The 57,057-nt window shown below is 59.4% G+C and carries 49 protein-coding genes and 1 pseudogene (1 of these 50 running past the window's edge); 21 read left to right on the top strand and 29 right to left on the bottom strand.

The genetic code is table 11. The annotated features are described in order from the left end of the window. The 3 genes in view from AC0Z8Z_RS02545 to AC0Z8Z_RS02535 are tightly spaced (at most 15 nt apart) and all read left to right on the top strand, a layout consistent with a single transcriptional unit that may run on beyond the window. A protein-coding gene (locus AC0Z8Z_RS02545; protein ID WP_485617725.1) for an FUSC family protein crosses the window boundary here: on the top strand, window positions 1–415 show its 3' portion. 1,784 nt of this gene lie to the left of the window's left edge; only the last 415 of its 2,199 coding nucleotides appear in the window; the start codon falls outside the window, past its left edge; the stop codon is at window positions 413–415. After that, entirely contained in the window at window positions 405–605 is a 201-nt protein-coding gene (locus AC0Z8Z_RS02540; RefSeq protein WP_065991906.1) for a DUF1656 domain-containing protein, read from the top strand. The genes AC0Z8Z_RS02545 and AC0Z8Z_RS02540 overlap by 11 nt, the downstream gene beginning before the upstream one ends. A gap of 15 nt (window positions 606–620) precedes the next feature. Beyond that, window positions 621–1,493, top strand: coding sequence for an efflux RND transporter periplasmic adaptor subunit (locus tag AC0Z8Z_RS02535; RefSeq protein WP_485617724.1), 873 nt, complete (start codon window positions 621–623; stop codon window positions 1,491–1,493). Window positions 1,494–1,751: 258 nt separating this feature from the next. On the opposite strand, the gene AC0Z8Z_RS02530 is transcribed toward AC0Z8Z_RS02535, so the two are convergent. Both AC0Z8Z_RS02530 and AC0Z8Z_RS02525 read right to left on the bottom strand, forming a co-directional pair. Further along, window positions 1,752–2,576: an SDR family oxidoreductase gene (locus AC0Z8Z_RS02530; RefSeq protein ID WP_485617723.1), complete on the bottom strand. Its 825-nt coding sequence runs from the start codon at window positions 2,574–2,576 to the stop codon at window positions 1,752–1,754. 33 nt (window positions 2,577–2,609) lie between these two features. Next, the gene (locus AC0Z8Z_RS02525) at window positions 2,610–3,074 is read right to left on the bottom strand and encodes a multidrug transporter (RefSeq protein ID WP_485617721.1); all 465 of its coding nucleotides are present in this window, start codon (window positions 3,072–3,074) and stop codon (window positions 2,610–2,612) included. A gap of 285 nt (window positions 3,075–3,359) precedes the next feature. Between AC0Z8Z_RS02525 and AC0Z8Z_RS02520 the strand changes: the two genes are divergently transcribed. Then, entirely contained in the window at window positions 3,360–6,032 is a 2,673-nt protein-coding gene (locus AC0Z8Z_RS02520; RefSeq protein ID WP_485617719.1) for an RHS repeat domain-containing protein, read from the top strand. Between the two features lie 666 nt (window positions 6,033–6,698). Here AC0Z8Z_RS02520 and AC0Z8Z_RS02515 read toward each other — a convergent pair. The 14 genes from AC0Z8Z_RS02515 to yaaA all read right to left on the bottom strand — a co-directional run bounded on the left by AC0Z8Z_RS02515 (window position 6,699) and on the right by yaaA (window position 25,764). Further along, on the bottom strand, window positions 6,699–7,055 hold the full coding sequence (locus AC0Z8Z_RS02515) for a hypothetical protein (RefSeq protein WP_485617718.1): 357 nt from the start codon (window positions 7,053–7,055) through the stop codon (window positions 6,699–6,701). 268 nt (window positions 7,056–7,323) lie between these two features. After that, complete coding sequence (locus AC0Z8Z_RS02510; RefSeq protein ID WP_122535838.1) at window positions 7,324–8,778, bottom strand: mannose-1-phosphate guanylyltransferase/mannose-6-phosphate isomerase; 1,455 nt, start codon at window positions 8,776–8,778, stop codon at window positions 7,324–7,326. Between the two features lie 206 nt (window positions 8,779–8,984). Then, window positions 8,985–9,641: an alginate O-acetyltransferase AlgF gene (locus AC0Z8Z_RS02505; protein WP_485617829.1), complete on the bottom strand. Its 657-nt coding sequence runs from the start codon at window positions 9,639–9,641 to the stop codon at window positions 8,985–8,987. 33 nt (window positions 9,642–9,674) lie between these two features. Further along, the gene (locus AC0Z8Z_RS02500) at window positions 9,675–10,850 is read right to left on the bottom strand and encodes an alginate O-acetyltransferase (protein WP_485617716.1); all 1,176 of its coding nucleotides are present in this window, start codon (window positions 10,848–10,850) and stop codon (window positions 9,675–9,677) included. 10 nt (window positions 10,851–10,860) lie between these two features. Continuing rightward, the gene (locus AC0Z8Z_RS02495) at window positions 10,861–12,423 is read right to left on the bottom strand and encodes an MBOAT family O-acyltransferase (RefSeq protein WP_205486772.1); all 1,563 of its coding nucleotides are present in this window, start codon (window positions 12,421–12,423) and stop codon (window positions 10,861–10,863) included. 233 nt (window positions 12,424–12,656) lie between these two features. Continuing rightward, window positions 12,657–13,793, bottom strand: a complete 1,137-nt coding sequence (locus AC0Z8Z_RS02490; RefSeq protein WP_485617715.1) for a mannuronate-specific alginate lyase — start codon at window positions 13,791–13,793, stop codon at window positions 12,657–12,659. A gap of 7 nt (window positions 13,794–13,800) precedes the next feature. Continuing rightward, window positions 13,801–15,240: an alginate O-acetyltransferase gene (locus tag AC0Z8Z_RS02485; RefSeq protein ID WP_108120673.1), complete on the bottom strand. Its 1,440-nt coding sequence runs from the start codon at window positions 15,238–15,240 to the stop codon at window positions 13,801–13,803. 13 nt (window positions 15,241–15,253) lie between these two features. Continuing rightward, window positions 15,254–16,888, bottom strand: coding sequence for a mannuronan 5-epimerase AlgG (gene algG, locus AC0Z8Z_RS02480; RefSeq protein WP_485617714.1), 1,635 nt, complete (start codon window positions 16,886–16,888; stop codon window positions 15,254–15,256). A gap of 27 nt (window positions 16,889–16,915) precedes the next feature. Then, window positions 16,916–18,421 (bottom strand): alginate export family protein, encoded by a 1,506-nt coding sequence (locus AC0Z8Z_RS02475; protein ID WP_172609649.1) that lies wholly within the window; start codon window positions 18,419–18,421, stop codon window positions 16,916–16,918. Next, window positions 18,418–19,830, bottom strand: coding sequence for an alginate biosynthesis TPR repeat lipoprotein AlgK (gene algK, locus AC0Z8Z_RS02470; RefSeq protein WP_122535844.1), 1,413 nt, complete (start codon window positions 19,828–19,830; stop codon window positions 18,418–18,420). The genes AC0Z8Z_RS02475 and algK overlap by 4 nt, the downstream gene beginning before the upstream one ends. A gap of 2 nt (window positions 19,831–19,832) precedes the next feature. After that, window positions 19,833–21,005 carry a PilZ domain-containing protein gene (locus tag AC0Z8Z_RS02465; protein WP_172609647.1) on the bottom strand — a complete coding sequence of 391 codons (1,173 nt, stop codon included), beginning with the start codon at window positions 21,003–21,005 and terminating at the stop codon, window positions 19,833–19,835. 53 nt (window positions 21,006–21,058) lie between these two features. After that, window positions 21,059–22,540, bottom strand: coding sequence for a mannuronan synthase (gene alg8 / locus AC0Z8Z_RS02460; protein WP_122535846.1), 1,482 nt, complete (start codon window positions 22,538–22,540; stop codon window positions 21,059–21,061). 129 nt (window positions 22,541–22,669) lie between these two features. Beyond that, window positions 22,670–23,986 carry a nucleotide sugar dehydrogenase gene (locus AC0Z8Z_RS02455; protein ID WP_485617710.1) on the bottom strand — a complete coding sequence of 439 codons (1,317 nt, stop codon included), beginning with the start codon at window positions 23,984–23,986 and terminating at the stop codon, window positions 22,670–22,672. Between the two features lie 998 nt (window positions 23,987–24,984). Next, window positions 24,985–25,764, bottom strand: coding sequence for a peroxide stress protein YaaA (gene yaaA, locus AC0Z8Z_RS02450; protein ID WP_485617709.1), 780 nt, complete (start codon window positions 25,762–25,764; stop codon window positions 24,985–24,987). Between the two features lie 183 nt (window positions 25,765–25,947). Here yaaA and AC0Z8Z_RS02445 point away from each other — a divergent pair, with 183 nt between their 5' ends. The 5 genes from AC0Z8Z_RS02445 to moaE all read left to right on the top strand — a co-directional run bounded on the left by AC0Z8Z_RS02445 (window position 25,948) and on the right by moaE (window position 30,244). Further along, window positions 25,948–27,201: a polysaccharide deacetylase family protein gene (locus AC0Z8Z_RS02445; RefSeq protein WP_485617828.1), complete on the top strand. Its 1,254-nt coding sequence runs from the start codon at window positions 25,948–25,950 to the stop codon at window positions 27,199–27,201. 315 nt (window positions 27,202–27,516) lie between these two features. Continuing rightward, window positions 27,517–28,911 carry a PhoH family protein gene (locus tag AC0Z8Z_RS02440; RefSeq protein ID WP_122535850.1) on the top strand — a complete coding sequence of 465 codons (1,395 nt, stop codon included), beginning with the start codon at window positions 27,517–27,519 and terminating at the stop codon, window positions 28,909–28,911. A gap of 148 nt (window positions 28,912–29,059) precedes the next feature. Then, a complete protein-coding gene (gene moaC / locus AC0Z8Z_RS02435; RefSeq protein ID WP_485617707.1) occupies window positions 29,060–29,545 on the top strand; it encodes a cyclic pyranopterin monophosphate synthase MoaC in 486 nt (161 codons plus the stop codon). Window positions 29,546–29,547: 2 nt separating this feature from the next. Beyond that, complete coding sequence (locus AC0Z8Z_RS02430; RefSeq protein WP_206079301.1) at window positions 29,548–29,793, top strand: MoaD/ThiS family protein; 246 nt, start codon at window positions 29,548–29,550, stop codon at window positions 29,791–29,793. A 1-nt stretch (window position 29,794) separates the two neighbouring features. Beyond that, window positions 29,795–30,244, top strand: coding sequence for a molybdopterin synthase catalytic subunit MoaE (gene moaE, locus AC0Z8Z_RS02425; RefSeq protein WP_485617706.1), 450 nt, complete (start codon window positions 29,795–29,797; stop codon window positions 30,242–30,244). A 32-nt stretch (window positions 30,245–30,276) separates the two neighbouring features. Here the strand turns inward: moaE and rhlB are convergent. Next, a pseudogene (rhlB, locus tag AC0Z8Z_RS02420) lies at window positions 30,277–31,560 on the bottom strand (ATP-dependent RNA helicase RhlB); the annotation flags it as partial. 297 nt (window positions 31,561–31,857) lie between these two features. Beyond that, a complete protein-coding gene (locus AC0Z8Z_RS02415) occupies window positions 31,858–32,514 on the bottom strand; it encodes an alpha/beta hydrolase (protein WP_485617704.1) in 657 nt (218 codons plus the stop codon). Window positions 32,515–33,004: 490 nt separating this feature from the next. Here AC0Z8Z_RS02415 and AC0Z8Z_RS02410 point away from each other — a divergent pair, with 490 nt between their 5' ends. From AC0Z8Z_RS02410 to AC0Z8Z_RS02385, 6 genes are all read left to right on the top strand, one after another. Further along, on the top strand, window positions 33,005–34,036 hold the full coding sequence (locus AC0Z8Z_RS02410; RefSeq protein ID WP_172609639.1) for an amino acid ABC transporter substrate-binding protein: 1,032 nt from the start codon (window positions 33,005–33,007) through the stop codon (window positions 34,034–34,036). 65 nt (window positions 34,037–34,101) lie between these two features. Beyond that, window positions 34,102–35,283, top strand: coding sequence for an amino acid ABC transporter permease (locus AC0Z8Z_RS02405; RefSeq protein WP_485617702.1), 1,182 nt, complete (start codon window positions 34,102–34,104; stop codon window positions 35,281–35,283). Between the two features lie 10 nt (window positions 35,284–35,293). Further along, window positions 35,294–36,391, top strand: a complete 1,098-nt coding sequence (locus tag AC0Z8Z_RS02400; protein ID WP_485617700.1) for an amino acid ABC transporter permease — start codon at window positions 35,294–35,296, stop codon at window positions 36,389–36,391. Between the two features lie 10 nt (window positions 36,392–36,401). Further along, window positions 36,402–37,166 carry an amino acid ABC transporter ATP-binding protein gene (locus tag AC0Z8Z_RS02395; protein ID WP_037014923.1) on the top strand — a complete coding sequence of 255 codons (765 nt, stop codon included), beginning with the start codon at window positions 36,402–36,404 and terminating at the stop codon, window positions 37,164–37,166. Between the two features lie 223 nt (window positions 37,167–37,389). Further along, window positions 37,390–38,697 carry a CynX/NimT family MFS transporter gene (locus tag AC0Z8Z_RS02390; RefSeq protein WP_485617698.1) on the top strand — a complete coding sequence of 436 codons (1,308 nt, stop codon included), beginning with the start codon at window positions 37,390–37,392 and terminating at the stop codon, window positions 38,695–38,697. Between the two features lie 89 nt (window positions 38,698–38,786). After that, window positions 38,787–39,272, top strand: coding sequence for a nuclear transport factor 2 family protein (locus AC0Z8Z_RS02385; protein ID WP_485617696.1), 486 nt, complete (start codon window positions 38,787–38,789; stop codon window positions 39,270–39,272). A gap of 19 nt (window positions 39,273–39,291) precedes the next feature. On the opposite strand, the gene AC0Z8Z_RS02380 is transcribed toward AC0Z8Z_RS02385, so the two are convergent. Then, window positions 39,292–40,176: a hypothetical protein gene (locus AC0Z8Z_RS02380; RefSeq protein WP_485617694.1), complete on the bottom strand. Its 885-nt coding sequence runs from the start codon at window positions 40,174–40,176 to the stop codon at window positions 39,292–39,294. A gap of 208 nt (window positions 40,177–40,384) precedes the next feature. Between AC0Z8Z_RS02380 and AC0Z8Z_RS02375 the strand changes: the two genes are divergently transcribed. The 3 genes from AC0Z8Z_RS02375 (at window position 40,385) to AC0Z8Z_RS02365 (ending at window position 43,185) form a co-directional block, all read left to right on the top strand. Then, window positions 40,385–40,708: a GIY-YIG nuclease family protein gene (locus AC0Z8Z_RS02375; protein ID WP_485617692.1), complete on the top strand. Its 324-nt coding sequence runs from the start codon at window positions 40,385–40,387 to the stop codon at window positions 40,706–40,708. Window positions 40,709–40,757: 49 nt separating this feature from the next. After that, on the top strand, window positions 40,758–41,690 hold the full coding sequence (locus tag AC0Z8Z_RS02370) for a glutathione S-transferase family protein (RefSeq protein ID WP_485617691.1): 933 nt from the start codon (window positions 40,758–40,760) through the stop codon (window positions 41,688–41,690). A gap of 280 nt (window positions 41,691–41,970) precedes the next feature. After that, on the top strand, window positions 41,971–43,185 hold the full coding sequence (locus AC0Z8Z_RS02365) for a DUF2599 domain-containing protein (RefSeq protein WP_485617690.1): 1,215 nt from the start codon (window positions 41,971–41,973) through the stop codon (window positions 43,183–43,185). Window positions 43,186–43,210: 25 nt separating this feature from the next. Here the strand turns inward: AC0Z8Z_RS02365 and AC0Z8Z_RS02360 are convergent, their stop codons facing one another. Continuing rightward, a complete protein-coding gene (locus AC0Z8Z_RS02360; protein ID WP_485617689.1) occupies window positions 43,211–43,561 on the bottom strand; it encodes a glutaredoxin family protein in 351 nt (116 codons plus the stop codon). A 25-nt stretch (window positions 43,562–43,586) separates the two neighbouring features. Then, window positions 43,587–44,588, bottom strand: coding sequence for a nucleoid-associated protein YejK (yejK, locus tag AC0Z8Z_RS02355; protein WP_485617688.1), 1,002 nt, complete (start codon window positions 44,586–44,588; stop codon window positions 43,587–43,589). A 354-nt stretch (window positions 44,589–44,942) separates the two neighbouring features. Between yejK and AC0Z8Z_RS02350 the strand changes: the two genes are divergently transcribed. Next, window positions 44,943–45,224: an HU family DNA-binding protein gene (locus tag AC0Z8Z_RS02350; RefSeq protein WP_037014905.1), complete on the top strand. Its 282-nt coding sequence runs from the start codon at window positions 44,943–44,945 to the stop codon at window positions 45,222–45,224. Between the two features lie 66 nt (window positions 45,225–45,290). Here the strand turns inward: AC0Z8Z_RS02350 and AC0Z8Z_RS02345 are convergent, their stop codons facing one another. The 6 genes from AC0Z8Z_RS02345 to AC0Z8Z_RS02320 all read right to left on the bottom strand — a co-directional run bounded on the left by AC0Z8Z_RS02345 (window position 45,291) and on the right by AC0Z8Z_RS02320 (window position 53,387). Continuing rightward, a complete protein-coding gene (locus AC0Z8Z_RS02345) occupies window positions 45,291–46,625 on the bottom strand; it encodes a DUF2599 domain-containing protein (RefSeq protein ID WP_485617687.1) in 1,335 nt (444 codons plus the stop codon). Between the two features lie 96 nt (window positions 46,626–46,721). Further along, the gene (gene rlmF, locus AC0Z8Z_RS02340) at window positions 46,722–47,762 is read right to left on the bottom strand and encodes a 23S rRNA (adenine(1618)-N(6))-methyltransferase RlmF (protein WP_485617685.1); all 1,041 of its coding nucleotides are present in this window, start codon (window positions 47,760–47,762) and stop codon (window positions 46,722–46,724) included. A 170-nt stretch (window positions 47,763–47,932) separates the two neighbouring features. Further along, entirely contained in the window at window positions 47,933–50,779 is a 2,847-nt protein-coding gene (locus AC0Z8Z_RS02335; RefSeq protein WP_485617683.1) for a valine--tRNA ligase, read from the bottom strand. A 174-nt stretch (window positions 50,780–50,953) separates the two neighbouring features. Further along, complete coding sequence (locus tag AC0Z8Z_RS02330; RefSeq protein ID WP_485617682.1) at window positions 50,954–51,403, bottom strand: DNA polymerase III subunit chi; 450 nt, start codon at window positions 51,401–51,403, stop codon at window positions 50,954–50,956. 7 nt (window positions 51,404–51,410) lie between these two features. Beyond that, window positions 51,411–51,839: a DNA polymerase III subunit chi gene (locus AC0Z8Z_RS02325; protein WP_485617680.1), complete on the bottom strand. Its 429-nt coding sequence runs from the start codon at window positions 51,837–51,839 to the stop codon at window positions 51,411–51,413. 57 nt (window positions 51,840–51,896) lie between these two features. Continuing rightward, on the bottom strand, window positions 51,897–53,387 hold the full coding sequence (locus AC0Z8Z_RS02320) for a leucyl aminopeptidase (protein WP_485617678.1): 1,491 nt from the start codon (window positions 53,385–53,387) through the stop codon (window positions 51,897–51,899). Between the two features lie 305 nt (window positions 53,388–53,692). On the opposite strand from AC0Z8Z_RS02320, the gene lptF reads away from it, so the two are divergent. Both lptF and lptG read left to right on the top strand, forming a co-directional pair. Further along, complete coding sequence (gene lptF / locus AC0Z8Z_RS02315; protein ID WP_065992010.1) at window positions 53,693–54,811, top strand: LPS export ABC transporter permease LptF; 1,119 nt, start codon at window positions 53,693–53,695, stop codon at window positions 54,809–54,811. Then, entirely contained in the window at window positions 54,804–55,865 is a 1,062-nt protein-coding gene (gene lptG / locus AC0Z8Z_RS02310) for an LPS export ABC transporter permease LptG (RefSeq protein WP_122622521.1), read from the top strand. The genes lptF and lptG overlap by 8 nt, the downstream gene beginning before the upstream one ends. A gap of 63 nt (window positions 55,866–55,928) precedes the next feature. Here the strand turns inward: lptG and AC0Z8Z_RS02305 are convergent, their stop codons facing one another. Further along, complete coding sequence (locus AC0Z8Z_RS02305; protein WP_485617675.1) at window positions 55,929–56,417, bottom strand: RDD family protein; 489 nt, start codon at window positions 56,415–56,417, stop codon at window positions 55,929–55,931. A 96-nt stretch (window positions 56,418–56,513) separates the two neighbouring features. Then, on the bottom strand, window positions 56,514–56,726 hold the full coding sequence (locus AC0Z8Z_RS02300; protein ID WP_003227496.1) for a cold-shock protein: 213 nt from the start codon (window positions 56,724–56,726) through the stop codon (window positions 56,514–56,516). Between the last annotated feature and the right edge of the window lie 331 nt (window positions 56,727–57,057).

Below are 57,057 nucleotides of genomic sequence, written 5' to 3'. Positions count from 1 at the left end.
ACCCGAGGTGCAGCGCAACCTGCTGCGCTGGATGTTCGTGGTGCTGGAGATTGGCCACGCGATCATTGAATTACGCCGCGAGCAGGACATCCTGCCGGTACACCCCAGCTACGCCGAATCGCAACCCTGGCGGCAGGCGATTCGCGCCATGGGCCGCTCGCTGATTCGGCTGTTCATCCAGCCTGATCGCCACAATCTGGCGCGCAGTCTGTCGGCGGTCGATCACGCCATCGTCTGCGTGCAGAACACTGACGAGCCCTTCGCACCGCACTTCGACACCTCGGCGTTGCGCCGGGTGAAAAGCTACCTGCACTTCATCCGCACCTGCCTGCTGGATCCGCAATCGCCGCTGGCAGGCGCCACGTCAGAGCAGGCATCTGTGGCCTCGCCGCAAGGACAACTCAATGCCTCGTGAACTCGCCTTCCACGGCGTTTACATGCCGACCGTGACCGTCATGTTTCTGGTGGCGATGGTGCTTTCCTGGGCGCTGGACCGCTTCATGTCCGGGCTCGACCTGTATCGTTTTTTCTGGCATCCGGCGCTGCTGCGTCTGAGCCTGTTCAGCTGCATTTTCGGCGCCATGGCGCTCACTGTTTACCGTTGAGGCACGTTGGTTGAGATGAAAAAGCTCTTCAGTCTGATCGCGACTTTGTTGATTCTGGCCCTGGCCATCTGGATCGGCCGGATGCTGTGGATTCACTACATGGACACGCCGTGGACCCGCGACGGCCGGGTGCGCGCCGACGTGATCAACGTCGCCGCCGATGTCAGCGGCGTGGTAATCGATGTGCCGGTGAAGGACAACCAGCCGGTGAAAAAAGGCGACCTGTTGATGCAGATCGACCCCGAGCATTATCAGCTGGCGGTGAAGCAGGCCGAGGCGATGGTGGCGTCGCGCAGGGCGACGTGGGAGATGCGCAAGGTCAACGCCAATCGACGCAAAGACATGGACGCCCTGGTGATCTCCGCCGAGAGCCGCGAAGACGCCAGCAATGTCGCGACCTCTGCCCAGGCGGATTATCAACTGGCCGTCGCGCAGCTCGAAGCCGCGCAGTTGAACCTGCAACGCACCAAAGTGCTGGCGGCGGTGGACGGCTACGTCACCAACCTCAACGTGCATCGCGGCGACTACGCGCGCATCGGTGAGGCGAAGATGGCCGTTGTCGACAGGAATTCGTTCTGGGTGTACGGCTTCTTCGAGGAGACCAAGTTGCCCCACGTCAGAGTTGGCGATCCGGCGGACATGCAGTTGATGAGCGGCGAAGTGATGAAAGGCCACGTCGAGAGCATCGCCCGCGCCATCTATGATCGTGACAACCCGGAGAGCCGCGAACTCATCGCTGACGTTAACCCGACTTTCAACTGGGTGCGCCTGGCCCAGCGCGTGCCCGTGCGCATTCACCTGGACCACGTGCCGGAAGGCGTTGTGCTGGCGGCGGGGATCACCTGTACGGTGATTGTGAATCCTGAGCAGGAAGGTTCGGTGCAGTAACACCTGAGATCCACGGAGGCTGAACGTAAGCCTTCGCGAGCAAGGTGGAGCACCCTCCCGATTGCTCGCAAATCACTGGGGGTGAAGCAGGATTTCGGCCACCCCGCAGGACTTGTGGGAGTGAGCTTGCTCGCGAAGACTTCAGCCCGACAGCTAAAAATGCTGCGGATGTACTGGCCCCTTCGCGAGCAAGCTCGCTCCCACAAGTCTTGCATCGACCTCAGGTTAGTACGCGCCTGAGTGGGCTTGCTGTGGCAGCTAAGCCTTCTTATCCAGCTTGAAGCGCTTGCTCAGAATCCATTCGAGCAGTGCCTTGGGCAGCAAACGTTCCATGAGCGGCAGCGCGCGGCTGCCGTTGCCGGATCGCAGCAAGCGCGGGGGATGACGGCGTTGTACGGCGGTAAGCACGTCGCGGGCGAAATCGGCGGCGGGTGTCGGATTGCCCTGTGACGCATTGGCTCTGGCGCGGATGCCTTCTCGCCACGGCCACCACGGCGAATGTTCGTGAATCACCTGCTCGGCCTCGTGGCTGGCGTTCTGCGCGAAGTGGGTGTCGATAGCGCCGGGCTGGACTTCCATCACACGAATCCCGAAAGGCGCCAGTTCCATGCGCAGCGCGTCGGTCATGGCATGGACGGCGGCCTTGGACGCGCAATACGCACCCGCGAACGGCGTCACCAGCACGCCCGAAACGCTGCCGATATTCACCACCAATCCCTTGTTGCGGCGCAGTGTTGGAAACAGCGCGCGCGTCACGCCGACCACGGAAAACACGTTGGTTTCGAACTGCCTGCGCATGGCCTCGACACCGCCATCCAGCAACGGGCCAATGCCACCGTAGCCAGCGTTGTTGATCAGCACGTCGAGCCCTTTGCCATGTTGATCCAGCTCGGAGACGAGTCGATCAATCGCAGCGCTGTCATTGACGTCCAGCGTGACAGCGCGGAAACCTGCAGCGGTCAGTGACTCCACATCCGCCGGCTTGCGTGCGGTTGTCCAGACTTCATGGCCTGCCGCTTTGAAGGCATCCGCCATGGCGCGGCCGATGCCGCTGGAACAACCGGTGATCAACACCACAGACATGGTTCAGTCCTTGAAAAAAGAGAGGAGCGGCGCTCAGCCGGAGAATGTGCCTTGCAAGTGTTCGGCACGAAACTCCAGGGTCTGCGGCCGATAACCCGGGCGCAGCGGCGGCATCGGCAAGCAATCCTGCCACTGGCTGCCGGGCAACAAATCGCCCGGCCCGCGATAGCGCGGCGCGGTGTAGGCGTCTTCGGCCAGATTGACGGTATCGCCCGGCGCGTAGGCCGCGATTTTCCAGCGCAGTTCAGTAAGCGAAACCTTATTGCCGTTATCGATCAGCACCAGCAACGGCCGACCTGTCGGGCATTGCTGCGGCATATAGTCCACGCGCAGTTGCAGACGCTCCAGGCGCTGCTCATCGCGGCTGTCTTCCCAGACCACAAACGCGGCCACTACGCCCAATCCGACCGCTGCTGCCAGGGAAACGGGCAGGGCTCTGGAGGGGTAGCGCAGAAGCAGGATCAGCCAGGTGAACAGGAGTACGGCGCCGAAAATCATCGTGTCGATCTCGCGATTGCAGATGCGGGCATCGTACCGAAAGGGGAGGGGATTGGGCTAATGGATATGGCTCAACCGAACCGTCCAGCGCAACCGTCCAGCCGGACCGGCGGTCAGTCAGAAATCCGGAGCCACACTAGTCTTACGGTATTCCTGCAACGGATTGCACAGGTCATGGCTCATTCCTGCCCGCTACATACCCATACTCCGACACTCACGGTAATAGAGCCGCGCAGGCTGCCGGTTCGTACGGTGTCCTTTTATCGGGCTCAAACGGATGCGCCCATGACCGCGCGGGTTGACCGCTTTGCCTATGACCCCGCAGGAAGGCAAACGGGTGGTTGGGACCCGCGACTATGGGCTGCCGCCGATCTGGCATCGGACGCGACGAGCAATGTGAGTGTGGTCTTCTCGCTCAGCGGGGAGCGGCTGCTGTATGAAAGCGTCGATGCGGGGTGGCGCCTTCAATCAGTGGGGGAAGGTGGGCAGCGTGACGAAGGCTGGGACGGACGCGGAACGGTTCAGCGGGTCGAATACGACCAGCAGCTGCGGCCGATCGCCTTATTTGAAGAACAGGGCGTACGGGACGGTACGGCACGAACCTGCGTCGAGCGCTTGAGCTATGGAGGGCCTGATGACCATCACGCCAACCAATGCAATCAACTAGTCAGGCATTACGATCCGGCCGGCTCGCTGTGCAATACGTCGTTCGATATAAACCGGAATGCGCGCTCGCAGGCGCGGCGTTTTCTCAATGATCCGAACATGTCCAGTTGGCCTGACTCCGACGAAGCTTGCGACCAGCTTCTGGAACCCGGAGACGGCGCCCGGATGGCCTGGCGATTTGCTCCCACAGGCGAAATGTTCGAACAACGCGATGCCATGGGAAACACCCGGTTTTTTGCCCAGACGGTCGCCGGGCTTCTCAAGCAAACCCGCTTGCAGCTGGCCGGCCTGCCAGCGGAAACGCTGGTGGGCGATATACAATACGACGCTTTCAATCGCGCGGTTTCAGAAACAGCCGGAAATGGCGTGGTCACCTCTGCGGCGTATTCAACACAGGACGCTCGTCTGGTGAACGTCCAGTCGACGCTTCCCGGTGGAGAAAGACTGCAGGATCTGCATTACGCCTACGATCCGGTCGGCAACGTGATCAGCGTTGAAGATGCTTCGCTCCCTCAAAGCCATTTCATCAATCAGCTCACCAAGCCCATCAGCACATTCACGTACGACACGCTGTATCAGCTCATCGAGGCCACCGGTCGGGAGCTGGCGTCGGTCAATCGAGGCCCGGATCGTGCGGTGTTTCAATCGCCGATCGACTCCTCCCGACTGACGAATTACCGGCAGAACTACGAATACGATGCGGGCGGCAATTTGCTCAAGCGCAGTCACGTTGGCGTGCAAGATCATTCGCAATGGCTGGCGGCGGCCAGAGGTAGCAACCGGTGCTTGGCTCAACTGACTGACACGCCGCCAACTGACGCCGAGATTGCTGCCGCATTCGATGCCAACGGTAATTTGCAGCGGCTGGAGCCCGGGCGAAATATTGAGTGGAACCCGCGCAACCAGTTGCGCAGGGTAACCCTGGTGGCCAGGCCTTCGGGACTGGATGACAGTGAGGTTTACGTCTATGACGCGACCGGCCTGCGTGTGCGCAAGATTCGGACTGTTCAGGCTAAAAACGTCGTCCATTTGAACGGCGTACGTTATCTGCCGGGCCTGGAAATCCGCACCAATAGCGCGACTGGCGAAACGCTGCACGTCATCACCGCTCCTGGCGGACGCAACGCGGTGCGGGTTCTGCACTGGGTAGAGGGCAAGCCGGAGACGATAGACAACGATCAGACGCGTTACACGCTGAGTGATCACTTGGGGTCAAGCCTGTTGGAGTTGGATCAGCAATGCCTGTTGATCAGTCAGGAAAGTTATTACCCCTTTGGAGGCACAGCCTGGTGGGCCGGCCGATGCCAAATTGAAGCGCACTACAAAACCGTGCGTTATTCAGGAAAAGAGCGGGACGCGACCGGGCTTTACTACTATGGCCTGCGGTATTACGCACCGTGGCTGATGCGCTGGATCAATCCAGATCCGACGGGTGAACAAGGCGGGGTCAATCTGTTTTGCTTTTGCAGTAACTCACCGATCCGCTATCACGACTCCCAAGGCGCAGCCCCTTACGATGTTCCTCAGGTCGTGGTGGTAGCCGCAGGAATGGGGGATTTCAGCCCCGAACAGCAGGTGAAAATGAGGCAGGCGCTGGACGCTGCAGGTTATCTGGTGGCTGGAACGCGTGATCAACTTCGCGAAGTGTCACCCAGCCAGGATGTAGTCAAGGCCTTCGACGCGACGTTTGGTGAACTGCCGGCACCCATTCGCACTGAAACCATGGAGGCCGTCGCAGAAAGCCTCGACAGTTATTGGAACCTCTTAACGGCATTTGGTAAGCCGCACGCGGAGCTTGATATCGAGCTGTTTGACGGTCCATCCATGCTTAAGGGACGTACGTTATTGGCGGGAGAGTTCGAAGATGTTGTCGAGAGCATTGGAGTCTCACGTACCCATCTTGACCAGGATCATGTGCTTGAGGTTGCCTGGACGTTGATCCATGAAACTTCCCATGCAGTCAATTTCACCGTTGATACCCATTATTACAAGCAGCCGAAACTTGAGGCCGATGCTACCGCTAAGGCTGTGCGAGGCTGGAGCAAACAAATAAGAAAGTCCTTGTTGCGAATTGTCAAATCAGGTCCTTCCGAGAAGCATGGCACTGCTCCTGTTTACGAGACCAGCATGCAAGGGTTAACAGATGACGCGGCTAACCGGCATCAACGCAGGGCCACCTTTGTGGGCGACGGCCGCGTGAGATCCTCGCTGTTACAGATGAATGCAGACACTTTTCCCGCGTTGGTCAACGCAACCCGATTTCCTGAAAGATGGTTGCGCAAGCAGGTCTGACAAATATGCAGATCAAGACGGGAGGAGCTCGACGCGCGACCCGATCAATCATGTCAGGCCGGTGAAGCGGATCATCACTGGGAGGGGCGTGGAAATCGAAAGCAGGTTTAGTACGATCAGTTGCCGCGCTCACAGGCGCTATTCGCAGGCGACGGCACTGCCGAGACGTGCATCGAGCGCCTGAGTTACGGCGGACCTGAGGCGCCGTGGGCCAATCAATCATGCCAGTTGTTGCGTCATGATCCGGCGGGCTCGCTATCGGGCATCGCATTCGACCTGAATGGGAATCTGTTCGAGCAGTGCGATGCGAAGGGCAACATTCAGTCATTTCGCGTGACTGTGGCCGGTCAGCCCAGGCATGTTCGTTTGCAGTCGGCAGGGACACGGGCAGAGGTTGGAGGGATAGCGCAGAAGCAGGACCAGCCAGGTGAACAGAAGTCCGGCGCCGAAAATCATCGTGTCGATCGCGCGATTGCAGATGGTGGCATCGTACCGAAAGGGGAGGGGATTGGGCTACGGTGGTTCTTCTGCTTCCACTTCAACCTGTATGGACTTCTAGCATCGGTCATCCCTTCGTCTACGAACAAAGGCGGACGGGGCCTAGCAGAGGCCGGCTTGCCGTCCGGTGTCAACAGATTACTGCACGCCTACAAGTTATTCTGCTCTTCACGCAACTACGTCATAGCTCTGGGAGAAGGGCGTTTCAACAATGCCGATATAAGGTTCTTGTGGATCCTGAACTATGTACCAGAGCCTGGCACGCACCCTTACCTTATCGCCGACCTCAAACAATTTGAATGGAGCCACCTCAATCTGAATAGGCTTGCTTGGGAAAAAGGGTCTCTGTTCAGAATAGGGCCCTAGGTCGTCTTGATTAAGAAGAGAGAACTCAATTAAGTATGGAAGCCCGTAACCTGAGTCGCCTAAGTCATATTTAACGGTTATTGTCTTCCCCGAGACTATTCTGCCGTCCGGCAGCGAGGGGGCCGGATAGAGTTTTTTTGCTTCAGCTCGTGTAATCATGATCATTCCTTGATAGCGAAGGTTTAGTTTCAGCGCTTCTAAGTTAAAACATCGGAGCGATTGTGTGTACTGTCATAAATGACAGTGCTCAATACCATTTCGCGATGAATATACAAGCTGCTGGAAGAATCCTGTCATATGCGCACAGCGAACGTTCATCCTTGCGCGTCCGCCTTCTCGGTCTGCACAAAAAAGCCCCCGAAAACCCTCTGCGGATGGGGAATACGCAGAGGATTGACGGGGGCTAGTACTACTAGGTGAAGCGGTATTAACGCGCGATTGTCTGGGTCTTCACGCCGGCTTCGATGCCTGGGGTGGAGCGGCCGTAGACGTCTTCGAAACGTTCGATGTCGTCTTCGCCCAAATAGCTGCCCGACTGGACTTCGATGATTTCCAACGGGATCTTGCCTGGGTTGCGCAGACGGTGGACCGAGGCGATCGGGATGTAGGTCGACTGGTTCTCGGTCAGCAGGAACACGTTGTCGTCGCAGGTGACCTGAGCGGTACCCGATACAACAATCCAGTGTTCAGCGCGGTGGTGGTGCATCTGCAGCGAAAGGCTGGCGCCCGGCTTGACGGAGATGCGCTTGACCTGGAAACGGCCGCCCATGTCCACGGAGTCGTACGAGCCCCACGGGCGATAGACTTCGAGGTGGTTCTGGGTTTCGCTGCGGCCTTGCTCGTTCAGCGTGTTGACCAGTTGCTTGACGCCCTGAACCTTGTCTTTGTGCACGATCATCATGGCGTCTTTGGTTTCGACGACAACGATGTTGTCCAGGCCGATCACGGTCACCAGTTTGCCGTTGCCCTGGATCATGCAGTTGCGGCTGTCCTGAATAACGACATCGCCTTTGGCAACGTTGCCGTTCTCGTCTTTGGCGTGCACGTCCCACAGGGACGACCAGCAGCCGACATCGCTCCAGCCCGCATCAAGCGGTACGACGCACGCGCGCTGGGTTTTTTCCATGACGGCGTAGTCGATGGAGTTGTCCGGGCAGCAGGCAAAGCTTGCCTCGTCCAGGGAGATGCTGTCGCCTTCGTGTTTGCTGCGCTCAAGGGTCAGCAGGCAGTTGTCGTAGATGTCCGGATCGTGCTTTTTCAGCTCTTCCAGATAACGGCTGGCGCGGAACAGGAACATGCCGCTGTTCCAGTAGTAACCGCCGGCCTGGACGAATTCCTGGGCGCGTTGTTCATCAGGCTTTTCAACGAACTGTTGCACGCGGCTGACGCCTTCAGGCAGCAGGGCATCGGCGGTGGACTTGATGTAGCCGTAGCCGGTTTCAGGCTTGGTCGCCGGAATACCGAACAGCACCATTTCGCCGCGTTCTGCAGCGACGGTGGCCAGGGCCAGTGCGCGTTGCAGGGCTTTCTGATCGTCGATCACGTGGTCGGCTGGCAGTACCAGCATCAGCTCGTCGCGACCTTCATTGGCCAGCATCATCGCGGCGATGGCGACAGCAGGCGCGGTGTTGCGACCAAACGGTTCCATGATCACGGCCTGAGTTTCCAGACCCAATGCACCGAGCTGCTCGGTGACGATGAAGCGGTGGTCTTTGTTGCACACCACAACCGGGTGCTGCATGCCGTCAAACTGCAGACGCTCGACGGTCTGTTGGAACAGGGTGTGTTCGCCGGTCAGCGCCAGGAACTGTTTTGGAAACTGTTTACGCGAAAGAGGCCAGAGTCGGGAACCGCTACCACCTGACAAGATCACTGGAATCATTTTGTTTCTCCGTTAAGCAAAAATCGTTCGAATGGGCTGTAGGTCTTTTCGGTCTTTCTGGTTTTTGTCTTGCATCGCCCGGCGTCCTCCTGGCTGTCTGCTTGCTCCGCAGTGCCTGACGCCGAACGCTTAATCCCGTAAATCCGTGGCAGCGCGCTTGCGATCAAGCGCGCGCCTGAGGCCTCTCGGCCAGATTCAACTGTGTGTTACTGAGTGCCCGTCGGACGCTTGACCCAGACTGGCGACAGGCTGCTGCCGCTGCCAGTGACGTACAGAACGGCAGCTTCACCGCGCTCCAGTGCAACCGGCTTCAGGTCGGCGACTTTCTTGTCGCCGTCAAACAGCGCAAAGCTGACTTTGACCGGGTTGATTTCACGCTCGCCGGTGCCCTTGGCAGACACAGCCTTGACCACGTCGGTCTTGCCATCAGCCGTTTTCAGGGTCAGCGCCTTGTCGCTCAGGTTCTGTACACGAACCAGTGACTTCTGCTTGTTCTTGAACGGCGGCTCATCTACCAGCTGCGGTGCGCCCGAGGTGTTGTTGACGATGGTGTAGTAGTGATCGCTGGCCAGTTTCACCGGCAGCGACTGGCTGCCGACCTTGGCGGTGTAGTCGCCCTGTGGCATGAAGCCGAAGTCACTGCTGGCCAATGGGCCGATTTCGTTGAGGCTGGTGTTGCCGACGCTGGCGGAGATTTCGCTGCTGCTGGCGTTGTAAACACGCACGAAGGTCGAGCCTTTTGGTGCGGTCGGGCCATACAGTGCGGCGTCGCCACCGGCGAATGCGGAAAGGGAGACGAAGCCCAGGCTCGCGGCCAGCACGCAGGTTTTCAGCAGGTTGGTCTTGCTCGAACGAACTGGCATTGGGTTCTGCGAAGTCATAGTCAAAGAGTCCTCTCAGTTTTGCGCCCGGGTGGGCGACTTGGAGTTGTTGGCGTTGTCCGCCAGATTCTGTTGGGGGTCACGGACCTTTTTGAGTTCAGCGATCCACTGCGGGTCGAACTCGGTCAGGTCGTTGTGAGCGGGCAGGTAGCGCTCCGGGAATTCCCAGATCAGCACCTGAGGCGGGCTGCTCTTGAAGGCGTCGGTCTGCAGATACTTGAGCATCGGCAGGATCGGGCCATGGCCGTCTTCGGCGTAATTCACCACGTCTGCGTGCAGGGCCTGTTTGAGCGCACCGGCGAAGTTCCAGTTGGGGTTGGCGCTGTAGCTGGTGCCGACCAGACCCACCGCAACCGAATTGTCTGCGAACAGGGCATCACCGCTTTCAGCGTCAGCCTGGGCCGGGTTGGTGCTGCGCTGTTGCAGGTCATCCGGCTTGGGCAGCAGGTTGGTGAACAGCGGGTCCAGCGGCAGGAAGTTGGTCAGATCGCCCTTGTAGGGTTCGGTCGACTTGGCTTCGGTGACGAAGTTCTGCGGTTCAACGTTCAGCGGCGCTTGCTTGCTGATCACGTCACCCAACTGCTGGGCGACAATTTCGGCGCCCATTGGCGTCCAGTGAGTGTCGGTGCGCAGGAATACCTGGCCCTTCTCCTTGGCGCCTTGCAGCGGCGTCAGCAGATCAGGGGCGAGGATGCCAGCCTGATTCACCTGGGCGTGGAACTGCTGATACAGATCGGTGTGCAGCGTGGCCGGTTTGTTGTCACCGACGTGCTCCGGGTACAGACGGGTCTTGGCCGGGATAATCGCCAGTACCAATTGCGTGCCTTGCTTTTTCAGGGTGTCACGCACGCCTTGAATGATCGCCAGGTTGTCGGCTTCGTTCTGCTCGCTGTTGGCAACGGCGTCGAACTCTTCGTCGGTGTACAGCCACTGGTCTTTGCCCAGGATCACGCCCGGACGACCTTCGTTGAACACCTTGTAGTCCAGCGCCGCCCAGAGGTTGGTGCCCAGGCGCTTGATCGGGAATTCTTCGTCGTAGTGGGTCTCCACCGCTTTGGTCCAGTGGCCATTGAGCACGGTGGTTTCTTTCGACGTCGAGAAACCGATGAAGCTGCGCAGCGACCACAGGCCCAGCACCAGCAGAATCGCCAGGAACAGGAAGATGTAGAGGAAACGTAATGAACGGGTCATGTCAGGCTCCTCAGAACTGGAAGTAAAGGAACGGCGAGAAACTGGCCGCCGAGAGTTTCAGGATCGATGCAACGAACATCAGCAGGATCAGGGCGCGCATGACATAGCGCGACCAGTCGACGGTCCAGTAGGCAGGCTGAACCTGCGCTTCGGTGCCGACGATGTAACCCGGTTGATGAATGCTGCCTGGCTTGTCGCCCGGCACGGCCTTGATCAGGCCTGGCTCGGCAGCGGCAGGGCCATCGGCCTGCACGGCTTTGTCAGTCGGTTTGGCTGGCGCGCGGTTGCGGTAGAAGTCACGCAGGCCGAAGAAGGCAAGAGTGATGTACGCCACCACCAGGGTTGCCACTTGCAGGCCGGTGAGGCTGGCGCGGTTGAGTTCCGACAGACCGAGATCGCCGAAGCTGAACATGGCGCCATACATACGGGCGGCAACATGCAGGTTTTCCGAGCGGAAGATGACCCAGCCCATGACCACCAGCAGGAAGGTGAACGCCCAGCGAACGACGTTGAACGTGCGCGGTGCCGTGTTCAGGCCGATGGCCTTCTCGATCGCCAGCCACACACCGTGCCAGGCACCCCAGACGATGTAAGTGATGTTGGCGCCGTGCCACAGACCGCCCAGCAACATGGTCAGGAACAGGTTGCGGTAGGTCGCGACCTTGCCGCCACGGTTGCCGCCCAGCGTGATGTACAGATAGTCACGCAGCCAGGTCGACAGGCTGATGTGCCAGCGACGCCAGAACTCGGTGATCGACTGACTGATGTAAGGCTGTTTGAAGTTTTCCATGAAGCGGAAACCCATCATCAGACCCAGGCCGATGGCCATGTCGCTGTAGCCGGAGAAGTCGAAGTACAACTGAGCGGTGTACGCCAGCGCGCCAAGCCATGCGTCACCCGTCGTCGGATTCTGCAGGGCGAAGCAATGATCGGCGACCACTGCCAGCGTGTCGGCAATGAAGACTTTCTTGATGAAACCCTGCATGAACCGCGTGCAGCCTTCGGAGAACTTGTCGAGGGTGTGCGTGCGGTTGTTGAATTGATCGACCAGGTCGCGGAAGCGCAGTACCGGCCCTGCAATCAGGTGCGGGAAGATCGCCACGAACGCTGCAAAGTCGATGAGGTTGCGCGTTGCCGGCGTGTCGCCACGGTATACGTCGATGATGTAGCTGATGGACTCGAAGATGTAGAACGAGATCCCGATTGGCAGCAGCACGTGGGTGAGGATGAACGGCTCAAGGCCGATCGACGTCATCATTGCGTTGATGCTGTCCACGCCGAAGTTGGCGTACTTGAAGTAGCCAAGGATGCCCAGGTCGACCACCACGCCGAGCAGCAGCCAGCGCTGTGCGGGTTTGGTTCTGACCCCGGCGGCGCCTACGCGCAGGCCGATCCAGTAGTTCCACAGCGTCACACCTGCGAACAGTGCCAGGAAATCCACTCGCCACCACGCGTAGAACACGTAGCTGGCGACCAGCAGCAGCAGGTTGCGATAGCGTTGCCCGCTCAGGTAGTACAAGCCGAGAAACACCGGCAAGAACAGGAACAGGAACACGTTGGATGAGAAAACCATCCTTTATCTCTCCATTTGTCCAACATCAAGGGCCGAAGCCCCCCCAAACCCCCCACGAAAAATGGAGGGGTGAAACATGCATCTGCCGACTCTTTGCAGGAGTGAGCTTGCTCGCGATACGTCAGTCCGGTTGGTGCCGCTCTGACTGATAAACCGCTATCGCGAGCAAGCTCACTCCTACAGTGGGTTTGCTGTGGATCACGCCATGGCAAACCCGGCCGGAATCTCTGCTCTCAAGAACCGCCCTTATCACCCTTGTCGTGCGTTGGGTCATAAGTGCGGGTCAGGTCGCCGCCGAGGCGGAAGTTCTTGAACGGTTGCATCTTGTGTTTCTGCTCAAGGACATCCGGGCCGCAGTCGTACAGCGAGCAGTACGGTTCAAGCCAGGCGAATTTCATGTCGGTTTTCAGGTCCGTCATGTCCTGCTTTTCGCCATCGCGGGCTGCGAATTCACTGCCTGAGTTCTTCACGCCAGCCAGCACGCGATCACCCAGACGCTTGAGGGCGCCGTTGTTTTCCTGACGCAGATCGACACCGTTGGCCTGGGCGAAACTCGCGATCATGGCCAGAGGCGGAAGTGCGTAGTTGTGGTACGCCAGCGCACGCTGTTTGCGCTTGAGTTCGTTCGGCAGAAACCCTTGCGGATCGACCTGATTGGCGCCGATCTTGAATTCCTTCACCGCCCAATCGAACAGGTCCTGGCGATTGGTCGCGACTGCCGTGGACATTACGGCCCAGGCCGCCCAGTACGAGTGGTTGTTAGTCTTGTCGAGCGGCAGATCGTTCCAGTCGCTGACGACGTGATCCGCCAGTTTGCTGAACCAGGCTTCGATCACCTGCGCTTCCTGCTGGCGGGTGGCCAGAGGATGCGATTCGGAGAACTTCAGGCGCAGGTAAGCGGACGACATGCTGCCCAGTGCCCATTTGCGCATCGACTTGCCGGTGTGGTTGAAGTCGGTGGATTCCAGCGCATCGGCCTTGGCCCAGGTGGTCAGCATGTTGAGCGCGCAATCGAGCTGCTCCGGACGACCGTCGCGCATGTACTGCATCACCACTTTGCTGGTGGCGCGCTCCATGCTCGTGATGTCTTTGGTCGCATCACGGAATGCCTGGTCCGAAACCATGTTCAGCGTGGCGCGGGCCTTGTCCGAGCCTTCGTATTTGCTGCGAAACTGCAGCGGGCCGGTGTAGGGTTGCGGGATCGAGTCACAGCTGAACTTGCCCTGGCCCGTCTTAAATTTCTCGACACCTTCGTAGTAGCCCTGCGGCGGCACGAGTGTCGATGCAGCGCTGGCGCCTGTGGCGAACAGCGCCGAAGACATCATCGCCAGCGACAGAAGGGTAGGGAGCATCAGTTTTGGAGTGTGCATAAGAGCCTCATAACCCGGCTTGCGCGGTTTGATGCGCGACATTCGGGAACACGTTGCGTTTGCATACTTTCGCTTCGACCTGCTGTGGCGCAGTGCCCGCTTCGGGACCCTGCACTTCCAGTGCGAGCAATTGCTGGTCAGCCCAGTCCTTGTCGTCGCGCAGTTCGAAGGAGAAGCGCCCGTCGGTTTCAGATGTTTCAGGTTTTTCGATCTTCAAGTCTTCGTGGCGACCGTTCATGTACCAGAGGCGCGCCTGAAGGGTTTTCACTGAGTTGTCGGCGAACTTGATGTCGATCTGATTACTGCCGTTGCGCACATCCTTGATGCCGTTTTTGCCGTTGACCAGCAACTCGTTGATCCCTGGTTTAAGGGTGGTGCTGGCGCTCATGACCGCCGGTTTGCCTTCACAGCCGTTGTCCAGCAGCGACATCATCTGGCGATAGATGGTCTCCTGGTCCAGGCGGTAAAGCGGCGAGAATTCCCAGATGAGAATCTTCGGTGGGTGTTTCTGGAAGTCTTCGCTGCCCAGGTACTGCAGCATCGAACCTTCAAGGCCGCCGCCCGGGAAGGCGACGTTCAGCACATCAGCACCAATGTATTCCTGCAAAAAGCCGGAGAAGTTGTAGTTCTTCCCGCTGTGACTGGTACCGACCAGCGTGATTTCCGGGTTGCCGGAGTCACCAAACAGGTCGCCGTCGGCGGCTTCGCCTTTGGGTTCCGTCTCGAACTGGTCCATGTACTGGATGGCATAGCTCGTGCCGCACAATTGACCGGCCATATTGTGAAGAGTGCCCTTCTTGCCCATGCGACCTGACAGGTGGGTCTCGAATTCCCGGCGCGGAACGCCTGCAAAAGCCTGCATCTTCTTCACGGAGTCAGCGACGATTTTTGCTGTGCGCTGAGCGCCATACGGCGTCCAGTGCTGGTCTCCGCGGAAGTAGAAATCGTGGGCCTGTTGCTCGTTGGTCAACGGCGACAGGTCCGGCACGGTGTAGCCCATTTTTGCAAAACGGCCGAGCATGGCCTGGTAGTTGCGCAGCGCAGTGTTGTAGTCGAACTTGTCACGTTCAGCCGGGAACAGCTTGTTGCGATCAACCAGCCCGCGGGTAGGCTGATACACGACCACCAGCTCTACACCCTTGCTCTTGAAGGCATCGTGCAGCATTTGCATACGGCGATAGCCTTCAGGCGTGGTGTCGAATTCGGTGCGCAGATCTTCACGGGTCCGGAACAGCCAATCGCCCTGCGCCTGGACCAGGGTGGTGAAGTTTTGCTGATAACGGCTGACGTAGTTCTTCTCGTCATGTGCCTCAGGGCACAGGCTGCAGCAAGGCTCGGCCGTGAAGCTCGGGGCAGTGGTGTCCGCTGCATACGCGCCATTGCTGGCGGCGAACAGTGCAGCGGTCAGGCCCGAGAGGCTGAGCAGTTTGATCAAATGTGCGTGCATAGAAATATCTTCCTCAGTCCCGGAGTTGTTTCTGGCTTTCGACCGGGTCGATCAACACGGCTTTCTGTTGGCGCACCAGCAGATCGAGGATTTCGTCCTGACGTTCGCCCAGTACACCGTTGAAGCTGATCCCGCTGGATTTGGTCGGTGCAAGCATCGAGACCTTGTACAGCTCGACACTCAGAGGCGAGTCGATGGACAGGGGGCCTGAACCGTTGGAGGTCAGTTCGCCACCGACGAGGACCAGCGAGACTTCAGCATCGAACGGGTCGAGCTTGATGTCGCGGTCAGTGTCCGACAGGTCCTTGATGTGGCCGTAGACGCCCATCAACCCGTTACCGATGGCCAGGTTGTCGTACAGCTTGATGTTGGTGCTGTTGCGAACCCGGATGCCGTGACGCTTGTTGGCGAACACACGATTGCCCCACAGCAGGTTGTCGGCACTTTCATACAGGGTGATGCCGTCGGTGTGGTTGCGGTAAATCTCGTTGTATGCCACCAGATTGTTCACGCTGTTACGGTCAAGGACGATGCCGGACAGGTGGTTGTCGTAGGTTTTGTTGTTGATGATGAAGCTGTCGTTCACCTCACGGGAGACGATGATCCCGTGCTTCTTCTTGGTCCCGTACACCGTGTTTTCGGCAATGATCAGACCGTGGGAACGGTCATGGGGGTCGATGCCATAAATGATGTTGTCGTGGTAGGTGCTGCCCTTGACCACGAAGTCGCGGGTTTCATAGCAGTAGAAGCCGTACCACATGTCAGAGAATTCAGAATTCACGATCCAGCCGGTTGGCTCGGCGCGGTTCATCTGAGCCTTCATGTTCGGCGTGTACTGGGAAATACTGATGCCGTACGACTTGCTGTTGTTGTAACCCAGGCTCGCCACTTTGGTGTTGAACATGTAGGTCTGGGTGCCGCCCCAGGACAGCAGAAACGGACGGAATTCCTTCGGCGCTTTATACGTCGACGGGCCGTTGGCTTTTTCGCTCCAGCCGGTCAGCTTGGTGTCCGACATGAACAGCAGGTTGTCGTTGACCAGGAACGCACCGGCGTCCTGAGACAGGCGCAGCTCGGTGGTTTTCTTGTCGACTTCGAAGATGCCGTTTTTGCCGACGACGATCGGCAGACGTGCCAGGTAGACGCCCGGCGAGGTTTCGCTCAGGTACTGTTTAGGCACCTTTTTCGCGAGGTCCTGCAACGTCATGTAGCCGTCTTCGATGAAGATGGCCTGTGGGATGCCGTGCTGACGGGCTACCCATTCAGCCATCTTGTTGTCACCGCCGATGAATTCCTTCAGCGAGTCTTCCTGCATCATGCGTTTGATCGCAACCTTGCCCGGCTTGCTGCGCACGATCTTCTTCTGCATGGCCTGCTGGGTGTAACCCGAGAGGTCAGGCAGTTTTGGCTTGTCCATCAACAGCGGCTCGATGGGCGGGCTGGTGATGCTGTAGGTCTTTGCCTGATGCAGGCCTTTGACCACTTCAACCTTGTTGTCGGCCGGATGCGCCGCAGGAGCGGGAACCGGCAACGGGCTGTTGGCCATGACCGCCGTGCTGGCGAGCAGCAAGGCGCTGCTCAGCACAGCGCTTTCCAGCAGGGCATGCGGCCATGCCCGGTGACGCAATCTGCTTGCTTGACTGTTCATCTCATTGCACTCCTATCGCGGCTTGCATCAGAAGCGCCAGATGACGTCGACGATGGCGCGGTGCATGTAATCGTCTACACCGCTGTGATACGCATCGCCCGGTTTGAACACGCCTGCGCGCAGACGAATCAGCGCCGACGGTTCGTCGAACGACTGGCTTACGGCAGCCGGCAGCAGGCCTTGCTTGAAGTACTTGGTGACGACAAGGTCCATTTCCTGGCCCAGGTCCTTGCGACCGTCTTCCAGCGGCAATGAAGCAAAAGTACTGACGCCATCGGAGTCGACATTTTCCTGAGCAGGGTTCACGCCCGCGCCGCCGATACCCGAGTGGCCGTCAACGCGACGGAACTTGTGGTAGATCAGCGAGGCGTCGTATTCGTCCTGCATCTGCCAGGAGGCGAACAGCGAGCCGGACTCTACGTTGGCCATTTCGCCCTGGAACGCTTCGCCGAAGCGATGCACGCGCGAGCGGGTACCGGTCCAGTTGGAGCGGTTGCTTTCAAGCCCGTTCTGCTCGTAGTTCTTGCTGGCGCGGGAGTAGGCGCCGCCTACCTGCCACATCGGGTCCAGACGGAAACGCAAGCCCAGGTCGGTCGCCCAGCCGTTGACGTTTTGGTTGTTCTTGTCACCTGCCACGTACTGATCGCCAACAGGGTCGTAAGTGGTGCCGATGCGGTCACGATCGCCGGTCAGCCAGGTCAGGCTGCCCCAATAGTTGACGGTGTTCAGGTTGCGATAGTTGTACGCATCGCTATTGGCCTGCAGACCCAGCCAGGTCAGGTCGCCACGGGTGGTCTTGTCCAGATCATCGATGGCTTCGCCCTGACTTTTCAGGCTGCCGCCGTCATGACTGTGGTGAGCACGAATGCCTGCCCATTGTCCTGGCGTCCATTGGTACTCCACGTCGCCATAGAGGTGCGAGCGATCTTTGTCCTGCGCCGACAGTTCGGTCAGGTCGGTGCGGTATTCACTGAAACGCTGTGCGGCGCCCACTTCTGCCTTGAGCAGGGTGGTGTCGAAGGTCCAGTTCACCGCTTCAATGTTGACGTCGTGCCACTGGCCATCGTCATTACGCAGGCGCTGACGACCGACTTTGAGTATCTCGCCAGGGTAGGGCGTGAAACCGCTATAGCCGATCCAGAACTCACGCAGCGCAGCGTAACTGTCGTCAACCTTGCGGCTGTTTGAGGTGCTGCGCGAACGCTGAGCGCTCTGACCGTTTGAGTCAGTGACCTGCTGATCCAGCGGATCGGTCTGAATGGTGTCGGTCGCGGTGACGACCTGGCCCATCGCGTAACCGCTCCAGTTGCCCCACTCGCCATACGCCCACGGGCGCAGATCCAGACCGACACCGTTGACGTCGCCACCGCTGCGGGTGCCGAGGTCACGGTCGTCTTCCATCTGGCCCGTCGCTTTGACTTCGATGCCGAAATTCTGAGTGTCGGTCAGGGCCGCCAGTGTCGGCGTGGCCCAGATCAGGGAGAAGCCCAGACCGAATCCGGCCGCCATCAGAGGGTTCAACTTAAGCTTCATAGAGGTGCGTCCCCGCCGTCTTTTTCTTCTTGCAGTGTCTGCAAGGCCAACGCGTTTTGAGCGGTTGTGCCGCGGACCTGCTGTTCTCGCTGGAGAAGGCTCTGCGCCTGGGCGCGCTTCTCAGGCGGCAATTGTTCGTTCAGTTGTTGCGCCAGATCCGTCGCTTGCGGCGTGCCTTGAGCCAGTGCCAATTGGCCGAAGACCCATGCGTTGACCGGATCAGGCTTGATACCTTTGCCTTGCGAGAACAACTGCGCGAGGGCGAAGTCGGCGCTGTTCTGGCCACCGCGTGCGGAGGTCAGCAGCTGGTCAACAGCTTTTTGCGGGTCTGGATGGCCCAGATAACCCCGACGATAAAGCTGACCCAGGTAGTAATGCGCGGAGATTTGCGTCGCAGCCGCCTTGGTCAGGTGCTCTTCGGCTTTCTTCGCATCCGGCAAGACCAGCTTGCCTTCGTAATACAGTTTGCCCAGCAGCAGCTCGGCGCGCGGTTGATCCGCGGCACGGCCGTTGTCCAGGTATTCCATCATCTTGTTGACGTCACCCAGTTCGGGGAAGTCGTACAGCAATTGCGCCAGGCTGACCCACGAAGCGGGGTAACCGGGGGCAACTTTCTCCAGCAGCGATTGCGCGGTCTTTTCGTCCGGCTTGCCGAGGGTCGAATCCGCCAGCACGCGAGCGACGCTGTCGACCCGCATGGCAGGCACGCTGCCCATGGCGTAGCCGCTTTGCATCTGCTCGATCAGCGCAGCCTGTTTGTCGGCTTCGCCGCGCTTCTGGTAGACCGTCGCCAGCTCGGTGTAGCAAACGTCAGTGGTGCGCAGCGCTTGCTTGCAGATGCTTTCGACTTCACCCAGATGCTGGTCGTAGGTCCCTTGGGTGCGATACAGCAGCACCTGGGCCAGACCCGCTTCCGGATAACCGCCAGCGCGCCATTCGTTGATCTTCTGCTGCGCGTTCACGTTCGGGAACGTGTGCGGGTATTGCAGATAGAGCATCGCCAGGGGAATCAGCGTGCCGGCTTCGCCATTGGCGAAGGCCTTCTTCAACAGACCCTCGGCTTCACGTTGCTCGGCTTCGGTGGAGTTCGGCTTGACCGCCAGCAACTTGCCCAGGCGCGATTGCGCCCGGGGCGAAGTGGCTGCTGCAGCGCGATACGTCGCCTCGGCCTGCTTGATCAGCTCCGGATCACGGGTACCCACCTGGATATCCGCGAGGCCGACCTGTGCATCGCTATAGCCCAGGTCCGCCAGTTGCCGATAGTTTTGCTCCGCCATCGCGGTGTCGCCGCGTTTCAGGGCTTCGTTTGCCAGGCGCTGATCGGGCAGGCCGGCACAGCCGCCCAAACCGATAGCGATCGCCAGGCTCAACAATGTAGGGGCTGACAAGCTTCGTAGTGGGCTAGCCATGTTTAGAAACCTGCCGCCGTGGCTTTATCGATCAGCCAGTTCAGCGACGGGCCACGAGTGCTCACCACTTCAACCGGGCGACCGGCCAGGTTGCTGTTGATGGCTTCGTCAGGCTGGATCTGAACGCGGATGTCGGAAGACAGGTCAGCAGGGCTCAGGGCCGTGGCGCTGACGATCTTGCCGCTGTGGTCGCCGTCTTCGCCAGCGACCTGGAAGGTCACGCGAGCGCCCGGCTGTACATCGGCGAACTGACGGTAGGTGAAGCGAGCATCGACATTGGCGGCGACGTTACGCGGGACCATCTGGAAGATCACTTGACCTTTGCTTGCGTACTGACCGTCGGCGACCAGTTGCTTGGCCACGACGCAATCGCACGGGCTGGTCATGGTGCCGGCCAGTTGACGACCGAACAGCTCTTCGATTTTGGCCGGCTGCATTTCGTCCGGGTCCAGGTTGCCTTTCAACATGTCCAGCATGCTGGTGTTGAACGTGGCCAGAGGAGCACCTTTAGCGACGTTGCCGTTCGGAGCGACCAGGCTGGTCACGGTGCCTTCGCGGGGCATGGTCACATCCAGGCTCGGCACGCTGACCAGGCCAGACGTGGAGTGGCTGACGAAATACATGCCGTAGACCGATTTTGCGACGAAGCCGAAAGCAATCAAACCGACGGCGAAGATACCGACGCTGAAGGTCACGGCGCGCAGACGACCGAAAGCGCTCAGGCCGCTGCCGCTGTCCTTGGATTTGCGTGCCTTGGTGAAGTTGTCGCGCTGCAGGGTCGCAAGCACTTCACCCATGCTGATGAGATCGCCCGACAGGTGCGACGTGATCAGGTGACGCAGGGTCGAGATGTCCTGGGTTTCCAGATTCTGGAACTGGCAGCCGACACGGCCGGTGCTCGAATCGATCGTGCGGACCTGCAGGGCAACGTCCATTGCCAGACCGAGGTTATCGATCAGGAACTGCAGGCGACCCTTGATGACCTCACCGACGCTTGGGCGCAGGTTGGCAGGAGCAACAAAGCTCAGACCGCCTGCAGAAAGGTCTTCGACACGCACCAGCGGAGCGTTCGGCTGACCATTGAGCAGTCGCAGTTTGGCCGGGATCTTGACCCGTGCGTGCTGACGCTGGGCTTCGGATTCATGTACGACATTGGCATTCACGGCTGTATTCATGGTGGTAATTCCTGATTAATCGAGTTGATCCATTGTTTCGGTCAGAGGCCCGGTCAGACCATTGTCAGCAGCACGGCAACGAAGATGCTGCCAGCCGAGAAAGTCATGGTCCGCGACGACCAGGTGTTGAACCAACCCTGGAAGCTGGCCATGTCGCGGCTCAGTTTTGTGTCCTGGCGGGTCCAGGACTGTCGGTCCAGACGGAAGAAGACGTAGATCTTCATCAGTGCGCCGACGATCTGGTTGTAATAGAGAATCATCGGATAGGCAGGACCGATCTTGTGTCCGCTGCAAGACAGCAGGAGCGTCAGGATCAGGCGGGTGATGCCGATCCACAGCAGGTATGCCAGCAGGTATTCGATACCGAATTTCAGGCTCGCGAGCATGGCGACGGTCAGGCCGAGGATCGACGTCCACATCGACACGCGCTGATCGAACAGCACGATGCTGGTGAAGACGCCGAGACGACCAACGCCAAGACCCAACGCGCGGGAGTTCTGCCGAAGGTTGTTGCCGTACCAGCGGTACATGAGCTTGCGGCTGGCCTTCAGGAAGCTTTTTTCCGGCGGGTGCTCAACCGTGTTGATCGCGGCATCCGGCACGTAGAACGTGTCGTAGCCCAGGCGCATCAGGCTGAACCAGCTGGATTTGTCGTCACCGGTCAGAAACTTGAAGCGACCCAGACGCCAGTGCTGCAGCGAGTCGCTTTCCACGTCGGCGATGAAGGCCGGGTCCGTCACCACGGTGGCGCGGAACACCGACATACGGCCGGTCATGGTCAGCACGCGCTTGGACAGCGCCATCGAGCACATGTTGATGTGGCGCTGAGCGAAACGCAGCTTGTGCCACTCGCTCATGATGTAGCCGCCACGTACTTCACAGAACTCGTTGGTGGTCAGGCCGCCGACGTTGCCGAACAGCTGGAACCACGGCACGGTTTTCTGCACCACGCCCTCAGCCAGAACGGTGTCGCCGTCGATCACCGCAACCACGGCGCGGTCGTCCGGCATGTGGCGGGAGATGGCACGGAAACCGAACGCCAGACCGTCACGTTTGCCGGTACCGGCGATGCGCACGAAGTCGAGCTTGACGTGCTCCGGCGGGTTGTACTTGGCCCACAGTGCCTTGACCAGCAGCTCGTCGGACATTTCCACCAGGGAGCACACGATGGTGGTCGGGAAGCCGCAGTTGATGGCTTCGCGGATCACCGAGCTGTACACCTGAGCGGTGGTCAGCGCATCGATACGAAAGCTGGTGACCATCAGGAACACGTGGGACGGATCGGCTGCCTTGCCCAGCTTGCGCACTTTACGGCGCAGGTGCGGGTAGACGATGTACAGGAAGATCATGCCGCGCACGAAGTGCGTTGCGCCCATCGAGTAGCGCCAGATGCCGACGATACCTATCAGGAAAATGAAATCTTTGGAATGCGAGTCAAACAGCGATGCAGGCAGCGCCATGGCAATGGCAGCCAGCAAAGTTAGATAAAACAGCCAACCTGCGGCCTGGAGGAAGCCGTGCTTCAGCCTTTGCATAGTGTGTATCCCTAAGTCAGTTGCAACCTCAAGCCGCAAGCTTCAAACCTCCCGTCGCAGGCGCTGACGCCCGGGACGGGAGGAATGAAGCCTGAAACTTGCAGCTCGTGGCTTGCAGCTCGCTGTGTGTTACCAGCAGATACCTTCGATTTGACCGTTTTCGGTGGTGGTGCCTTTCATGAAGCCCACCAGGTCAATGACACGCTTGCCGGCTGGCGCGTTGTTGGCGAGTGCACGGAAGCGCTCGTCGCGGTTACCCAGGATGATCACGTCGGAGTTGTTGATGACCGCGTCGAAGTCCGAGTTCAGCAGGGACGAAACGTGCGGGATCTTGGACTCGATGTAGTCTTTGTTGGCGCCGTGAACGCGAGCGTATTCGACGTTGCTGTCGAAGATGCTCAGGTCGTAGCCCTTGCCGATCAGCATTTCTGCCAGCTCGACCAGTGGGCTTTCGCGCAGGTCATCGGTGCCGGCCTTGAAGCTCAGACCCAGCAGGGCCACTTTGCGAGTGTCGCTGGCAGCGACGATGTCGAAAGCGTTCTGAACCTGGGAAACGTTGCTGCGCATCAGGGAGTTGAGCAGGGGAGCTTCAACGTCCAGGGTGCTGGCGCGGTAGGTCAGGGCGCGGACGTCCTTCGGCAGGCAGGAACCGCCGAAAGCGAAGCCTGGGCGCATGTAGTACTGCGACAGGTTCAGAGCCTTGTCCTGGCAGACCACGTCCATCACTTCACGGCCGTCGACACCGACTGCCTTGGCGATGTTGCCGATTTCGTTGGCGAAGGTGACCTTGGTCGCGTGCCATACGTTGCAGGTGTACTTGATCATCTCGGCAACGGCGATGTCCTTGCGGATGATCGGTGCGTCGAGTTCTTCGTACAGGGACTGCAGAACGTCACCGGACGCTGTGTCGAATTCGCCGATAACGGTCATCGGAGGATGGTCGTAGTCAGCGATCGCGGTGCTTTCACGCAGGAATTCAGGGTTGACCGCTACGCCGAAGTCGACGCCGGCTTTCTTGCCCGAGCAGTCTTCGAGGATAGGGATAACAACGTTTGCGACGGTGCCCGGCAGAACGGTGCTGCGCACGACGATGGTGTGACGGGTGCTCTTGTCACGCAGTACGAAGCCGATTTCGCGGCAGACCGACTCAATGAAGTCCAGCTCCAGATCGCCGTTCTTCTTGCTTGGCGTGCCGACGCAGATCATCGACAGGTCAGTGTCGCGAATGGCTTCGGAGAAATCGGTGGTGCCGCGCAGCTTGCCGGTCTTGATGCCGGTTTCCAGCAACTCGCCCAGACCTGGCTCAACGATTGGCGACTTGCCTTTGTTGATCAGGTCGATCTTGGCGGCGGAGATGTCCACGCCAACAACATCATGACCACGCGCCGAGAGGCAGCCTGCGCAGACTGCACCGACATAGCCCAAACCAAAGATGCTGATACGCATAGTAATCTCCTCGATGTTTACGCCATTAGTTGGCCGAATATAAAAACTGTCTTACAACTTTCGCGCACTCGTACGCACGGCAAATGAATGTCGCGTGACAAGCACAGGCAGAATTAAGGGGTGAGTTACCTATATGAAAGGCAAACCCGAATGTTACAGATCAAAAGTGTCGAGTGGCCCATACATATTTATATAGGTTCCCGATCTGGGATGTGGCAGGCACTCCAGCGGATGGTTTGCGCGTCATGCTCAGGCGGTCAAGGATAAGGCTTTTGGCCGTATCCTGATGAATCAGCCCCGATTCACGACTGCGGGCACCCGAATGGTGCTAGCTCAATTCACTTCAACTAGTTTGGTGCGTGACTCCTTGTACGTACCACTTGACCCACCGGTCTAACTTCGTTGAGAAGCAACTTCCAGATCTGTCCATGTGCCATGTAAGAGATGTCCTACATGGGGGACGAGAATTGTTACGGGATGTAGGAGCGTGGGCATTCCCCATAAGTTCCGGGCCGCTCGTCCTCTTTTTGAGATTTTTCGTAACACTGAGCGGTTTCGGGCAGGTTCCGACGTGCTGGCGATCATGGTCCGAGCCTTAGTTTGCAGGGCTTTCGTCGGTATGAAGCTGGGAGTGACTAGCGTTCAATCAGCGGGGCGAAAATCTGCAAAAAAAGTTGTTAAATTTTTGAGAAAAAAAGAACGCGTTAGATTTTGACTTTTAGTTGGCGCCAATTAGTCGGCAGCACTACCGTTCGTCCGCGCAAACTGTAGGTTATGAACTAAGTTAGTGTGGGAATTTGCGAAAGACGTCACTGTTTTTCTTTGCTTCCGGTTGGATGGATGGACGCATTCGAATGATGGGATCACGGCATGCATACTAAAATGGTGACACTTGTGTCTTGGGAAGTGCACCGAAGTAGGGATTGAATTCCGTCGCGTCGCCCGTCATGAAGTGGAGACGGGCGACGCTGACGGGCGAACGTTCGGGGCGGTGCCGCTCAGGCGTCTTGCTCATCCCGCAGGAAAATAAGCTTGTCCGGAGAGGACTGCTCTTTGCTGTAGCGATAGCCGTGGGCATCGAACTGCGTCAGGTCTTTGGGCTTGCTGATGCGCTCGGAAATCACGAAGCGAGCCATCATGCCCCGGGCTTTCTTGGCGTAGAAGCTGATGATCTTGTACTGACCGTTTTTCTGGTCGCGGAACTCGGTTTCAATGACGCGGGCATTGAGTGCCGGACGCTTGACCGCTGAAAAGTATTCGTTCGACGCCAGGTTGAGCAGCACGTCGTCGCCTTGTTCTTTTAGCGCCTCGTTGAGCCATTCGCTGATGCGGTCGCCCCAGAATGCGTAAAGATCCTTGCCCCTTGCGTTCGCCAGCTTTGTACCCATTTCCAGACGATACGGTTGCATCAGGTCCAGAGGACGCAGCAATCCATAGAGCCCTGACAACATACGCAGGTGCTTCTGGGCGTAAGTGAGATCAGCTGCGCTCAGGGTGTCGGCGTCGAGACCGGTGTACACGTCGCCCTTGAAGGCCAGCAGTGCCTGTTTGGCGTTTTCAGGCGTAAACGCCGGATTCCAGCTGCCGAAGCGGGCGGCGTTCAAGCCGGAGAGCTTGTCGGACAGGTGCATCAGCTCACCGATCTGTGCTGGCGTCAGGTCACGCAATTGGCTGATGAGCTCCTGGGAGTGATCCAGAAATTGAGGCTGGGTGTAGCGTTTGGTGGTGGGCGGCGTGTCGAAGTCGAGGGTTTTGGCTGGGGAAATCACCATCAGCATGGGCAGGGCTCCTTTGATCGTCGGGCGATTCTAGGGGTTGCGTGCGTATCACTCCAGCTATGGTGTCGATAGGCGCCATCCTACGGAAGCGGTGCCGGAATCCGGCATTCTGGTCTGAGGCAAATCCGCTATAGTGCCTCGCCGGTTTTCGGCCTCGTTATCAAGGATTGGGAGCACGTCGTGTTGCGCATGCTGGTATTGATTGGAGCCTGTTTATTGGGGCTCAACGCACAGGCGGCCACGGGCGAAATTGCGACGCTGGACCGCGCAGTCTGGCCGGAGGCACTGGAAACGCCGCAGCTGTTCGACGTCGCTTCGCGCGCGCAAATTCTCAGCTTCGCCCATCAGCTGCTGGAGAGCGAAAACCTCAGCGACGCCCAGCTGAGTGCGCGCCTGGGTCTGCGCCAGATCAACCTGCCGACGGTGAACCTGATCCGCACACGCTTATGGACGCGCCTGTTCGAGAACTGGACATTCGCTGAAAAAACCTGCGGAGCCGACGCGTCCTTCTGTGTACTGGTTGATGACGTGCCGATGCTGCGCCAGCGCGCCGCCGAGTACAAAGTGGCCGATGATTCCTTCTATGCGCAGTGGGCAGCGCCGGCCGATGCCTTCAACCAGCGTTATCTCAACGAACTGTTGCGCATGGCCGCCTTGTTCCCGCAGACCAGCAGCGAGATCGAGCGCTACAACTCCGACGAGCTCAGCGGCGAGGAAATGCCGGACCGGACCTTCCTGCTCAATTTCGAGAGTGGTCCGACCGTCGCCGATGGCGCCACCGACTGGCTGGCTGATTTCATGCGCCAGCAGAAAATCACCGCGACCTTCTTTGTTCTGGGCAAAAGCCTGCAGAGTCGTCTGGACAGCACCTCGGCTCAGGCGCTGCAAAACGTCTACCGGCAGCAATGCGTCGGCTTGCAAGGCTGGGAGTTCAGGTCCCATGCCCACTGGCGCGACTGGCAAGACTCCATCGAGCGTACGGCCGCGCTGGTTCAGCAGGTGCTGCCGGACAATTTCGTGCCGCTGTTTCGCCCGCCTTACGGCCATCGTCGTGCCGACAGCGCGCCGTTCTTCCGGGATCAGCAGCTGCGTGTTTCGCTGTGGAACATCGATTCCCAGGACAGCACCGGACGCATCAGCGCCGAGCAGGCTGCCAATCGGGTGCTAACGCTGATGCTGTTGTGGCGGCGCGGGAACGTGGTGTTCCATGACAGCACGGACAAGGCGCAGCAGGCGGTGCCGTGGCTGATGGCCAATACCGCGCAAAGCGGCGTGATGTGGGAAGACTGCCATATCTATCCGCAGCAGTTGGCCGACGAAGTAGATGGGCCGGATGAGGAGGATGACACGCCAGACGATGACGCCGCAGAAGAGCCTGTCGAGCAGCCGGGTGCAGCGGTTGAGCAGGCAGTGCCGCCAGTGAAAGAAGGGGAATGACGAGGGGTGGAGGTGGGAAATTTCTGAGGATTTGTCCCGGACTGGACTTCCGACTTTAAACGCGGCTGACCCATCCGCCAAGGCCTAATGTGCCCCTTGAGAAATAAACCTCAAAAAGCGCCGAAACGCGTTTTTATGTCATCGGTTTTGCGGTATTACGACAACAGACCGCCGAACCCTGCAACACAGGTGGCGTCATCCCAGACCCCACTTTGCGCAATTTTCTCCTGCCTCAAGGGGAAAGCCTCGGCGGCCTTTTCGTGGCGCAGCATCGCTGTGTGGTGCGTCACTTGGCTACTACAAAGGTGAGCGAGTATGGATGACCACGGACGCACCCCTTCCTCTAACCAGCCAATCCTCTACGTGCTCGATACCAACGTATTGATCCATGATCCAAACGCGCTTCTGAATTTCGAAGAACATCACGTTGCACTTCCCATGACCGTCCTGGAAGAACTGGACAAGCTCAAGGCGGGCAAGCACTCGGTGGCTGCTGAATGTCGGCAGGCGATCCGGTTGATTGACAAGACACTCGGCGAAGCGACCCCGGAGGAGGTCGAAAAAGGCGTACCGATCGATCGCGGTACAGGCGTTTTCAAGGGTTATCTGTCCATCCTCATGAACAAGCGGCAAGAGCCCAACCGGGTCCTGCCTGACAACCTCAATGACAACATCATCATCAATCAGCTGATCGATCTGCATGCGCGGAAAAAGGACACGCGCATCGTACTGGTCACCAAAGACATCAACATGCGCCTCAAGGCGCGGGCCTGCGGCATCGAGGCCGAGGATTACAGCACCGACCAACTGGTTGACGACGTGTCGATGCTGTCCCGCGGTTATCACAACATGACCGGCTCTTTCTGGGACCGGGTGAGCAAAGTCGATACCCGTCAGGATCACGGCCGTACCTGGCACAAAGTGCAGATGATCGAGCAGATTCCGTCTGTGCACATCAACGAGTTCATCATTGATGAGCAAGGCTTCGTCGGTTGGGTCAAAGGCGTCAAGCCTGACGAGCTGCTGTTGCTGGACATGCATCAAGAGCCGCTGCTGCACCAGGAAGCGTGGGGGCTGAAACCGCGCGACATTTATCAAGGGCTGGCGCTGTTCGCGCTGCTCGATCCGGATATTCATCTGGTCAACCTGTCCGGCGCTGCAGGTTCGGGCAAAACCATTCTCGCCTTGGCCGCGGCCATCGAGCAGACCATGGTCAGCAAGCGCTACCGCCGCATCATTGCCACCCGAAGCGTGCAGGGGCTCGACCAGGAGATTGGCTTTCTGCCCGGGACCGAAGCGGAAAAGATGGAGCCATGGCTTGGCGCGATCACCGACAACCTCGAAGCGTTGCACATGGATGACGAAAACACCCATGGCAGTGTCGATTACATCCTCAGCAAGGTGCCGCTGCAGTTTAAATCCCTCAACTACATTCGCGGTCGAAGCTTCCAGCAGAGCCTGATCCTGATCGATGAATGCCAGAACCTCACGCCGCACCAGATGAAAACCATCATTACCCGCGCAGGCGCTGGTTCCAAGGTGGTCTGCCTGGGTAACCTGGCGCAGATCGACACGCCTTATCTGTCGGCCACCAGCTCGGGGCTGACTTACCTGACGGAGCGTTTCAAGGACTTCCCCAACGGCGTGCACATCAGTCTGCAAGGTGTTCCACGTTCGATCCTGGCCGAATATGCGGAGAGCCATTTGTAACGTGGCAGCAGCTTCAAGCCTCTAGCCTCAAGCTGCAAGCCGACGTCCGCTCAGGGTCGTTAGCTTGTAGCTTGCAGCTTGCAGCTTGCAGCTTGTGGCTTCTAGCCCTAACTCCCTACAATCCCCGCTCCTGTTCAGGAGTCATCCCGTGCTCACTCATCTCGATTCCCAAGGTCGCGCCCACATGGTCGACGTCACTGAAAAAGACGTGACGTTCCGTGAAGCCGTGGCCGAAGCGCGCGTGCGCATGCTGCCCGAAACCCTGCAAATGATTGTCGAGGGCGGTCATCCCAAAGGCGACGTGTTCGCCGTCGCGCGCATCGCCGGCATTCAGGCCGCGAAAAAAACCAGCGATCTGATTCCCCTTTGCCATCCGCTGATGCTCACCGGCGTAAAGGTCGAACTCACCGCCGAAAGCCCTGACACCGTGCACATCGTCGCCCGCTGCAAGCTCTCCGGCCAGACCGGGGTGGAAATGGAGGCGTTGACCGCCGCCAGCATCGCGGCCTTGACCATCTACGACATGTGCAAGGCGGTGGACCGCGGCATGACCATCGAACACGTCCGGTTGCTTGAAAAGCTCGGTGGCAAAAGCGGACATTTCATCGCTGATGAGCAGGTGAGCGCCCAATGACCATTCACGTACACGTCCAATATTTCGCGCGTTTTCGCGAAACCCTCGGCACCGAGAGCGAGAACCTCGAAGGCGCATTCGCCACCGTCGACGCGGTGCGCCAGCATCTGCTTGAGCGTGGCGGTGTGTGGGAGGTGCTGAGCGAGAAAGGCATCATGTGTGCCCGCAACCAAGAGCTGTGCTCGCTGGACACGGCTGTCGAGCCGGGCGATGAAGTGGCGTTCTTCCCGACCGTCACCGGAGGCTGATATGAGCGTGCGAGTGCAACCCGATGCGTTCGATCCGGGGGCTGAAGTCAACGCCATGCACGACGCCAACGTCGGCGTGGGTGCGGTGGTCAGCTTTGTCGGCTACGTGCGGGACTTCAACGATGGACGTGACGTGGCGGGGATGTTCCTTGAACACTATCCCGGCATGACTGAGAAAGCGCTGTTCAAGATCGTTGATGAAGCGCAGCAGCGCTGGCCCTTACTCAAGCTGGAAGTGATTCATCGGGTGGGCGAGTTGGCGCCGGGTGAGCCTATCGTGTTCGTCGCGGCCGCCAGCGCCCATCGCCAGGCCGCGTTCGAGGCCTGCGATTTCGTCATGGACTACCTGAAAACCCGCGCGCCGTTCTGGAAGAAGGAAAACACTTCAGAAGGGCCGCGCTGGGTTGAGGGGCGCGACAGCGATCACAAGGCTGCGGATCGCTGGAAATAGGCCGAGGGCTCAGCCTTCATGGCAGCGTGGCGTCATTCCGCCGCAGGAATCGCCCGCTGCACACGCACCACCGGCCGCAGCAACACGGTTGGCGGCGTTTCGCAGCTGATCTTGCGACCCAGCTTCTCTTCAATCGACGGCAACTGATACGAGTCGTCTTCACCGGCGAAGCTGATGGACACGCCATCAGCGCCTGCACGACCGGTCCGGCCGATGCGGTGCACGTAGTCGTCCGGTACTTCCGGCAGGGTGAAGTTGATCACGTGGCTGATGCCTTCGATGTGGATTCCGCGACCCGCCACGTCAGTGGCCACCAGCACGCGAATCTTGCCTTCGCGAAAGCCTTCGAGCGTCTTGATGCGCTTGTGCTGCGGCACGTCGCCTGACAACTGCGCGGCATTGATGCCGTCGCGCACGAGGCGTTCTTCGATGCGTCGCACTTCATCCTTGCGGTTGGCGAACACCATCACCCGCTCCCAACCGTGATCATTGATCAGGTTGAACAGCAACTTGTACTTGTCGGCGCCAGCGACGGCATAGATGTGCTGCTCGACCGTGTCACTGGCGACGTTCAGCGATTCGATCTCGACGATTGCAGGGTCCGTCGTCCACTGCTTGGCCAGGTTCATCACGTCGTCGGTAAAGGTGGCGGAGAACAACAGCGTCTGGCGCTCGCCCTTGTGCGGGGTCTGGCGAATGATCGAGCGGACCTGGGGAATGAAGCCCATGTCGAGCATGCGGTCGGCTTCGTCCAGCACCATGACTTCGACCATGTCCAGGTGCACTTCGCCGCGCTGGGCGAAGTCCAGCAGACGACCTGGCGTGGCGACCAGGATGTCGCAGTGGCGGGCTTCGAGGTGCTTGAGCTGCTTGTCGAAATCCATGCCGCCGACGAACGTCATTACGTTGAGGTCGGTGTACTTGGTCAGCGCCTCGGCGTCCTTGGCGATCTGCACCACCAGCTCACGGGTCGGCGCAATGATCAGCGCGCGGGGCTCACCCATGTAGCGCTCCTTCGGCGGAGGCGTCTGGGTCAACTGGGTAATGATGGAAATCAGGAAAGCGGCGGTCTTGCCAGTGCCGGTCTGGGCGCGGCCGATGGCATCGCGGCCTTTGAGGGTGTAACCCAGAACGCCGGCCTGGATAGGCGTGCAGTACGGGAAGCCCAGGTCCTGGATGGCGTGCATCAATTCAGGGGCGAGGGGGAAATCGTGGAAGCGGGTTTTGCCTTCCTGGGGTTCGACGACGAAGTCTTCGGGTTTCCAGGGAATAACGACAGGCTTGGGTGCACGTTCGCGGCGCGGGCGTTCCGCCCTGGTGGGCGAAGTGACGGGCGGTGCAGTGGCTGCCGAATGCTCTGGCATTGGCACGTGCACTTCTGCTGCTGACGGTTCCCGCGGGACGCTTTCGGTCTGGCGCTGGGGGACGGGAAGGGGAGCAGCAGGCGCGAGCGGCTCAGCCTCGCTTTTTCCGAACATCTTCTTAAGTGCTTTGAGCACGGTCATCTCATCGATTGATTTAGGAATGTACGCCGGGGAGTGTAAAGCAAGAACCCGGCGCGGCGTAGTGTCCTAGCAAATCCACAGCGTAATTGGAAGGATCAAATGAGTGGACTAGCGAAGCTTATCCGCGAGCCAGACACCTATGTCGGAAATTTCCTGCGGTAACACTTCGTGCTCCATTGGGTATTCCTGCCATGTCACGGTGACGCCTTGGGCCTTCAGATGCTCGTAAGCCGCTCGCCCCATGGCATGCAACACCACCGGGTCATTGCTGCCGTGCAAGCAATAGGCCGGGATGCGTTGCTGGCTGGCGGACAGGCCCATTTCGTCGCTGAATGTCGGTGCGTAAGTGGACAGCGCGAGCACGCCACCGAGGGGGCCTTCCCAACGCAGGAAGGCAGTGTGCAACACCACGGCGCCGCCCTGGGAAAACCCCGCGAGGAAGATTCGCGCCGGGTCGATGCCGCCGTCGCGTTGTTGTTCGATCAGCTTGATGACGTCTTGCGCCGAGCCTTCCAGCTGGTCGCTGTCGATGGCGCGGGCCGGGCTCATGGCCTTGATGTCATACCAACTGGGCATTGCGTAGCCACCGTTGATGGTGACGGCACGGGTCGGGGCCTGGGGCAGGATGAACCGCGTGGTCTTCAGCGCCTTCTGCAGCATCTCGGCGATCGGCAGAAAATCATAGCGGTCAGCGCCCAGGCCGTGCAGCCAGATTACGCAGGCATCGACTGCCAATTCCGGCTCGATGATCAACGGTTCAGTCATGTGTGCTCCATTAGTGTGCGACGCCTCTGGCGCAGCGCTTTAAGGCGGTGCGTCGGGTCGTGTGCGGATGTAGGAAAGATGTCGCAAGGTTACAAGTTTTGATCTTGACCTGTCGCTAATTCGACATTGCCAGCATGGTGGTACGGGCTTTGCTACACAACCCGCGGAGTGAAGGCGCTCACCCCGTGCGGTAACACTAATAGGCTATCAAGCAGACAGCCGAGTGTTGCGTCAGGGGCAGCAAGGAATCATCGAGCAGGATTCCCGGCACGATTCGCTTTGAACCTCGGGGTTCAAGGACATCATGGGGCTTCAGTCTGCAGGACTCGCAACAGGCCGAACACGGGATGACCAGATGCCTGGCGCCGGTGGCGGTAAACGGGTTCAACGTCGCATGACCCAAAAACAAGCCAGCACGGGTCATGAATGCCTCACAAGGGTGCGACGGGGCTAAGGCTCCTACACAACAAAGAGCAAACTGGAGGTTTGAATGAAGATGTTGAAATCCACCCTGGCTGTAGTGGCCGCTGCTGCAGCGCTCGGCCTGACCGGGTTCGCTCAAGCGGGTGCCAAGCTGGACGCCATTCAGAAGAAGGGCTTTATTCAGTGCGGCGTCAGTGACGGTCTGCCAGGTTTCTCGGTTCCGGACGCAAGCGGCAAGATCCAGGGCATCGACGCCGACTTCTGCCGCGCTGTTGCTGCCGCGGTGTTTGGCGACGCGACCAAGGTCAAGTTCAGCCAGCTGAACGCCAAAGAGCGCTTCACCGCGCTGCAGTCCGGCGAAATCGACATCCTGTCGCGTAACACCACCTGGACCAGCTCCCGTGATGCGAGCATGGGTCTGGTCTTCCCGGGCTTCGTCACTTATTACGACGGCGTCGGCTTCCTGGCCAACAGCAAGCTGGGCGTGAAAAGTGCCAAGGAACTGGACGGCGCGACCATCTGTATTCAAGCCGGTACCACCACTGAGCTGAACGTGTCGGACTACTTCCGCGCCAACAACCTCAAGTACACCCCGATCACGTTCGACACCTCCGACGAAAGCGCCAAATCGCTGGAATCCGGTCGTTGCGACGTACTGACTTCCGACAAATCCCAGCTGTACGCACAGCGCTCCAAGCTGGCCTCGCCGAAGGATTACGTCGTTCTGCCTGAAACCATTTCCAAAGAACCGCTGGGCCCTGTTGTCGCCCGTGGCGATGAAGATTGGACCACCGTTGTTCGCTGGGTGGGCTACGCCTTGCTGAACGCGGAAGAAGCTGGCGTGACGTCGAAAAACGTTGAAGCCGAAGCCAAGTCCACCAAGAACCCTGACGTGGCCCGCTTGCTGGGTGCCGACGGCGATTACGGTCCGCAGCTCAAGCTGAAGAAAGACTGGGTCGTGCAGATCGTCAAGCAAGTCGGTAACTACGGCGAAATCTTCGAGAAGAACCTGGGCGCAGCCACTCCTCTGGAGATCGCTCGCGGTCAGAACGCTCTGTGGAACGCTGGCGGCATTCAATACGCACCACCTGTGCGTTGATTGACCTGCGCCCGGCTGCGTGAATTGCAGCCGGGCGCTTTGTTGCATTTCTTCCGGGGCACTCCATGCAAAATCAAATCAGCGCACCCAAGCAGAGGCTCAGCCTCAGCGATCCTAAAGTGCGTGCGTGGCTATTTCAGATAATTACGGTTGTCGCCGTAGTCGCGATGGGTTGGTATCTGTTCGATAACACCCAGACCAACCTGCAACACCGGGGTATCACCTCAGGTTTCGGTTTCCTCGAAAACAGTGCCGGCTTCGGCATCGCGCAGCACCTGATTCCGTTCACGGAGTCGGACACCTACGCGCGGGTTTTCCTGATCGGTTTGCTCAACACGCTGCTGGTGACATTCATCGGCGTGGTCCTTGCGACCCTGCTGGGCTTCATCGTCGGCGTCGCGCGTCTGTCCAACAACTGGATCATCAACAAGCTGGCGACGGTTTACGTTGAAGTCTTCCGTAACATTCCGCCGCTGCTGCAGATCCTGTTCTGGTATTTCGCGGTGTTCCTGACCCTGCCAGGGCCGCGGGCCGCCCATGGCTTTCTCGGCTCATTCTTTGTCAGCAGCCGTGGCCTGAACATGCCGGCAGCGATTGCCACCGATGCGGCATGGCCGTTCGTGATCAGCATGGTGCTGGCCATTGTTGCCATCGTGTTCATGACGCGTTGGGCGAACAAGCGCTTCGAAGCCACGGGCGTACCGTTCCACAAGTTCTGGGCAGGCCTTGCGCTGTTCATCGTGATCCCGGCGCTCTGCGCGCTGATCTTCGGTGCACCGGTGCATTGGGAGGTCCCTGAACTGAAAGGCTTCAACTTTGTCGGCGGCTGGGTACTGATCCCTGAACTGCTGGCGCTGACGTTGGCCCTGACGGTTTATACGGCGGCGTTTATCGCCGAGATCGTACGCTCGGGCATCAAGTCGGTGAGTCACGGCCAGACCGAAGCGGCACGTTCGCTGGGCCTGCGTCCAGGGCCGACGCTGCGTAAGGTCATCATTCCCCAGGCGCTGCGGGTGATCATCCCGCCATTGACCAGCCAATACTTGAACCTGGCGAAGAACTCGTCGCTGGCCGCCGGTATCGGTTACCCGGAAATGGTTTCGCTGTTCGCCGGTACCGTGCTCAACCAGACCGGCCAGGCCATCGAAGTCATTGCCATCACCATGAGCGTGTACCTGGCGATCAGTATCAGCATTTCCCTGCTGATGAACTGGTACAACAAGCGCATTGCGCTGATCGAGCGGTGAGGAAACGCGCATGACATCCCATACTTTCAAACCCGACATGCCACCGCCGAGCAAAGTCTTCGGCCCCGTGGCATGGATGCGCCAGAACCTGTTCTCGAGCTGGATCAACACGCTGTTGACCCTGTTCGCGGTCTACCTGATCTGGCTGGTTGTTCCACCGTTGCTGAGTTGGGCCATCTTCGATGCCAACTGGGTCGGCACCACGCGCGAAGACTGCACAAAGGCGGGCGCCTGCTGGGTGTTCATTGAACAGCGCTTCGGCCAGTTCATGTACGGCTATTACCCGCAGGCGCTGCGCTGGCGGGTTGATCTGACCGTCTGGCTGGCGATCATCGGCGTTGCGCCGCTGTTTATCAAAGTGATGCCGCGCAAGGCGATCTACGGCCTGTCGTTCCTGTTCATCTACCCGATCGTCGCCTACTTCCTGCTGCATGGCGGCGTATTCGGCCTGGACCAGGTCGCCACCAATCAGTGGGGCGGCTTGATGCTGACCCTGGTGATCGCCACGGTGGGTATCGCCGGCGCATTGCCGCTGGGCGTGGTGCTGGCACTGGGACGTCGCTCCGAGATGCCGGCCATTCGCGTCTTATGCGTGACGTTCATCGAGTTCTGGCGGGGCGTTCCTTTGATCACGGTGCTGTTCATGTCGTCGGTGATGCTGCCGCTGTTCCTGCCTGAAGGCATGAACTTCGACAAATTGCTGCGTGCCCTGATCGGCGTGATCCTGTTCCAGTCGGCGTACGTGGCCGAGGTGGTTCGAGGCGGCATGCAGGCCATTCCCAAGGGTCAGTACGAAGCGGCTGCGGCCATGGGCCTCGGCTACTGGCGCCGCATGGGCCTGGTCATTCTCCCGCAGGCCTTGAAGATGGTCATTCCGGGTCTGGTCAACACCGTGATCGCGTTGTTCAAGGACACCAGCCTTGTGATCATCATCGGCCTGTTCGATCTCCTCAACAGCGTTAAACAAGCTGCCGCCGACCCCAAGTGGCTCGGCATGGCGACCGAGGGTTACGTGTTCGCGGCCCTGGTGTTCTGGATCTTCTGTTTCGGCATGTCCCGCTACTCCATGCATTTGGAGCGTAAGTTGGACACAGGCCACAAGCGTTAGGAGTTTTGTGATGAGTGAAGCTATCAGTAAGCCTCTGGGCGCCGAAGGCATGATCCGGATGGAAGGCGTACACAAGTGGTACGGCCAGTTCCACGTGTTGAAAGACATCAACCTGAACGTGCGTCAGGGCGAGCGCATTGTGTTGTGCGGCCCGTCGGGTTCGGGCAAGTCGACGACCATCCGTTGCCTCAACCGTCTGGAGGAGCACCAGCAGGGTCGCATCGTGGTCGATGGCACCGAGCTGACTTCGGACCTGAAGCAGATCGAGACGATTCGTCGCGAAGTCGGCATGGTGTTTCAGCACTTCAACCTGTTCCCGCACCTGACCATCCTGCAGAACTGCACGCTGGCGCCGATGTGGGTGCGCAAGATGCCCAAGCGCAAGGCCGAAGAAATCGCCATGCATTATTTGGAGCGCGTGCGTATTCCCGAGCAGGCGCATAAATATCCGGGCCAGCTCTCCGGCGGTCAGCAACAGCGTGTGGCGATTGCCCGCGCGCTGTGCATGAAGCCGAAGATCATGCTGTTCGACGAGCCGACCTCGGCCCTCGATCCGGAAATGGTGAAAGAGGTGCTCGACACCATGGTCGGCCTGGCGGAAGAGGGCATGACCATGCTCTGCGTGACTCACGAAATGGGTTTCGCCCGGACCGTCGCCAACCGCGTGATCTTCATGGACAAAGGCGAGATCGTCGAACAAGCCGCGCCGAACGACTTCTTCGATAATCCGCAAAGCGACCGTACACGGCTGTTCCTCAGCCAGATCCTGCACTGAGTCAGCAGCCGCAACACAAAGAGCCCGGGCCTAGTGCCCGGGTTTTTACTTTATGGGAGCAAGCTTGCTCGCGAAGACGGACGTCATCATATGAGGAGCGGGCGCGTACTCCGCCGCAAAACTGTACCCAATCCTCGTAAAACTTGTGTTCTCTGCCGATCTCCAACAGGATTACTCCTTTGCGCAATGCGCTGTTACATCCTCCTGCCCCCACGAGAATCCCATGACGACCAAGGCGCCGACGGCGAGCAGTTCCCGTTCCAATGCTTCGACTCCCCATGAAATTGACAAACTGCTGATCGACGCGGAAGCGGATGACGAGCAAGTGCAGCAGCAACATCCTGTGCTCAAGCGCCCGTGGTTCCTGTTATTAGGCCTGGTACTGGTGGCGCTGAATCTGCGTCCGGCGTTGTCGAGCATGGCGCCGTTGTTGAGTGAGGTGTCACGAAGCCTGGGACTTTCTGCGGCCACGGCCGGATTGCTGACCACGCTGCCGGTGTTGTGCCTGGGCCTGTTCGCGCCCCTTGCGCCGATCCTTGCGCGGCGATTCGGCAGTGAGCGCGTGGTACTCGGCATTCTGCTGACCTTGGCCTGCGGCATCATTCTGCGCAGTTCGTTGGGCGAGTTCGGTCTGTTCGCCGGCAGCATAATGGCTGGCGCCAGCATCGGCATTATCGGGGTTCTGCTTCCCGGCATCGTCAAACGTGACTTCGCCAGGCAGGCCGGTGCCATGACGGGCGTTTACACCATGGCGCTGTGCCTGGGCGCCGCCGTTGCGGCCGGCTCCACGGTTCCGTTGAGCGAGGCGCTGGGTAACGGCGACGGCCGCGACTGGACACTGGGCCTGGGTTTCTGGATCGCCCCGGCAATTCTTGCTGCAATCTTTTGGTGGCCGCAGACGCGTCAACGTCATGGCCAGCATCAGGTGGCTTATCGGGTACGCGGTTTGCGCCGCGATCCTCTGGCCTGGCAAGTCACCCTTTATATGGGCCTGCAATCGTCACTGGCCTACATCGTGTTCGGCTGGCTGCCGTCGATCCTCATCGGGCGAGGACTGACTGCCGTTGACGCCGGCCTGCTGTTGTCCGGTTCGATCATGGTGCAATTGGTCAGCTCGCTGACCGCGCCGTGGCTGGCCACTCGCGGCAAGGATCAGCGCATCGCCATTGTGCTGGTGATGCTGCTGACACTGGCCGGTCTGTTCGGCTGCCTGTATGCGCCACTTGAACAGTTGTGGGGCTGGGCCGTGGTGCTCGGCGTGGGGCAGGGCGGCACGTTCAGCCTGGCATTGACCCTGATCGTGTTGCGCTCGCGGGACTCCCATGTCGCCGCCAACCTGTCGAGCATGGCCCAAGGCTTCGGCTACACCCTGGCGTCGCTCGGACCTTTCGCGGTCGGCGTCGTGCATGACTGGACCGGAAACTGGGACTCGGTGGGCTGGATCTTCGGCATCATCGGCATCGCCGCGATCATCGCGGGTCTGGGCGCCGGGCGTGCGCTGTACGTGGGCGTGACCAGCGAGAAAGTCTGAGGGGAAGCATTTGTGATGCGAATGCCCGTGGCAAAACGCGGTGGGGCCGCTTATCGTGCAGGCATCCTATATCCATGGACGGCGTTCCCATGAGCGAGACCTTTACCAGCGAACACAACAGCGCGGTGATCACGCGCTTCTACGAGGCGTTCAGCCGCCTCGACGCCGAGGCGATGGCTGCGTGCTACAGCGAGGACGTGGTGTTCTCCGACCCGGTGTTTGGCGAGTTGCACGGGAGGGATGCCGGCGACATGTGGCGCATGCTGACCTCCCGGGCCCGTGACTTTTCGGTGGTGTTCGATCAAGTTCGTGCCGATGCCACAACTGGCGCGGCGCACTGGGTCGCGACCTACCTGTTCAGCCAGACCGGCCGCACGGTGGTCAACGACATTCAGGCGCGGTTTGTGTTTCGCGACGGCAAGATCTGCGAGCACCACGATCAGTTTGATCTATGGCGCTGGTCGCGTCAGGCGCTGGGCACGATGGGCCTGTTGCTGGGGTGGACGCCGTTGCTGCGCGCAAAGGTTCGTCGTCAGGCAGCTGAAGGGCTGAGTAAATTCCGCCAGGCGCAATAACCTGGCGGGTTTGATTTGCTTACTGCGGCTCACTCACGGCCTGATCCGAACTGCGATAAATGAACGTGGCGTTTTGCGTCTCATCGCGTGGCAGACCGATCTCGATGATCGGGACGATGCGTCCAACGGTTGTGTGGTAATCCGTCTGGTCATATCGGGCCTGCTCCAGGCCGCTTGGCATCCCCCTGATATAGAAAAACGACTGAATGGGCACGCCGTTACTTTGCGTCTCGTCCCAGGCCTGGATCAACATTTCGTTCCACGGGAAAGGCTCGCCGTTGAGTAAACGCATCGCTTTGAGGTTCTCCATAAACTCGCGCGCTGCAGCTCCGTCACGGGATGTGTGCATGTCGAACGCACATTGGCTGAAATAGCGCTCCGCCGGGTTTCCGGGGGTGCGCTGGTAGTTGACGATCCAGTCCTCGGCGCTTCGAATGCCTTGCTCGTGGCAGAAGGTTTCCACCTGCGCGGTCTGTTGGTTGTCGCCGCAGCCTCCCTGGTCACGGGTCCAGCTGTCGCCATCGGTAGGAAACGCACACAGGACCCTGTATTGCAGAGTATCCGCTGGCCGGTTGCTGACCGGCGCCAGGCTATAGCCACTGCGTGCATCCTCCGCCAGATTGCTGATGGGAGCGTCGGCCCGGAGGAAGGAGAACGCTACCCCTCCCTTGGCTTTTGAGATTGGGCTGTGTTCCCACGAATGGTAAGCGGGTGAGGGCCGAGTGGAGCGCAGGAAAATGCCCGAGCAGACGAACGCTGGCGACTGCGCTCCGCATGATTCTCGTGTGTCGTGGTACTGGCGAGTCATCGCCCTCGCGGTGTTTTCCCCCTCGCTGGCTTGCACCGAACCGATCGTGAATGCAACTGCGGCGAGGGTGCCGGTGATAGATAATGCCTTGAACATGTCGAATGGCTCCGTCCTTGGAATGAGTGATGAGCTTACTGATCTCGGATGGGGCAATTCTGTAGGCAACGCGCATTTTGGATAAGGCGTTGTTGGATTGAGTGCGTAGGTTCGTGGCCCTTGCCGTTGTTGGTTGGCGTCCATTCCGGGAAGGTCGACGGTAAGAAACTTCCTGTGTACCCTCCGCCAAACCTTTCGGAAACCTCGTGTGCCTGTCCAGACTCCCGCAGAACCTGTGGCTAAATGCTGGTTCGTGTACTTGGTGCGCGCGGCCAACGGTTCTTTGTACTGCGGCATCAGCAATGATCCGCAGCGCCGATTCGCCCAACATCAAACCGGCAAAGGCGCGCGCTTTTTCAGCTCGAGCCAGGCAATGGCGCTGGTGTATGTGGAGGCCTGCCGCGACAAGGGCGACGCCTTGCGGCAGGAGCGCCTGATCAAAAAGCTGCGTAAAAGCGCCAAGGAATACCTCGCCGCCAGCTACATCCAGCCGAGTGATGCCGCGCCATCAGACCGAGCGGGTATGCCATAAGCGCGCAGGAGGCTAAGCTGGGGCTTTATCCCTGCGGATGGCCCGAAGCATGTCTGAGTTGATTCTTCATCACTATCCAACGTCACTTTTTGCCGAGAAAGCCCGCCTGATGCTGGGCTTCAAAGGCCTGTCATGGCGCTCGGTCAACATCCCGTCGATCATGCCCAAGCCCGACCTCATGCCCCTCACCGGCGGCTATCGCAAAACCCCGGTTCTGCAAGTTGGCGCCGACATCTACTGCGACACCGCGTTGATCGCCCGGCGTCTTGAGCAGGAAAAATCGTCTCCCACGTTCTATCCCGAAGGTCAGGGGTTCACGGCGGCGAGCCTCGCGGCGTGGGCGGATTCGGTGCTGTTCCTGCATGCGGTCAGCCTGGTGTTTCAGCCGGCATCCCTTGCTGTGCGTTTCGCCAAAGTCCCGCCTGAGGCCGTGAAGGCATTCGTTGCCGACCGTGCGACGTTGTTCGATGGCGGCAGCGCCAATCGCGTGCCGCTCGAAGTGGCGCAGCATCAATGGCCGACGCTGATGGCGCGTCTGGAAACCCAGCTTGAGCGCAACGGTGACTTCCTCCTGGGTGCGCCGTCGATTGCCGACTTCTCGGTGGCTCACACCTTGTGGTTCCTCAAACAAACCCCTGTCACGTCCCCGCTCGTCGATGCCTATCCGGCGGTGTTGAGCTGGTACGAGCGCGTTATTGCGTTCGGCCATGGTGCGCCGAGTGAATTGAGTTCGGGAGACGCCGTTGAGATCGCCCGTGCTGCTACCCCGGCGGCGATCCCTGACGAAGATTTCACCGACCCCAACGGCTTTACCGTCGGCCAGCCAGTCACCGTGTCGGCGGTGGATTACGGCGTTGACGCAGTGGCGGGCGAGCTGATTTTCAGCGGGCGCGAAGCGATCATCCTGCGTCGCGAAGATGAACGCGCAGGCACCGTGCATGTGCACTTCCCGCGTTTCGGTTTTCAAATCAAGGCTGTTTGATTAGGTGATTGGGAAATAAGCCCGGCGCAATGCCGGGCTTTATCGCGGCGCCGAATAATCGCGTTGTTTTAATTGCCTATCAATCTGAAGGATTAACGCACGACGGTCGTAACTGTCAGTTGTGACAGTTGTTAAAAAAGCCACGCGGTTTACTCTCCTCTTTCATCTAAATAATGAAGCTGTCCGGTCAAGGAGAACGTTGGAGTCCCTGAGTGGCGCCAATGTCTTTCAATATTCCGTGACATTGGACGCCTTATTTCCAGGGACAGGAGAACACGTCATGGCCAACGCCAATGCGTTCGGGTTATCGCTACTTGTTGTTGCAATACAATGCGCTGATGTTTATGGGGCCAGTTGTGCCGATACGGCCAACGCGCTGAGACGTCAATATAACGATACGAGGGAAAACTGCGGCAAAGCCTCGTCACCTGCATTTTTGTGCAACGGAGTTATCTTTAGAGCCACCATCCCATCGGACGACTACAACTCGTGGGACCCTAGCCCGGCTTCGGTCAAAAGCGGCGGTACTTCGTTCTCTTATCTGCGTAAGGACGCCAAGTTTTCGCGCCTCGTCCGCTATGAAAACAATGGCTACGTGCTCTTTCCGATTCAGGCGCTGCCGACTGGCAAAAGCCCCTACAACGTGCTGTGCTCGTTCCCGTTGGATGGCGGCACTGATTCGCGGGTCGACAAGGGCTGCGGCTCCTCTCCGGTGGCGACCGCGCCAGGCAAAGGCGCTGAGTGCTTTTCTCAAAAGATCGAGACCGGTCGCCAGTGGGCAGAGCAGTACAAGACGCAGACCAAGGGCGATAACCGCAATGAGTGCGGCTTTGATGTTCGCGATCCACTGGACCGGCACGCAACTGACAACTTCAATGCAAGTCTGAGCGCCATGCGTGAAATGGGAAAGACGTCGTTCAATAAACAGAATGAACTCCGGCTGGATACCTGGAGTGCTGAAACGCCTGATAAAGACTTGCCGATTCAGGCTTTTTTCTATTTGCCCGAACCTGGGGGCGGCAAGGACGATGCCCGGTTTGATCAACAACGTTATTACTCACAAACGGGTATCTGGGTGCCGATTATCGCAATGACACTTCCGGACTCCCCGTCTAAAGATGCAACGTTTGCCTGCGACGCCGATGATCAGGCCGTCTCCGAATCGGGCAAGACAATCGATCGCTATATCCAGTCCGCCACATGGGCGTTACGCCCTGACCCGGGCACGGGAGAAGAGGAGTGGTCACTGTCGGTCGTGCTGACCGAATTGGGCAGGAAGCAAACGGGTTCTTCAGGCTCTGACGCGGTGTATGCCGAACTGGTCCGCAAGTATAAAAACGATTTTCAATGGAAACAAAATGATGGCGGTGGCATGCGTCGTCAGTTGGTGTGCCACTTCAGCATTGCGCGCAACAAAGATGAATTCAATCTTGAGCCGTTCCGCCCCGATCTCTCTGAAGAGAAAGCCGAGGCGGCGGGTTGCAATCCGGTGTGACCCACCAGCAGCCAAGCGTCAGGTGTCACTTCAGCGCAGCGAGAATCTGCTCTTCGCTAAACCCCCTGATCAACGTGCCATTCACGTCGATCAGGGGAATGCCGCGGCCACCCAGGGCCTCATAGGCTTTGCGTCCGGCGGCGTCTTTCTCGATATCGAACTCGGTATAGCGGATGCCTTGGCTGTCGAGAAAACGCCGGGTCTGTTTGCAGTAGCCGCACCAGTCGGTGGCGTACAACGTCACCTGCGCGTTGGCCTGCGCATGCTCCGATAAAGTGGAGGAGGGGTGGACCAGGTTTTCGATCTTGCCCCAGTTCTGGTAAACGACTACCACCAGCATGATGAGCAAGAATTTCTTCAGGGTACGAACGAACATTCGGGTCTTGGCTCCTCGGCAGGGATCAGCGGCGTTTAAGTTGATCGGTCAACTGAGTGGGCAGCCCCTTGATGATCAGCGTGCCTTTCTCCTCGTCGTACTCGATCTTGTCGCCCAGCAGGTGCGCCTCAAAGCTGATCGACAGACCTTCTGCGCGGCCGGTGAAGCGGCGGAACTGATTAAGCGTGCGCTTATCGGCCGGGATCTCGGGCGACAGGCCGTAATCCTTGTTGCGGATGTGATCGTAGAAGGCCCGCGGGCGGTCCTCGTCGATCAGGCCTGACAATTCTTCCAGGGCGATGGGCTCGCCCATTTTGCTCTGGCTGCTGGCGTAGTCGACTAGCGCCTTGGTCTTCTCCCGGGTGGATTCTTCCGGCAGGTCTTCGCTCTCGACGAAGTCACTGAAGGCCTTGAGCAGGGTGCGTGTCTCGCCCGGTCCGTCGACACCTTCCTGGCAGCCGATGAAGTCGCGGAAGTACTCGGACACCTTCTTGCCGTTCTTGCCCTTGATGAACGAGATGTACTGCTTGGACGCCTTGTTGTTCTGCCACTCGGAAATGTTGATGCGGGCCGCGAGGTGCAGTTGGCCCAGGTCCAGATGCCGGGAGGGCGTCACGTCCAATGCCTCGTTCACCGCTACGCCTTCGCTGTGGTGCAGCAGCGCGATCGCCAGGTATTCGGTCATGCCCTGCTGGTAGTGCGCAAACAGCACGTGGCCACCGACCGACAGGTTCGACTCTTCCATCAGCTTCTGCAGATGCTCGACCGCAGTGCGGCTGAACTGGGTGAAATCCTTGCCCTGATCGAGATACTCCTTCAGCCAGCCACTGAACGGGTGCGCGCCGGACTCGGCATGAAACAGCCCCCAGGCCTTGCCCTGCTTGGCGTTATAGCTTTCGTTGAGGTCTGCCAGCATGTTCTCGATGGCCTGCGACTCGGCAAGTTCGGAGTCCCGGGCGTGGAGCACGGCGGGCGTGCCGTCGGGTTTTTTGTCGATCAGGTGGACGATGGCGTGACGGATCGGCATGGATTTCTCGGCTGCTGAAGGGAAACTGAACGGGACCAGACCAGGCCCGTGCGAAAGTCGGCAAGTGTACCGCAGACGGGCCTTGGAACGCTCTGGAAGGGCCGAAAACGCTGACCTGCGCCCATTAATATGACTTTTTTACGCCTCTCGGGCGATAAAGCTGACCAAATGGGTAGGTAGGGGCGGATATTTGCGTTGCGCTGTGCTAGTTTTGCCCGGTCCTGAGCGCCCAAGCGCGCCAGGCGTGCAGTTTGTGGGCGTTCGGCCGAACCAAAGGCCGTTTACAGTATCTACATTTCGCGTCTGTACCACACTCTGCAAACCATTCGAATTTGATAGGGAAGGAACACCACCATGGCTCTGACTAAAGACCAATTGATCGCCGATATCGCAGAAGCAATCGACGCGCCTAAAACCACCGCGCGCAACGCTCTCGACCAATTGGGTCAAATCGTCGCTGACCAACTGGAAAACGGCAGTGAAATCACTCTGCCAGGCATCGGCAAACTGAAAGTCACCGAGCGTCCAGCACGCACCGGCCGCAACCCTTCGACTGGCGCAGCCATCGAAATCGCTGCCAAGAAAGTGGTCAAGTTCGTACCCGCCAAAGTGCTGACTGACTCGGTCAACAAGTAAGCGAAAACGCTGCTTGGATGAGGAACCGTGTGACGGAGTGATCCGGACACGGTTTTTTTGTGCCCGCTATTTCTTGAAAGGGTTGCACCCGGCCGCTTTGGCCGCTGCCTCGGAAACCACCGGGCGGAAGGGCTCCAGGTTCCAGTCAGCGCGTTGCGGATAGTTGCGCACGATGCAGGCGATTTGTTGCTTCATGCTGCCCGCGTCTGTTTCTTCGTCCCGCCACTGCGGGTCTGAACCGCGCAAGTCGTACAGCTCCTGATAGACCTCTTGCTGCTGACTCGCTTGTACTTTTTTCCCGAGCTCCGTCAGCACGACATTCAGGGTCCACTCTGTTTTCCCGGTGCCTGGGTCCAGGCGCTGTTCCCAGTTGCTCTTTGCGATGAATTTCGCGCTTATGTTGCTGTTGAGGTTAAGCGAAACCCCTTGATCGGCGGCGCTATAGGTGAATCGTTGCTCCGGCGCCCGTGTGAAATCGACTTTCAGGATAGGTACTGCGTAGCCTTGCCCATAGAGTTTTCGTTGGAAGGTGCGCGCATTGGCCAGGCCGTCCTGCTGCACCGCGGCTTTGCCGTTGTCGCCTCGGACGGGGTAGTTGAAAGCGCTTTTACCTTGGTAAATAAACGCATCGATGTCATCCATGATGTCGCTGCCGCCGGCGGCATTCTTGAGCATGAATTCGTTGAAGAAGTCCTTGCGCGAATAAGGGTCGGCGTTGGTGGTGGTCACTCTGGCTTCGTGGGCCTGGATCATCGCGTCCCACTGCGCAGGCACTTCGGCGTTCCATGAGCACTGTGTCGTCTGAATCGGTTGTCGGGCACCGCCCTGATATTTCTGTTTCCACTGCTCGGCCGTGTTGACGTTCTGATCGGCGCAGGTGCCGTAGGCCCATTGAGCGTTCTTGTTCTCCGCAGTGGGCTGGGAAGGGGGAACGAACGTCGCGTCGTTGAAGGGCCCGCAGCCGTACCACTTGCGATCCGGTCCGGTGTAGCCATCGAAGGTGTAAATACAGGTCCAGCCCTCCTGCTTGACCGGGAGCTGGAGCGCGAGCCCGTCCGTTGGCGTCCTGAGAATGAAGCCGGCGGGATGCACGAGCACTGTTGTGCTCAGGTCTCGGCGTATCCAGGTGTAGGACGTTGCCCCGGTTTGCAGGGCGTAGGGACTGTAATCCCAGGGATTGAAGTTGCCGTCATTGACCATGCGCAACGTGATGCCGCTGCAGTAGTAATGGCCCCGGGCGGCGCCGGTGTCCGGCTCTTTGCACTGGTTTTCGATGCGGTTGTAACTGGCGTTGATGCGCCTGACCGTTTCGACCGGATCAAGGTTTGCCTTCAACTCAACTGCCCACGACGGGCAGCTCCAGACCATCATCATGCAGATAACGCAGGCTAAGACGCGCATGGCTGACCTCCTTGTGCCGGGGCACGCAACGAGGAGTCAGCTTATGAACGAGGGTGTTGGCCGTCTACTGACAGTAATGACACTACCGTTTGGGGCTCAGGGCTTGCGCGCGGTCCAGCGCTGTTCCCGCCAGGCTTGCTGACGGGCTGTGTCGTGAAAGGTCCAGGCCACGAAGCGGCTCTGTTTCTGACCCTGGCCCATCTCCACTGTATGGCTCTCAACGGCACCGGTTTTTTTCAACGCGCTCTGGATCAGCGGCAGGTTCGAAGCCTTGGACACCAGCGTACTGAACCACAGCACCTGCCGCCCGACCTGAGCGCTTTCGCTGATCAATTGCGTCACAAACCGTGCCTCGCCACCCTCGCACCACAGCTCCGCCGCCTGGCCGCCGAAATTCAGCACCGGCAATTTGCGTTTGGGGTCTGCCTTGCCAAGGGCTCGCCATTTGCGCTGGCTGCCGCTTAACGCTTCCTCAGCCGAGGCGTGGAAAGGCGGGTTACACACACTGATGTCGAAGCGCTCATCGGGCTGCAGCAGGTGGGTCAGGATGTGTTTAGGGTTGGTCTGCTCCCGGAAGCCGATGCTCTTGCTCAAGCCGTTCGCTTTGACGATGGTCGCCGCCGAGGCGAGGGCGATCTTGTCGATGTCCGAGCCCAGAAACGACCAGCCATATTCGCCCTGACCGATCAGTGGGTAAATGCAGTTGGCGCCCGTGCCAATGTCCAGCGCTGTAACGGATGCGCCGCGAGGAATGACGCCGTCGTTGCGCGCCGCCAGGAGGTCCGCCAGAAAGTGCAGATAATCGGCGCGCCCAGGGATTGGCGGGCATAGGTAGTCCGCGGGGATATCCCAATGGGCAATGCCGTAGAACGCCTTGAGCAACGCGCGATTAAACACTCGCACGGCAGCCGGGTTGGCGAAGTCGATGCTTTCCTTTCCATAGGGATTGAGGATCACGAACTTGCCCAGTTCGGGGCTGCTTTTGATCAGGCGCGGAAAGTCGTAATGGCCCTGGTGGCGGTTGCGCGGGTGCAGGGTGGCTTTCTCACGCGGCGCGGCAGGCTTGGCCTGTTGGGCAGGTTTGGCTTTCTTACGTGGGGAGTTGCGCTGGGGCTTGGAGGCGTCGGAGCTTGTCATCGGTGATGCATCTCGTGAAAGCACAACCCCTGTAGGAATGAGCTTGCTCGCGATAACCGTGTATCAGTAACGGTTGAGTTGCTGATATACCGATATTGCGAGCACGCTCACGCCTACAGGGGCCATAGTCGTCAACCGGCCTGCGATTCAGGCCGGCTGATTTGATCGGATTACAGACTCGCGATCCGCGCGTGCTGCTCGGCCAGTTTGCCCAGCGCCTGTTCGGCTTCGGCCATCTTCGCGCGTTCCTTAGCGATAACTTCAGGCGGCGCCTTGTCGACGAACGCGGCATTGGACAGCTTGCCGCCAACCCGCTGAACTTCGCCCTGCAGACGCTGGATTTCCTTGTCCAGACGCGCCAGTTCGGCGTCCTTGTCGATCAATCCGGCCATCGGCACCAGCACTTCCATCTCACCGACCAGCGCGGTCGCGGACAGCGGTGCTTCGGCGCCGGCTTCCAGCACGGTGAACGATTCAAGCTTGGCCAGCTTCTTCAGCAGGTGCTCGTTCTCGTTCAGACGGCGCTGGTCTTCGGCGCTGACGTTCTTGAGGAACAACTGCAGCGGCTTGCCCGGGCCGATGTTCATTTCGCCACGGATGTTCCGCACGCCGAGCATCAGGCTTTTGAGCCATTCGATGTCGCCTTCGGCCGCAACGTCGATGCGCGCATCGTTCGCCACCGGCCACGGTTGCAGCATGATGGTCTTGCCTTCGATGCCGGCCAGCGGCGCAAGGCGCTGCCAGATTTCTTCGGTGATGAACGGCATGAACGGATGGGCCAGACGCAGTGCGACTTCCAGCACGCGCACCAGCGTGCGACGGGTGCCACGCTGACGCTCGATCGGCGCCGTTTCGTCCCACAGAACCGGCTTGGAGAGCTCCAGGTACCAGTCGCAATACTGGTTCCAGATGAACTCGTACAGCGCCTGGGCCGCGAGGTCGAAACGGAACTGATCCAGCTGACGGGTCACTTCGGCTTCAGTGCGTTGCAGCTGCGAGATGATCCAGCGATCCGGCAGCGAGAGCTCGAACGCTTCGCCGTTCTGACCGCAGTCTTCGCCCTTGTCGAGCACGTAGCGCGCGGCGTTCCAGATCTTGTTGCAGAAGTTGCGATAGCCCTCGACGCGGCCCATGTCGAACTTGATGTCACGGCCGGTGGAAGCCAGCGAGCAGAAGGTGAAGCGCAGGGCATCGGTGCCGTAGCTGGCGATGCCGTCGGCGAATTCGTCGCGGGTCTGCTTTTCGATCTTCTTGGCAAGCTTGGGCTGCATCATGCCGGAGGTGCGTTTCTGCACCAGGGCTTCGAGCTCGATGCCGTCGATGATGTCCAGCGGATCAAGGACGTTGCCCTTGGACTTGGACATTTTCTGGCCCTGGCCATCACGCACCAGACCGTGCACATACACGGTCTTGAACGGCACCTGCGCCGTACCGTCTTCGTTCTTCACCAAGTGCATGGTGAGCATGATCATCCGGGCAACCCAGAAGAAAATGATGTCGAAACCGGTGACCAGTACGTCGGTCGGGTGGAAGGTTTTCAGGAAGTCGGTCTGCTCCGGCCAGCCCAGGGTGGAGAACGTCCACAGACCGGAACTGAACCAGGTGTCTAGCACGTCGTTGTCCTGCTGCAGAGCAACATCAGGACCGAGGTTGTGCTTGGCGCGGACTTCGGCTTCGTCGCGGCCGACGTAGACCTTGCCGGATTCGTCGTACCAGGCCGGAATGCGGTGGCCCCACCAGAGCTGACGGCTGATGCACCAGTCCTGAATGTCGCGCATCCACGAGAAGTACATGTTCTCGTATTGCTTGGGCACGAAAGCGATGCGGCCGTCTTCGACGGCAGCGATGGCAGGTTCTGCCAGCGGCTTGGTCGACACGTACCACTGATCCGTCAGCCACGGCTCGATGATGGTGCCGGAGCGGTCGCCTTTCGGTACTTTCAAGGCGTGGTCGTCAACGCTGACCAACAGGCCGGCGGCGTCGAACGCAGCCACGATCTGCTTGCGCGCCTCGAAGCGGTCGAGGCCGGCGTATTCGGCAGGGAGGGTGCCGTCGACGGTGTCGTTCAGCGTGCCGTCGAGGTTGAACACCTGCGCTGCGGGCAAAACGGCAGCGTTCTTGTCGAAGATGTTCAGCAGCGGCAGGTTGTGGCGCTTGCCGACGTCGTAGTCGTTGAAGTCGTGGGCCGGGGTGATCTTCACGCAGCCGGTGCCGAATTCAGGGTCGCAGTAGTCGTCCGCGATGATCGGGATGCGACGGCCTACCAGCGGCAGCTCGACGAACTTGCCGATCAGCGCCTGGTAGCGCTCATCGTTCGGGTTCACCGCGACGGCGGCGTCGCCAAGCATGGTTTCCGGACGGGTCGTGGCGACGATCAGGTAGTCCAGACCTTCAGCGGTCTTGGCACCATCGGCCAAGGGGTAGCGCAGATTCCACAGATGGCCTTTCTCGTCGTGATTTTCCACTTCGAGGTCGGAGATTGCGGTGTGCAGCTTGGTGTCCCAGTTGACCAGCCGCTTGCCACGGTAGATCAGGCCGTCTTCATGCAGGCGCACGAACGCTTCTTTGACCGCTTCGGACAAGCCGTCGTCCATCGTGAAGCGCTCACGGCTCCAGTCGACCGACGAGCCCAGGCGACGGATCTGACGGCTGATGTTGCCGCCGGACTGATCCTTCCACTCCCAGACTTTTTCGAGAAATTTGTCGCGACCCAAGTCGTGACGGCTCTGACCCAAGGCTTCGAGTTGGCGCTCCACCAGCATCTGCGTGGCGATACCGGCGTGGTCGGTGCCTGGCTGCCACAGGGTGTTGCGACCCTGCATGCGGCGGAAGCGGATCAGGGCGTCCATGATCGCGTTATTGAAACCGTGCCCCATGTGGAGGCTGCCGGTGACGTTCGGCGGCGGAATCATGATGGTGTACGAGTCGCCCGCGCCTTGCGGAGCGAAATAGTTTTCGGACTCCCAGGTCTGGTACCAGGAAGTTTCGATGGCGTGCGGCTGGTAGGTCTTGTCCATGCGAGGCGGGAACCTGATCTGCTTTGAGTCGGAAAAGCCGACGAGTATAGCTTTTCAAGGCGGCGTCAAGCTACAAGCGCTAGGTCAGGTGCTACGAGCGGTGATGCCCGGAATCGTCGCGGGCATCTGTAGGACTGCGCTTAGCCGCGATCCCGGATCGGAAAGAGAACGGGTTCAGCTGGTGTATTGACTCAGCAGCCGTTCCATCCGCGCATCCAGACGGCGTTTGATCTCGTTCTCGATGTGCGGGGCGAAGTCGTCGATCACGTCCTGCATGATCAACTGCGCAGCGGCCCGCAGTTCGGCATCCAGGTGCAGCAGCGCCTCTGCGTTCGGTGCTTTGGCGCTCGACGCGCTCGATGCGTTGGCCGCGGGTGCGGCAGGGGTAACAGCCGCAACCGGCTCGGGCGTGAGCAGGGGAATGTCATTGAGGTTGGCTTCGTGCTCATCGAGCGTCACGACCTGGCCAGTGACCACGTCAAACAGCAGCGGGATCTGCTCGTCGCTGTTCACGGACTCGGTCAGCAGGGGAGGCTGGGCCGGGTCATCGCCCAACAGCTGGCGAATCGACTCGAGGTCGTCCAGCAGGTGCGCTGAATCTTTCAGGTTTTTTGAATTATCCATCGTGTGCTCAAAGACGCTGCAGCTTGTGATCCTGCAGAGGATAGCCCTGTTCGCGGTAGAAGCGAAAACTCTCGCGCGCCGCGAGGCGAATGGCCGGGTCCTCGACAACGATCTCGGCGACACGCGCGAATCGTTTGAAGAATTCCGGGATGCGCAGGTCGAGATTGACCAGCAAATCCTGATGTTGGCCGGGGTCGCTGTCAATGCCCAGCGCCACGGGTGCGTCCTGGTCGTCTTCGACCGCACCATGGGGAACGAACGCTTCGCCCCTGAACCGCCACAGTCGGGCGTCCAGTTCTTCGCGCTGTCCGGCATCGCTGCAATGCAGGTACACCCGATGGCCGAGGCGCCAGGCCTTGTCCGTGAGTTTGCAGGCGAAGTCCAGGCGCGCGACAGGGTCGGCACTCGGCAGAATGTAGAAGTCGACTTGGGTCATGGGTGATTCCAGAACGCTGAACGCGCCGACCGGGGAGGCCGGCGCGTTTGCAGCGGCTTAAACGCCAGCGCGGTCGATCAGGTATTGGGTCAGCAGCGGAACCGGACGGCCCGTTGCGCCCTTGTCCTTGCCGCCGCTCAGCCATGCCGTACCGGCGATGTCCAGGTGCGCCCACTCGTAGGCTTTGGCAAAGCGCGAGAGGAAACAGGCCGCGGTGATGGTGCCGGCTTTCGGACCGCCGATGTTGGCGATGTCGGCAAATGGGCTGTCCAGTTGTTCTTGATATTCATCGAACAACGGCAGCTGCCAGGCACGGTCGTCGGCGCGTTTGCCGGCTTCGAGCACTTGGTTGATCAACGCGTCGCTGTTGCCCAGCAGGCCCGACGTGTGACCGCCCAGCGCAACGACGCAAGCACCGGTCAGGGTAGCGATGTCGATAACGGCCTGTGGCTTGAAGCGTTCGGCGTAAGTCAGCGCATCGCACAGCACCAGACGGCCTTCGGCGTCGGTGTTGAGGATCTCGACGGTTTGGCCGCTCATGGTCTTGACGATGTCGCCCGGACGCGTGGCGTTGCCGCTCGGCATATTTTCGGCCGCCGCGACGATGCACACCAGATTGATTGGCAGTTGCAGTTCAAGCACGGCGTTCAACGTGCCGAACACGCTCGCCGCGCCGCACATGTCGAATTTCATTTCGTCCATGCCCAGGCCCGGCTTGAGGCTGATGCCGCCCGTGTCGAAGGTGATGCCTTTACCCACCAGCACGAAAGGCTTTTCGCTTTTCTTGCCCTTGGAGTACTGCATGACGATCAGGCGTGGCGGCTGGGCGCTGCCTTGACCGACCGCCAGGAACGAACCCATGCCCAGCTTTTCGATGTCTTTCTCGTCGAAGATTTCGACCTTGAGGCCCTTGTTGGCTTTGCCCATCGCCTTGGCCTGCTCGCCTAGGTAGGTCGGGTGGCAGATGTTCGGCGGCATATTGCCCAGGTCCCGGGTCACCGCCATGCCTGCAGCGATGGCCTGTGCGTGCTTGGCCGCGCGCTCGACGTCAGCGACGTTGGCCTTGGCGGTCAGCAGGGTGACTTTTTTCAGGGCGCGAGGATCGACTTTCTGACTCTTGAACCGATCGAAGACGTATTCGCCATCGGCCAGCGTCTCGACCAACAGGCGGTTCTTGCCATAAACGTCGCGGTTCTTGACGTTCAGTTGATCAAGGTCGAAGCCGGCATCGACGCCGCCCAGGCTTTTAAGGGTGCTGAGGGCGCCGCTGATGATTTTGCGGAACTGACGGTCGTTCAATTCCGGCTCTTTACCCGAACCGACCAGCAATACGCGCTCGGCTTTCAGGTTGGGCAGGCTGTGCAACAACAGGCTCTGGCCGATCTTGCCCGACAGGTCGCCGCGCTTGAGCACAGCGCTGATGGCGCCGCCGCTCAGGGTGTCGAGGGTGCTTGCGGTGTCGCTCAGCGTGCGGCCTTCACCGACGGCGACCACCAGCGTGGCGGTCTTCAAGGTTTCTGCACTGACGCTTTTAACAACCAATTCCATGTCGGGGTCCCCGAATAAACTGTGAGTTATCGCACTTGAGCACACGGCTCGGCAGCGGCGCAGAGGTATTTACACCGGCATGCCTGCGGCAAGGCCCGCAGTTTGACCCTGCGAGCCAATGGATGACAACCCCGTCCGGGTGCGCGCGTGCGCCGGTTGCAGAAGTATCCCGCACGCGCAGTGACAGACACACCCAATCACAGGATAATGCCGCATATTTTTTTGGTGGTACGCCGTCGCGCGCATCATGGCTGATTCATTTCATTGTCATGCCGCCTTAGCGTGACAACCCTGGAGTGTCTGGTTTGATTGTCTTCCGTTACCTGTCCCGAGAAGTGCTGGTTACCCTGAGCGCTGTCAGTGCTGTGCTGCTGGTAATCATCATGAGTGGCCGTTTCATCAAGTACCTGGCCCAGGCGGCATCGGGTGCACTCGATCCGGGTGTCCTGTTTCTGATCATGGGTTTCCGTCTGCCGGGCTTCCTGCAACTGATTCTCCCTCTGGGGCTGTTCCTCGGGATTCTCCTGGCGTACGGCCGGTTGTACCTCGAAAGTGAAATGACCGTACTGGCCGCCACTGGCATGAGCCAGCAACGTCTGCTGCTGATCACCCTCGCACCGGCTGCGCTGGTTTCACTGCTGGTGGCCTGGCTCAGCTTCAGCCTCGCCCCTCAGGGCGCTACGCAGTTCCAGCTGCTGATCAACAAGCAGGACGCGATGACCGAATTCGACACGCTGGTGCCGGGTCGCTTCCAGCTCCTGCGTGACGGCAGCCGCGTGACTTACACCGAGACCATGAGCGACGACCGCATCAACCTGGGCGGCGTGTTCATCTCCGAGAAGAAGCTCGACGAGAAGAAAGACCACGGCATCACCGTGCTGGTCGCGGAAAAAGGCCGGCAGGAAATCAAACCCGACGGCACGCGCTACCTGATTCTGGACAACGGCTATCGCTACGACGGCAATCCCGGTCAGGCCGATTACCGCGCGATCAAATACGACACCTACGGCGCCTTGCTGCCCAAGCCGGACATCAGCGATGAAGTCACTGACCGTGATGCCATCTCAACCAGCGAGCTGCTGACCGGCGAAGACAGCCTGCGCAACCGGGCCGAGCTGCAATGGCGAGTTTCGCTGCCGATTCTGGTGTTCATCGTGACGCTGATGGCGGTACCGCTGGCTCGGGTCAACCCGCGTCAGGGCCGTTTCCTCAAGCTTCTCCCGGCGATTCTTCTTTATATGGCTTACCTCACCATCCTGATTGCCGCGCGCGGCGCGCTGGAGAAGGGCAAGATTCCGATGGGCCTTGGCCTGTGGTGGGTGCATGCACTGTTCCTGTCCATCGGACTGGCGTTGCTCTACTGGGAGCCTCTGCGCCTGAAGCTTGCGAGTCGCCGCAGCGTGTCGGGGGTGGCTCATGGTTAAGCTCGATCGTTACATCGGCAAAAGCGTGTTCATGGCGATCCTTGCGGTACTGGGGATCATCCTCGGGCTGGCCTCGCTGTTTGCCTTCATCGACGAAATGGCTGACATCAGCGACACCTACACCTTCTGGGATGCTGGCAGTTTCGTGTTGATGACCGCGCCGCGTCGTCTCTACGACATGCTGCCGATGGCCGCGCTGATCGGTTGCCTGATCGGTCTTGGCGCACTAGCGAGCAGCAGCGAGTTGACCATCATGCGCGCCGCCGGTGTGTCGATCGGCCGTATCGTCTGGGCGGTCATGAAGCCCATGCTGGTGCTGATGGTGGCGGGTCTGTTGATCGGCGAGTATGTCGCGCCGGTGACCGAAGCCTCGGCCCAGGCCGCGCGTTCCCTCGCTCAAGGCACCGGCGATGCGCAGAGCGCCAAGCACGGTCTGTGGCACCGTCAGGGTGAGGAGTTCATCCACATCAACACGGTGCAACCGAACGGCCTGCTGTATGGCGTCACTCGTTACCATTTCGATGACCAGCGCCACATGCTGACCTCGAGCTTCGCCAGGCAAGCCAACTTCATGACCGATTACTGGCTGTTGAAGGACGTTACCACTACGGTGTTCCACGACGGTCGCACCGAAGTGGTCACCGCCCCTGAAGAGCGCTGGAACGTCGCGTTGAGCCCGCAGTTGCTGAGCACGGTGGTGCTGCCGCCTGAGTCACTGTCGATGACCGGACTTTATGGCTATGCGCGTTATCTCGCCGATCAGGGGTTGAACAACGGTCGTTACTGGCTGGCGTTCTACACCAAGATCCTCCAGCCGCTGGTCACCGTTGCGCTGGTGCTGATGGCGATTTCCTTCATCTTCGGGCCTTTGCGCTCGGTGACGCTGGGGCAACGGGTGTTCACGGGCGTGCTCGTGGGCTTCACCTTCCGTATCGCTCAGGACCTGTTGGGGCCGTCGAGCCTTGTGTTCGGCTTCTCGCCACTCTTCGCTGTGCTGGTGCCGGCGGGCGTGTGCGCCCTGGCGGGTATCTGGTTGCTGCGCCGCGCGGGCTGATACCTGCTGCGCGATGAAAAGCCGACCCCTGGGTCGGCTTTTTTGTGGGCGGCCGACCGAGGTTCACCTCCTGATTCCGGGCACTCGCACCAGCTGCGTTTCGGAATACAAGTCATGCCAGCAGCGTTTCTGTTTGTCGAACAGGCTCCAGAAGAAGCCCAGCCCGACACACAGCCACGAGGCGATGGCCATAACGAAACGCAGCAGCGCTTGCCACAGGCTGATGGCGGTTCCGTCGGCGTTCTGCACGCGTATTCCCCACACCTGCATGCCAAGGGTCTGGCCCGCGCGGGTCCAGAAATGGGCGAAGAAACCGAACAGCGTGATCAGCAGAATTGAGGACAGCAGCGGATCGGCATCAAGCGCGCCGGACTCGGAAAGCTGGCGCAGTCTGGCTTCGCCGATGAATCCCATCCAGAACAGCTTGTAGAGAAACGCAGTGACCATCAGCAAAGCCACGCATAACAGCGCGTCGTAGCTGATGGCAGCCAGGCGCCGGCCCAATCCCGCGGCAGGGAAGTCGCCCTGGGGGTGTAAAACGTGTCGGATCATGGCGGTGCTCGTGTAATCGGAGGCGGGCAGTTTACGGAATCGCAGGCACAAAAAAGCCCCTGATGTTGGCCATCAGGGGCTCTTTGCGTCGGCTGATCAGGCCTCGGCTTGTACTTCGTCAGCCTGCATGCCTTTTTGGCCCTGCACTGCGACGAACGTCACTTTCTGGCCTTCTTTCAGGCTTTTGAAGCCGTTGCCTTGAATGGCGCGGAAGTGGACGAACAGATCCGGACCGCTTTCAGGCGTGATAAAACCGAAACCCTTTTCATCGTTAAACCACTTAACGGTACCGCTCTGACGTGTAGACATTTTCTTATTCCTTGACGCATTAAATTAATGACAGTCTCTTTCACGCGAAAGAGTACTGGGGCTGGTTGCAGGAAGAAGAAACGTAGAGCGGGATGTAGCATTGCTTTTGGCGCTACTGCCCGGGTCACGATCCCAGCGACCCATGCAAACACAGTCGAGAAACTCTACGCTAACTCTCGTCGAAAAAACAAGCCCCGCTCGGGCCAGCATTCATAGGGGTTTTCGGCTTTTTGAAAACATTAACCACGTTCGCAAGATCGATAGTTTTTAATGTTTAGAGGGTTATCGAAGTTCAATATTTTGACAGTTTTGAATGCACTTAACGCTGGCG

The organism is Pseudomonas sp. 1L-C-7-B-C1 (assembly GCF_057291635.1).
Note: the sequence above shows the minus strand (reverse complement) of the source record. Positions and strands in the feature narration are given on the sequence as shown.

What these genes read in the sequence shown, in the direction of transcription:
- AC0Z8Z_RS02540 (WP_065991906.1), top strand. Translation starts at nt 405, where the DNA reads ATGCCTCGTGAACTCGCCTTCCACGGCGTTTACATGCCGACCGTGACC.
- AC0Z8Z_RS02535 (WP_485617724.1), top strand. Translation starts at nt 621, where the DNA reads ATGAAAAAGCTCTTCAGTCTGATCGCGACTTTGTTGATTCTGGCCCTG.
- AC0Z8Z_RS02530 (WP_485617723.1), bottom strand. Translation starts at nt 2,576, where the DNA reads ATGTCTGTGGTGTTGATCACCGGTTGTTCCAGCGGCATCGGCCGCGCC.
- AC0Z8Z_RS02525 (WP_485617721.1), bottom strand. Translation starts at nt 3,074, where the DNA reads ATGATTTTCGGCGCCGTACTCCTGTTCACCTGGCTGATCCTGCTTCTG.
- AC0Z8Z_RS02520 (WP_485617719.1), top strand. Translation starts at nt 3,360, where the DNA reads ATGACCGCGCGGGTTGACCGCTTTGCCTATGACCCCGCAGGAAGGCAA.
- AC0Z8Z_RS02515 (WP_485617718.1), bottom strand. Translation starts at nt 7,055, where the DNA reads ATGATTACACGAGCTGAAGCAAAAAAACTCTATCCGGCCCCCTCGCTG.
- AC0Z8Z_RS02510 (WP_122535838.1), bottom strand. Translation starts at nt 8,778, where the DNA reads ATGATTCCAGTGATCTTGTCAGGTGGTAGCGGTTCCCGACTCTGGCCT.
- AC0Z8Z_RS02505 (WP_485617829.1), bottom strand. Translation starts at nt 9,641, where the DNA reads ATGCCAGTTCGTTCGAGCAAGACCAACCTGCTGAAAACCTGCGTGCTG.
- AC0Z8Z_RS02500 (WP_485617716.1), bottom strand. Translation starts at nt 10,850, where the DNA reads ATGACCCGTTCATTACGTTTCCTCTACATCTTCCTGTTCCTGGCGATT.
- AC0Z8Z_RS02495 (WP_205486772.1), bottom strand. Translation starts at nt 12,423, where the DNA reads ATGGTTTTCTCATCCAACGTGTTCCTGTTCCTGTTCTTGCCGGTGTTT.
- AC0Z8Z_RS02490 (WP_485617715.1), bottom strand. Translation starts at nt 13,793, where the DNA reads ATGCACACTCCAAAACTGATGCTCCCTACCCTTCTGTCGCTGGCGATG.
- AC0Z8Z_RS02485 (WP_108120673.1), bottom strand. Translation starts at nt 15,240, where the DNA reads ATGCACGCACATTTGATCAAACTGCTCAGCCTCTCGGGCCTGACCGCT.
- algG (WP_485617714.1), bottom strand. Translation starts at nt 16,888, where the DNA reads ATGAACAGTCAAGCAAGCAGATTGCGTCACCGGGCATGGCCGCATGCC.
- AC0Z8Z_RS02475 (WP_172609649.1), bottom strand. Translation starts at nt 18,421, where the DNA reads ATGAAGCTTAAGTTGAACCCTCTGATGGCGGCCGGATTCGGTCTGGGC.
- algK (WP_122535844.1), bottom strand. Translation starts at nt 19,830, where the DNA reads ATGGCTAGCCCACTACGAAGCTTGTCAGCCCCTACATTGTTGAGCCTG.
- AC0Z8Z_RS02465 (WP_172609647.1), bottom strand. Translation starts at nt 21,005, where the DNA reads ATGAATACAGCCGTGAATGCCAATGTCGTACATGAATCCGAAGCCCAG.
- alg8 (WP_122535846.1), bottom strand. Translation starts at nt 22,540, where the DNA reads ATGCAAAGGCTGAAGCACGGCTTCCTCCAGGCCGCAGGTTGGCTGTTT.
- AC0Z8Z_RS02455 (WP_485617710.1), bottom strand. Translation starts at nt 23,986, where the DNA reads ATGCGTATCAGCATCTTTGGTTTGGGCTATGTCGGTGCAGTCTGCGCA.
- yaaA (WP_485617709.1), bottom strand. Translation starts at nt 25,764, where the DNA reads ATGCTGATGGTGATTTCCCCAGCCAAAACCCTCGACTTCGACACGCCG.
- AC0Z8Z_RS02440 (WP_122535850.1), top strand. Translation starts at nt 27,517, where the DNA reads ATGGATGACCACGGACGCACCCCTTCCTCTAACCAGCCAATCCTCTAC.
- moaE (WP_485617706.1), top strand. Translation starts at nt 29,795, where the DNA reads ATGAGCGTGCGAGTGCAACCCGATGCGTTCGATCCGGGGGCTGAAGTC.
- AC0Z8Z_RS02415 (WP_485617704.1), bottom strand. Translation starts at nt 32,514, where the DNA reads ATGACTGAACCGTTGATCATCGAGCCGGAATTGGCAGTCGATGCCTGC.
- AC0Z8Z_RS02410 (WP_172609639.1), top strand. Translation starts at nt 33,005, where the DNA reads ATGAAGATGTTGAAATCCACCCTGGCTGTAGTGGCCGCTGCTGCAGCG.
- AC0Z8Z_RS02405 (WP_485617702.1), top strand. Translation starts at nt 34,102, where the DNA reads ATGCAAAATCAAATCAGCGCACCCAAGCAGAGGCTCAGCCTCAGCGAT.
- AC0Z8Z_RS02400 (WP_485617700.1), top strand. Translation starts at nt 35,294, where the DNA reads ATGACATCCCATACTTTCAAACCCGACATGCCACCGCCGAGCAAAGTC.
- AC0Z8Z_RS02395 (WP_037014923.1), top strand. Translation starts at nt 36,402, where the DNA reads ATGAGTGAAGCTATCAGTAAGCCTCTGGGCGCCGAAGGCATGATCCGG.
- AC0Z8Z_RS02390 (WP_485617698.1), top strand. Translation starts at nt 37,390, where the DNA reads ATGACGACCAAGGCGCCGACGGCGAGCAGTTCCCGTTCCAATGCTTCG.
- AC0Z8Z_RS02385 (WP_485617696.1), top strand. Translation starts at nt 38,787, where the DNA reads ATGAGCGAGACCTTTACCAGCGAACACAACAGCGCGGTGATCACGCGC.
- AC0Z8Z_RS02380 (WP_485617694.1), bottom strand. Translation starts at nt 40,176, where the DNA reads ATGTTCAAGGCATTATCTATCACCGGCACCCTCGCCGCAGTTGCATTC.
- AC0Z8Z_RS02370 (WP_485617691.1), top strand. Translation starts at nt 40,758, where the DNA reads ATGTCTGAGTTGATTCTTCATCACTATCCAACGTCACTTTTTGCCGAG.
- AC0Z8Z_RS02365 (WP_485617690.1), top strand. Translation starts at nt 41,971, where the DNA reads ATGGCCAACGCCAATGCGTTCGGGTTATCGCTACTTGTTGTTGCAATA.
- AC0Z8Z_RS02360 (WP_485617689.1), bottom strand. Translation starts at nt 43,561, where the DNA reads ATGTTCGTTCGTACCCTGAAGAAATTCTTGCTCATCATGCTGGTGGTA.
- yejK (WP_485617688.1), bottom strand. Translation starts at nt 44,588, where the DNA reads ATGCCGATCCGTCACGCCATCGTCCACCTGATCGACAAAAAACCCGAC.
- AC0Z8Z_RS02350 (WP_037014905.1), top strand. Translation starts at nt 44,943, where the DNA reads ATGGCTCTGACTAAAGACCAATTGATCGCCGATATCGCAGAAGCAATC.
- AC0Z8Z_RS02345 (WP_485617687.1), bottom strand. Translation starts at nt 46,625, where the DNA reads ATGCGCGTCTTAGCCTGCGTTATCTGCATGATGATGGTCTGGAGCTGC.
- rlmF (WP_485617685.1), bottom strand. Translation starts at nt 47,762, where the DNA reads ATGACAAGCTCCGACGCCTCCAAGCCCCAGCGCAACTCCCCACGTAAG.
- AC0Z8Z_RS02335 (WP_485617683.1), bottom strand. Translation starts at nt 50,779, where the DNA reads ATGGACAAGACCTACCAGCCGCACGCCATCGAAACTTCCTGGTACCAG.
- AC0Z8Z_RS02330 (WP_485617682.1), bottom strand. Translation starts at nt 51,403, where the DNA reads ATGGATAATTCAAAAAACCTGAAAGATTCAGCGCACCTGCTGGACGAC.
- AC0Z8Z_RS02325 (WP_485617680.1), bottom strand. Translation starts at nt 51,839, where the DNA reads ATGACCCAAGTCGACTTCTACATTCTGCCGAGTGCCGACCCTGTCGCG.
- AC0Z8Z_RS02320 (WP_485617678.1), bottom strand. Translation starts at nt 53,387, where the DNA reads ATGGAATTGGTTGTTAAAAGCGTCAGTGCAGAAACCTTGAAGACCGCC.
- lptG (WP_122622521.1), top strand. Translation starts at nt 54,804, where the DNA reads ATGGTTAAGCTCGATCGTTACATCGGCAAAAGCGTGTTCATGGCGATC.
- AC0Z8Z_RS02305 (WP_485617675.1), bottom strand. Translation starts at nt 56,417, where the DNA reads ATGATCCGACACGTTTTACACCCCCAGGGCGACTTCCCTGCCGCGGGA.
- AC0Z8Z_RS02300 (WP_003227496.1), bottom strand. Translation starts at nt 56,726, where the DNA reads ATGTCTACACGTCAGAGCGGTACCGTTAAGTGGTTTAACGATGAAAAG.